This is a genomic window from Xenorhabdus kozodoii, assembly GCF_002632875.1.
Taxonomy (GTDB): Bacteria; Pseudomonadota; Gammaproteobacteria; order Enterobacterales; family Enterobacteriaceae; genus Xenorhabdus; species Xenorhabdus kozodoii.
In genome coordinates this window covers 1-55,965 of the sequence record NZ_NJCX01000009.1, presented here as the reverse complement: position 1 = coordinate 55,965, position 55,965 = coordinate 1, and the positions used below count along the sequence as shown (strand labels likewise).

Below are 55,965 nucleotides of genomic sequence, written 5' to 3'. Positions count from 1 at the left end.
ATTCCCCCACCAGACCAAATTTCCCGGCCGGAATATACCCACCAGTATCATGAGCACCGGAAAATTCGGCATACGATGCCAGCGCCGCTTTCACCTGGGGCTTTTGTTGTTGTTCTTTCATGAAATCAGGCGTAACCGCGTCTTTTATTTGCGTGCCCAATTCAGACATATTTTTCTTTAACGCCGCCCATTTATCTTTAATACCGGTAATGAGTTTTTCGATAATGTCCTTTCCGAATTTTTTAAACCGCCCCGGCAGTTTTTTGGCGTTCTCGACAATCTCATTCCATTTATTCGAAATATACGTTTTGATGGCATCCCATTTCGCTAAAATGTCCGCCTTGATTTCTGCCCACTTGTTCAGAATTTTTTGTTTAATGCTGGCCCATGCCGTCGTCACGTAGTTGGAAATGGTATCCCACAATTTTTTAAACCACGGCCCCAGCTTGTCCCAGTTTTTCCAAATCAGATAGGCGCCCAGAGCAATCAGGCCAATGATCAATAACAGGGGGTTTGTCAGCACCAGCACCCGCAACCACGACAACACTTTGCCGACAGCAGAAAATGCCTGCCCCAATTTCAGAACAGAACCCGCGCCCTTGATACCGAGCACACTCAGACCAAACTTAACCATAGCCAATGGCCCCAACAACGCCGCCAGAGCCAGCGTGATCATCCCAAATACCGTCAATATGACGCCTAACCCGATACCCACCATCGCTAAGGTTTTGGTCAGTTCAGGATTGGCTTTCATCCAGTCGCCGGTTTTACTGATAATCTTGGTAATGCGTTGCGCAATGCCACGCAATGGGCTGTCTACTTCGCCAAAGATTTGGATGCCGAGATCTTCCCATGCAGACGACAACGCTTTCAGGTCACCATCTAGGTTATCGGTCATGGTATCAGCGACTTTCTTCGCTTCACCCTGGGCGTTCTTCAATTCCTTAATGAGTTTTTGTAACTCGCCAGAGCCGGCCTGATCGGCTAATACCGACAAGGCTGAAAAGGCTTCTTCACCCGCAATTGCCTTGAAGATACCTGCACGTTGGGCATTCCCCATTTTGGCAGTCTTGGCGTTCAGTTCGGTTAATATATCCGGTAATGCCCGTAAATTACCTTTGACATCCTTGGTTTGAATACTCAGTTTTTTTAATGCCTTGGCGGCTGTGGCAGGGGGTTCAGCCAATCGACCCAGAATAGATCTCAGGGATGTCCCCGCCATACTGCCCTGAATACCGGCATCACCCAACTTACCAGTGGCAGCAGCGGCAGTTTCAATATCAACCCCCAAGCCAGCCGCAACAGGTGCCACATATTTCATGGTTTCGCCCAGCATTGTCAGGTTGGTATTCGAACGGGTAAAAGCCCCGACCAACACATCACTGACGCGACCCATTTCTTCGGATTTCAGTTTAAAGCCAGTCAGAATATTGGAGCCGATATCGGCCGTGGTCGCCAAATCCGTATCACCGGCCAGTGACATTGCCAGCGTGCCCGGCATAGCGGCGCGTATTTGATCCGGTTTAAAACCGGCCATTGCATAGAAACTTTGCCCCTGTGCCACCTGATTAGCGGTGAACGCCGTGGTGGCACCTAATTGCCGAGCCTGTTCGCGTAACTGTTTCAGTTCAGGGGACTTCTTATCCAGACGGGTCAGGGCCTGCACTTTTGACATGCCCACTTCAAAATCATAGCCCGGCATCATCACCCGTTTGGCACTGTAGAGTGTCCCCACTCCGGCAGCGGTAGCGGCTGCCCCCGTCGTCGCCACCTGATTACGCACGTCCTTCATTTTCTGGTAGCGGGATTTGGCCGCTGCCATGCGCTGCTCCTGCTGGCGCAGCCGTTCCAGTTGCTGTTGTTGTTGCGCCAGTGTGCCGGTCGTGCGGCTGATATCGGCATTGATGCGCCGCTGAGCCTGCCCCAGTTGATTTGTTGAAATGCCGCTGGCGTGCAGTGCATCCCGCTGGCGTTGCAAAGCCTGGCTTAAGGTTTGGGTTTTGTCCTTGAACTGGGCGGCGGCATTTTTTGCCCGCTCAAACTGGGTAATCTGGGTTTTGGTGGGGTGCTCGCTGGCTTTCAGTTCGCGCGCCAGTGCCGCCACTTTTTCGGTGGCGCTGCGGTAGGATTGTTCGGCACTGCCCAACGCCTGCTTGGTTTTGCGGAAGCCGTCAATACGGCCAGCCTGCTGGTTTAAGTCGCGCAGTTGCTGGCGTGACTGGCGAAGTGTTTCCGCCAGCCGTTTATTGGATTCCTGCGCCCCCTTAAAGGGGCGGGTTAATTTATCAACCGCCCCCAGAATGACTTGCAGGCGTAAATTTCGGTCACTCATCGGCGCCACTCCGTTTTATGGCCCGGTAACGCCAGGCCAGTAATTCGGTCAGGCTCATGTCGGCGGTCACGGCGGGCGACCAGTGAAAGACGGTGGCGATATCCGCCACCAGTTCATCAACAGTTATGCTGTCTGGAAATCGGACTTCACCGACTTCGGTAACAAAAAATTGACCACCTCGACACTCAGGTTAATCAGGTCACCGGGGGACATCAGCAATAAATCGTTTTTGGTCAGGGCGGGCGCGGTGATACGGGGCAACACCAGCATCATCGAGTCAACGTCCATTTCCATTAACGCCTGTAAACGAACGCCGCGCAGGGCACCGCTGTTCGGCTTGCGGACGATGATATCAGTGATGGACGTGGCACCACGGGCAATCGGATCTTCCAGTGTCACCGTGGCGTGTTCGGGCTGGATAGCAGGAGTTTGTTCAGTCATGATAATGTGTTCCTTGGGTTAAAAATCAGTGAGGTTACAAGCCGATGGCTCGACGATGGGCTTCAAGACGGTCAACGCCGCCGACGATTTCCACCATATTGACGGTGTCGATTTCGACCAGCACTTCACCGTCCCACGTCAGTTTGAAATAGGTATTTTTGGCGCTGACTTTGGTCTGGGTGTTGTCGCCCTGTTTGTAGTTGCCGGGGTCGAATTCTGAGAAGCGGCCACGCATCGCCACTTCAACCGCAATCACTTCGCCGGTATCGTCACGCTGGAATGAACCATTAAAACGCAGAGCCACGCCATCCACTTTCTCAATCCCCCACTGTTTGTACAGTTGGGCTTCAATACCACCGAGGGTAAATTCCGCATCTAAGGCGCCGTCATCCAGCCCCAAATCCACATTGGCGGCGCCGTTCATGCCGCCGCCCCGGTACGCTTCGAGTTTGCGGCTCAGTTTGGGCAGGGTCACTTCTTCCACGACGCCGATGTAATTGTTGCCATCATTGAATAAATTCAGGTATTTCAGTTTGCGAGGTAATGCCATGTTGTGCCCCTTAGCTGTTAATGCGGCTGGCGAAGTCCATCAGGTACTGGTCGGCAATGCGCTGGCGCAGTAACAGATTTTCCAGTGGCGGCACCGGCGTGTAGTCATAATCGATATAGAGCTTGCCGGCTTTCAGGGTGTCTTTGTCGTTGACGGTGGCGTCATACCAGCACTGCCCGTCAATCAAGTAACCGTTTGATTTCATTTCACGCAGCTTGGCGTTGATGCCTTCGATAATGTCACGCACCAGTGACGGGGTCAGTGGCTTGTCGATGGCCCACATATGGGCTTCTGCCATGGTGTCAGCCAGCACCTGGGCGGTACGGGTGTAGCTTTCGAACTGGAATAACGGATCATCCGAGCAGGTGCGGGAACCCCAGAAACGAAAACCGTCTTTGCGAATGAGGGTGGTGACATCATTCTGGTTGAGCAGGTTGGCATCGGTGGCAACATCCTGCAAATCCCAGAAGACATCCGCCGAAATGCCGGTGACGCCATTGACCCCGACATTGGACAGGGTTTTGTGCCAGCCGGTCTGTTCGTCGATTTTGGCGCGCAAGCCGACGGCACGGGCGGTGGCGTAAGCCGTGGCGGAGCGGCTGGTGTCACTGTCCCAACTTAAGAAATCCGGCCATATCAGCATCACTTCGCGCTGGTCAAAATTTTTACGGTAGTCAATCGCCTGCGAAATCGTTTTGCAATCATAGGCATTGATATACGCCATCGCCCTCAGCTGCTGGGCAATGCCGGCCAGTTTCGTGGCAACGGGCAGCGTATCATGACCGGGGACGGCCAGAATACGCGGCTTAACACCGAGCTGGCTGGGTGCCGCCAGTAACGCCAGCATGCCGTTTTTTTTGCCCTCGTCGGTGACGCCGCCGATGATATTGGTGGTCGTCTCTGCCTCCGATTTTCCCTGCGCGACACGCACCACGACAGTAACGGGTTTGGCCTGATCGGCAATCGCCCGCAGGGTATGGGACAGGGTGCCGGTTTCCCCGGCCTGGCCACTGGCCGTGAGGACATCGGTTAACAATACCGGGGTATTGAGGGGAAAGGTGTTGGGATCGGCATCATCCGCCGTACAGACCACGCCCACAATGGCGGTACTGACGGTGGTAATGGTACGTGTACCCGCGTTAATTTCCTGCACACGCACGCCGTGATGGTAGTCTTGTGCCATAGCAAAAAGCTCCAGTGATGGTGATTTCGTTATGGTGGTCGACGTCACAATAAAATGCAGGTGGTTGGGATTGTGTGGGGGCTGGTACAAATCAGATGAATCATGGTGAGGGGATCACCCCCTCTATCATGCACAGTGACGGATAAAACACCTAATTTTAAAATAGGTCATCATTAGCCGCACGTTGCCCTACAGGCAGGTATTTATAAATCGTTGAAAGTGAGACATTAAAAATGTCAGCGATATCGCGGCGCGTTCTGCCCTCTGAGAGCAATTGGCAGGCCAGTGGGTATTTATCCGCGGGCAGCGAGACCGGACGGCCACCAATGCGCCCCTGCGCACGCGCCGCTGCCAGCCCCGCATTGGTGCGTTCAATAATCAGCTCGCGTTCCATTTCGGCCAGCGCACTCATGACATAGAAGAAAAACCGTCCCATCGGGGTACTGGTATCAATGCTGTCGGTCAGGCTCTGGAAATGAACCCCATCATTGTTAAGCCGCTCGTTTAATGCGATTAAATTTTTCACACTGCGCCCCAATCGGTCTAATTTCCAGACTACCAGTGTGTCGCCTGATTTCAGGTGCGCCAACGCCTGTGTTAATCCCGGTCGATTGGCTGTTTTCCCGCTGATTTTATCCTCAAAAATCTGTTCACAATTCACCCCAATCAATGCATTTCTCTGTAAATCACTGTTTTGGTCATTTGTTGACACGCGGATATAGCCGATTTTTGCCATGTTAAACTCCATTTATTCCATAATTGGCAATTATATCAGATGGATAGGTCAATATATTGATTTGTATTAAACCTCGGTTTAGCGGGAACCGCGGATAGGGCGAATAATGCGGTACCCAATAGCCGGAGAATTAACAATAAACCCCTGACAGGGGATATTACCCTGAATGCAGGGGATGTGGGAGCCTACTCGCGGGGGGCTTATCAAGATAAAATCCCCCGCGAGAAATACCATGGCCCGTTCTCATGTGGACAGGACGTAGGTTGGGCAAAAGGGATTAGCGTTTATGTCGGAGGTGGAGATACCGGGCAAATCTGGGTAGATGAACGGGCGGTTTTACACACCCGTTTTTTTAACTCCAATGGTGTCGTTGAACAACAACGAATAGTGGGGGTACCTATTGGTGCCACGATTGAGTGGCAATCCAACGCGCGGATTCCAGACGGATTTATGCTAAATGATGGTCGCGCGTTTGATAGATACCAATATCAGGAATTATTGAAAATTTTCCCCAGCGGGCAATTGCCCGACGACAGGGGATTATTTAAACGGGCATTGGATTCGAGTGACAGGGGTAGTCGCAATTATGATCCGGGACGTCAATTGGGCACAATTCAGAGCGATGCTATCCGAAATATTACGGGCAATTTTGGTTCACCCACAATAGAACGGGGTGGCTATGGTAGCGGTGCATTTACCTCTACATTTAGCGACGGCGGCCGTTCTGCGGGTACGGGCGGTGGTTCAATCGCATTCAAATTTGATGCCTCGCGCGTTGTCCCTACTGCTAACGAAAACAGACCGGTTAACAAATCCGTTATTTATATTACGAGGGTATTCTAATGGCTAAATATACAACCCACATTCAACTGGCTGAATTTGATGAAAATGGACTGGCTATCGAGGCTGGTTGGGCTGAGGTTTACCTCTGTCATGCGCAATCTCAGGAGTTTTTGGGTAAATCATATGACCGTGTTCCGCGCGGATTTTCTGTTGTGGCCGATGCGTATTTGGACGCACCTGAGTTACCAAAATCTGATGATGTTGCGATATGTCGTGCACCTGATGGGAAATCATGGATGCATGTCCCTGATTACCGTGGAAAAACGGTGTATCACACGGAAACCCGTGAGAAAATAGTGGTTGATTATATCGGCGAACTCAAACCTGTACACACATTATTGGCACCGCAAACGCCATTCGATAACTGGGATGAAACACGGTGGGTCACGGATAACGCGGCGCTGAAATCTCACCATATCCAGCAGGCAGAACAGCAAAAATTATCATTGCAGCAGCAGGCGGATATTGCTATCGCCCCATTACAGGACGCCGTTGACCTCAATATCGCCACCGATGCCGAGAAATCCGCATTAACCGAATGGCGTAAATACCGGGTGCTGCTCAATCGGGTGGATTGCGCGACCGCGCCCGATATCCAATGGCCGGAACAACCGGAGTGATAAAAGGGGCGCGCGCCCCTGATTGTTACTCTGGCGCTTTCGGCCAGTCAATTTCTGGTGCTGCCGAACAGTCTATGCGGTTCAGTAGCACACAGTATTTTTTCCATGCTGTCAGCAATGCCAGCTCTGCGTTCGTCGCCATTTTCAAATCGACGGCATACTGTAGTGGCGCTATGGAGTTTGCGGCCTGCGACATGCGTGATTGTTTCTGAGACTCAGCCTGTTGCTGTAGCTGTTCTGGGGTTGGTGTCGGCGGCGGTATATCAGCCCATTCAGGTAAACCATCCACGCCGACTACACGTTTTTTTCGCGCCGGTGGATTAGTAAACGTTTGAAAAACCTGTTCAGATATCGGGATAACATCTGATATATCCCAACCAGCCCGTTCGTAGTGTCCTAAATCTAATTCGTAAAAAAATGCGTTGTTTTTCGCACTCCACACGATGCTCATTAGTATTTCCCCACAGCTAGATACATAAACACCAATTTAACGACGCCAGTGGAATTGGACATAGTGCCCGCCCGCAACGTGAACCCACGTGAACCCGCCATTTCGCAGGTGTAAAAAATGGGGCCATTACCGACACCGAATGCAAATACCCCCGTCACACAATCGCACGAACGTGAAAATGGCACGGGAAATTCTACCCACTCCGAGGAGGCAACCCCTCCATTAGCGGACATCGGAACGGATGCTGAAAATTTACCAAATACCATCATGTGCCCAGTTGGTAGCCTGAATGAATTCGACGAGCTACCAAAAAACGACATATCTGGGATTTGGTTGCGACCGTTCCCGATAGTCCTGTAAACGGAATCCGCCAAACCGAGGTTTTTCACAAACTCGTTTTTGTTTGGAATGTCAGCGCCGTTCTTGGATTTTTCCAGCCGGGTATTGGCGTTGTTATTGGCATTGGCCGCATTCTGGTTTGCGGTATTCGCCAGCGCCGTAGCGGCATTCACCCTGGCATCTGTCTCACCCTTAGCGTACGCCCCGACATCACCCGCACTCAGTGAAATATCCGCCGACAGCGCCTTGCCATTTACCTTGCGCCCTGCCGGTACACGGCCATTGGCATTATTATCCGCCGCCTTCGCCAAATCATAGGCCGCTTTCACCGCTTTCGGGGTTGCCGCCTGCGTTTCGCTGTGGCTGTCCACTGCGTTACTCAGGATCACAAACCCTTTTTCTTTCAGTGTCGCGTCAGGGTGGCGGCGGCTGTTTTCATGTTCACGGAGGGCGGTTGCAACCACGGAATCCGCATATTCTCGCGTTGCCAGCACGACAGCGGGATCAACCCGCAATGTCACGGCGTCAGTGCTACTGACAATCAGCACCATGCGAATGGTCTGGGTACGACCAGAGCCTTCCTGCAATTGGGGTTTGTAGGTTTCCGCGCAGTTACCCACGGCAATCAGGATGCCGTCTTTATCAAACAAGCCGATTTCCCGTATCCACCAACCGCCCGCGCTTTCCGGTATCACCTGTTCCGCAATGATCTGGTTGGTATTTTTGGGGTCAATGCTCAGGACATTAATCGCAGCACGGCGGCGTTCGTTGACCAGTTTAGTTTGTGCCGTGTCCGGCGTGGGTAGCTTCCCGCCCCCATCGCCTACGGCCATATGGGTAATTTCAATCCGGGTGCCCAGTGCGGCGGCGTTGGCCAGTTTGTCCGCCCCCAGACGGGTTAACAGCGCAAAAAATCGGGTATTCATGATCCAATCCTCACATCATCAATAATATGCACGCCCACACCCATCACATCGGCACCGGTGACGGTAATGTGTTCCGGGGTGTAGGGGTAAACGGTGAGCACGTCGCCACTGTAACTGGCGACGGCACAATAATTTTTACCGCCGGTTTCCAACTGGATGGACATGCCGACCAGGTGCCGCGATGCGGGTTTGGCATCAAATATCAGCCGTTCCAGTTCCTGATAGGTTTCGGCGGTGATCCCGGTGTCCATGACGCCGATATCCAGCCGGAAAGTGCCGGGCGCGTCGTTGTTTTGCCACCATTCGATAACCCGAATGAGGTAGCCGAATGGCTCGACGACACGCCGGATCGCGCCGATGGTGCCCTTGTGTTTATGGACAAACATCGCCGCCTTAATGGATTCGCGTTTGACACTCGCCGGCCAGTCCATATCCCAGCGGTCAACCGACCACGCCCAGGCCAGATAGGGCAACAGCCGGACGGGGCAGCGATCCGGGTGCCACAAATCACGAATGGGCACGGGCGCATCGGCCAGACTCGACAGGGCGGTAGCGGCGGCGATTTCCAGCGGGGCGGAACCGACCGGCAACAGTCTGTTATTCATCGGAACCCCCAATCGTGACCTGCGCACGGGTACAGAAACTGGCCTGTGTTTTATCCAGGATGATATCGCGGGCGGGGGTTTTTAGCTCAACCCGCTGAACGCCGGGCACATGCAGCGCGGCAAAAATGGCACTGCGCACAATATCGCGGCCAATCCGGTGCTGTTCGGCGGTATAACGCGTCAGGCGTGCTCGTGCATCCTGCAATATCGGTTCATACTCCGGTGTTGGGTAGCAGTACAGCACGGCGTCAATCTCATAATCAATAATCCGGGCGGTCTGCACCGTCAGGCGGTCGGCGACAGGGCGCACGTCCTCATCATTCAGGGCGCGGTTAACCAGGGCGATCAGTTCATCACTGGCGGTGCCGTTCCCCTCACGCGATAAAATACTGACGGTCACGTGAGCCGGCGCAGGGCTAATCACGGAGGCATCCGCCACCCGGCCATCGGCACTGCGGGCATGGTATTCATAGGCACCGACCGGGCCAGCCACGCTTAAGCCTTCAAATGCCTGTGGAATGCGCACACGGTAGTCGTTATCCGGCTCCATCAATGCCGGCGTCGGGGGAACGGTCGCATTATCCGCCGGACGCAGCACCATGCGGGCCACGTTATTATTTGCCCCCAACTGATCCAAATCGGTGCCTGTGGCATAGGCCACCATCGCCGCCCGCGCCGCTTCATTGATACGCTGGCGTAACAGCAATTCCCGGTAGGCATTTTCCTGGAGCAATTTGGTGATGGGTTCTGACTCCAGCGCCAGCGTGCGGGTGATGGCATCGCGTTGCGCCGGCGGGGTCAGGGCAATCAACGCCGCTTTGCGTTCAGCAAACAGCGTTTCAAAATCCAGTGGTTCAACCACATCGGGCGGGGGGAGCTGACTTAAATCGATGGTTGGCATGGTTTCACCTCACAGGCACAGAAAATGCAATCGGATCCCGACTGGGGGAATAATGGCCGCTGATATCGACCGTCATTTGCCCCGCCGCCGTCTGGCTGAGTGTTATCGCCGTTAAGGTGATGCGTGGCTCCCATTGCTGGATAGCGGTATAACAGGCCGCCATCAGTTGCAGGCGCAGTGCCGGGTTTTGCGGCGCATCGATCAATGCCGACAACAGGGAGCCGTACTGACGGCGGGCAATCCGGCTGCCTATTGGCGTCATTAAAATATCGCTGACGGACTGGCGAATATGGTCAATATCGGTCAGTTGCTCACCGGTTTGGCGATTCATGCCCAGATACATCATGAGGTGGGACCTCCTGACGTACCGTCACCACTGCGCACACCATTATGCCGGTGTGAATCGACCACAACGCCGTTAGAGCTGAATTGGCCGTCTGTGTGGGTAATATTGCCGCGCATCGTTCCGCCCTGCCGGATCGCCAGACTGCCCGTGGTCAAATGGTTTGTGCACATCACGGTCGGGGTATCCAGGGTAATTTGGTTGCTGGCTGTACAGGTGATTTCCGGCGCGGTGACCTGCACCGAGACTGACGCGGTCACGGTCGCGGTTTGAATACCTGTCACGGTCAAGGCACCCGATTGCGGTTCATACTCCATCACGGCACCATCGGGAAACTGAATATGTGTCGCTTCGGGGGACGTTGATGGCGCCGGAAATGTATCGGAAAAAATGGCCGGCAAGACAAAGGCGGTAGTCAGTTCGCCACCAATGGACAGGATTAACACCTGTTCACCGACACTGGGCGCCCACCAGGTGCGCGAGTTCCCCGCCCTGGCCGTCAGCCAGTTCAGCCAGTCGGTTTCAAGATGGCCGGTTTCCACGCGACAGCGGCCACGGGTCGTGTCTACCTGGGTAACGACGCCAATGCGGATCAGGTTGCGCAGCCGGCGCAACAGCTCGGTTAATTGTGTGTTCATGCGTACAACATGTCACTACGCGTACAGGTCTGCACGTTGCCGGGGTTGTGTCAGGGCTGGCACACATTAGCGGGTGAGATGAGCCAGGATCTGCGCTTCGATATGTGCAATATCTTGTGGGGTCAGTCCCAACAGGCGGCGTGCCGGGTATTTGACGTCGATATTTTTGCCGCGCATCCGCTCTTTCAAGCCAAACTGGTGCACACGGCCGACAGTGGCCGCTTTCGGCGCGAAAAAAATCACCGCCTCTTTATCCGTGGCTGACAGGCGCAGGTAACGGGCAGTCGCCAGTTTTTTAAACATGCGGGTTTTCTTGCTGTTTTTACGGGTATTGATGCGATCGCTTTTGACTTCCAGTACGCGTTGGATATCGTTTTTATAGAAGGTACGCTGCCCCTTGCGTTCAGCATCATACCCCGTGATGACCATACCATTTTTGCCCTTACGGAACTGCCAGCTTTTTAATTTTCGGGTTTCGCCGCGCCAGACGAACTGCATGCTGCGCTGTACCGTCAATACCTGCGCCTGGCGTTGGGTATAGCGGCTACCGTCCGGGTTACGCTGGGCGCGGATGCGTTGCATTTGGCTTTGGCGCAAATCCCGTGCGATATCCCGCGCCAGTTGTTTACGACTGGCCGGGGACAGTGTGGTTAACAGGGCCGTCAGTGCGGTTTCTAGGGGTTGTAATGCGTTATCGTCCATGTCACCACCGGTCAAACGGGTTAGTCGGTTCCGGGATAGCGGTCACGGTACTGGCACCGTCCTGTGTGGTGACCTGTACCCGTTCTGTCAGTTTGAGATCAAGACTGATATCCGCCGTGGTGTCATTGAGGATATTGACGTCAAAGGTAAAGCCGCTGCGGCGGTTGTCGGGGTTGGCGAAAATATCCGGCTGGTGTTCGCGTAACCAGTGTACGACGACGACCATTAACACATTCTGGTCGCCGGGGAAACTTTCGACAATCAGGTTCAGCGTGTATTCATACTCGTAAGACAACGACGGGGCCAGTGTTGCCAGCACCGCGCCATCTTCCACGAACAGGTGCAGGTATTCGGGGTTGTCGCGCAGGTAGGGAATTTTGGCGGTGAGCCGTTCCCGCAATAAGCGTGGTTTATTCATGGGTTACCTGTCGGGTTTGTTCGATTTGGCGAATGGCCTGTTTATCCAGATTGCACTGTTCAATCACGGTCAATAGTTGCTCATTCAGAATGAGGCTGTCACTCCATGTCATTGGGTTCGGAATGGCTGGAGGTAAACAGTCAGCGAGCAGATGCGCCGGGATCGATATCGGTGGCACCGGAACGTATTCGGTTCGCGTGCTGCTGCAACCGGATAACAGCCCCATCAGGCACAGTGCGATGGGCGCACTCATGACTGACCACAACCGTTTTGATGGCGGCCTGCGTTTGCTCAGAATCCACGGCTGACCGGTTCCGGTTTTCGCTATTAATTCGTGAGATGTCATTGAATAACCTGATGGCGTGATAGGCGTTGTTGGTGATGAGTTGCTGGCGCTGATTCTGCTGTGTCAGTAACGCATTTTCATCAGCGAGCCGCCCATTTTCCGCATAGACTGACCAAACGGCATAGATGGCTGACACTATCAACAGAATGCCGGCCATTGCACTGAATGATCCCCATTTCCAGCTCATAGCAAGTCAAATGCCCGCGTGAATACATCGTCGGAATACGGCTGCTGGCCGTTTTCCATCTGGATAATCGCTTTCACCAGTCGGCGCATCGTGGCAGCATTGTCGACATCCATCACTGCACTGCTGGCTATGCCAACGGATTGACACACATAAGCAATGTAGCTCTCGGTATCATTTTCATTTGGTGGCGCCCAGCGGGAAATAATTTGTCGAGTCGTGTTCAGACCGTATTTGCGCTCGTAATTACGCAGGATTTTCAGCATCGCCCGGATGCCATATTCCGGCGCAATAAACTGGCAGAATGACTTATCGGTCTGCCTGCTACTCAGACCCTGCCATTGATCCCCGTGGCGGATATTGCCGGGATTGTTATTGTGAATGCCTCTGGACATTATTTATCCCCCAAGCGTTTGTTAATAGCTCGAATGGCAAACTCACGCAGTTTCTCCACCCCAATAAAGCCCACGGCACCGCCGAGCGCGGGTGACACACTGGCCGGAATGCCGAACAGCTCTAAGCCGCTGGATATGCCCCATGACAGTGCCCCACACAATAGCGGTTCAACCCATCGGTTCTTCCGTTCCACGCCGTCGTAAATCAGTCGACCATAGCAAATGGCGATAGCCAAAGCCGAGCCGGATATCTGCGGCCACGAATTTTTTAGGCCGTTCAAGAGGTCGGCCCATACATCAGGTTGTTTGTCCATGTCTTAGTCCCATAATTGGATCATCGGTGTTACCGGGGCGGCGGCGATATCGGGCAGCTCAATCGCCATGCCGTGGGGTAAAATAGCCCCCCAATCAGCGAGACCGGGATTGGCCGCCAACACGTGCTCAACCATGCCGGATGTCCGTCCATAGTGGCGCCAGCACAGGGCGTCCACTGTGTCCCCCTGAACCGTACGAATGTTCATATCAGCTCAACAATGTTGTGCGTGGTGTCTTTAATGCGCTGGATAGCCCACACCGCGTCACGGTGTAAATCGTCAATAGTGGGATCCAGTGCATCGGCTTTTTTCGACCCATCCGGCGTGGTGTCAATGTCGCGGTAACGCTCGTTAAGCCCGGCTTTTGCCGTGCAATACACCGCGCGGCGGTAGAGGTATAACAGCTCAGATTCACCGTCAATCAGGTTGGCCGGAACACCGCCCAGGGTGTGATAGCCGAGGCCGATTTTTTGTGATTGCCAGCCCGCCAATTCCCGGTTAGTTTCAATCACCGCATTTTTCAACGCTTCAATCAGGCGGTCGGGGGTCACCGTGCCATCACTGCGCATGGTGGCGCGAAAATGGGCAGTATGAATGGATGGCCAGAAATCCCCGCTGGTGATTGTCTGGCCTTTTTCTTTAATCGGCTCGGGTGAAATAAAATCCATAAAACCCCCCTGAATAGGTAGGGCGGTGGGCGAGAGGTCGAAAACCGGTTTCTTATCTCGCGCCGCCCTGGCGCGTTGGCACGTTCGTTAATGGTCCGCGCTGTCTTTCGCGGACAAGATTTTTTCTAATTGCTTGATATCCGCTTTCACCCCTGATCGATCGTTCAGCTCAAGGGCGCGCATCAATTCACACAATGCCGGTTGCGGAAAACCATTATCACGCAAGCTGTAACCCAGCCATTTATGGAGCTCCCCACGGACTTTATCGGGCATATCTTCATGCTCAGTCAGTGACAGGGTGCGCTGCAATATCGCCAGGGGGATCGGGTTTTTCACGGTGTAAGCGTCTTTGGCTCGGTCTGCCATTTCTTCAGCGATAGCGCAGCCCGTTGTGCGTGATTGCCCCTCTGGCATGGTTAACTGGTGCGTTAACGCATATTCGGCAATATCCAGCCCTTGCTCATAAACACTGGCGTCAAAGCTCCACAACATGAGGTACATCAAAACGTCATCTTGTCCCCCTGATTGATTGTGAAGAGTTTCAGTAATCCACGTTTCATACAGCGGCATCACTTTGCGTTTGTAAGTGGCCTTGCGTTCAAATGACTGAATTTTGCCTAAGTCTCGCATGTGCTGACGTAACATCAACCGCACTTGCGTTGCGACGGAGGGATCAGCCAGCCTGCCGCCATATTCAGTGGCTTGCCTGGCCTCCACTTGCATTCGTTTCTTTTCCCACGGGTTCACGGCTTATTCTCCGCTTTTCTCTTCCGTATCGGCGGGTGCGTCAGGTTTGGCTTTGATGAGCGCAATGTTTTCAATTAGCGCGACACAATCGTAATCTTCGACAATGTAGTCTTCGTTAACAGATTCGTAGTTTTCCACACGGTCACGCTTCGGATTATCCAGCACTTGACGGCGCCGGGAATCTTCTTGCCAGTAAATAGACAGGTTATCTAAGCGTGTGATCAGCATGGCGTCTTTAGGGAAATACGGCACCCGCACCGCCGGCAAACCACCAATACGTTTTTGGCTGATAATCACATCCGCCGCCAACGCTTCGGTGTTAGCCTGATCACGGTTGACGATAGGGAAATATTTATCGGATAATAGCTTACGCCCACAAATGACAACCAGTTCGGTATCATCGGCGTACACTTCGGAAATGGCATCATCAACCGCCTGCATCACCAGTGCATCCAGGTTTGCATAATCACCGCCTTTACCCACTTTAAGGGGTTCGGGGGTTATGATATTGGTGTCTTTATCGGTGGATGAACCGATCACATGGCGGGGCGCTTCCAGTCGAATTTTATGCAACCAACCGACGTTCACGTCTTGCAATAATTTATGGGCGGCACGGTCAGATGTCGCGGCGCGGTGTGTGCCGTTCCAGCCAATCATGATACGGTCAAGTGCCTGACGTTTGATAATTTCATCACGAATACGGCGCTGGAAATCGTCAAAAATGGCCCACATATCCAATTTTTCGTAACGAATGGCCGTATCAAAGTTCGTTTGCTTACAGTGATACTGTTGCTTAGATAAATCGGTGGGGTCGGTCGGTTCGCGGTCTTTATTTTTGGTGTCCGTCGTACCGGCAATGGTTGAGCCGATCCCTAAACCAATTTTTTCCCCCACTTGCGCTTTAACGGGAACAATATTGATCATCGTTAAAAATGCGGCACTCAGTTGAATTTTGCTTTCCAATTTTTGGGCAGCGGACGGCTCGATTTCCACTTTCGAGGTGGTGAACGTGGCAGGTTCAACACCGTACAGCTCACCCAAACGGGTCAGATAACCGTTAAATTTAAAGCGCGTGTCTTTTCTCATTGTCGTTTCCGTTTAGCAGTCTGTGAGGTTTTCGGTATTTTCGCCTTTACCGCCAAAAGAGTGTGGGCGCTGTGGCTGGTTGTCTTGCTGGCTTAAATCCTGTTTTAACGCGCCCAACTCAGTACGCAGGGCTTCGTGTTGTTGCTTAATGGCCGCAAACTCAGCAACGTGTTGTGACAGCTTTTCAACTTCACTGGCTGTTTTTACTTGCTCAGTAGCACACAGTTCGATTGACTGGCGAACATCAGACAGGTTGACGTCATGGGTCTTGCGTTCTTTGGTAAATAGCGCTTTGATGCTATCCAGCAAGCTGGGCTTATCGGTTTTATCGCTGTCGTCGCTAAACTCAATCAAGGTTTCCTCAGCAGCAGTAAATACGTTGCCTTTGTCTTGCTTGCGCTCAGACAATTCAGCATCATTGGCACCCTTGCTGAATTGCAACATGCTCGTCCCCAGACTGGCCGGGTTATCGGTGACAGCCAGCCCAACCAGATAAGCGCCGCCCATATCGGAAAAGTTCGGGTTGATTTCCACAGAGGTATAGACTTTCTGGCGTTTTTTATTCATTTCGATCAGTTCAGGGGTTGGTGATAGCACACCGTATAACGCCAATTTACCCGCTAACGCTCCCTCGCTGATTTCCTCGGTATACACCGATTCCACATCACCAAAGCGCGGCATGAATGAATAGTTCCAGTGCTCCATGTTGATGCGTGCACCATAAACGCTTTTGTCGTAATTTTTGGCGATTTCAGTTAACCATTGGCGCTGTACTGTGCGCCCATCGGTTGTGGCTCCCTCAACACAAAGGCGCACCGGCTTACTTTTTTTCGTCATTGCTCAGGCTCCGGCAATTGAATGTTTATTCATGCGTAAAAAACAAGTGAGCCTATGTTTTCAGGGATGGGGGATAACAAACAATGCCTAGCCATTGTATGGGAAATGACACAATGGGTACGCAGCGCGAGAGGGGTCGCCAGTCAGTAATCTGGCGGCATGAATACATTACCCGATCTTGATCCACGTAAAAAAGCCATGCACCTGTACTTTAACGGGTACAGGATCGCGCGCATTGCTGAAATCCTCAAAGAAAAAGCCGTCACTATTCACAGCTGGAAACGCCGTGACAAATGGGATGACATCACGCCCTTTGACCGTGTTGAAATGAGTGTTGAAGTGCGCCTTTGCGCGCTGATTAGCAAAGAAAACAAAGAGGGGAAAGATTTTAAAGAAATTGATTTGCTTTATCGTCAACTGGAACGGCATGCCAAAATTCACCGCTATCAAGATGGCGGTAATGAGGTAGATTTAAACCCGAAACTCGCCAATCGAAATAAAGGTGAACGCCGGGCGCCTACAAAGAACCTGTTTAGCGAAGAACAAATTGAAAAGTTAGAAAAAATCTTCCATGAAAACATGTTTGAGTACCAAAAGGTTTGGTACGGCGCAGGGCACAAACACCGTATTCGCAACATCTTAAAATCGCGCCAAATCGGCGCAACGTACTTTTTTGCCCGCGAAGCCTTTATGGATGCGTTAACGAGCGGACGCAATCAGGTATTTTTATCCGCCAGCAAGGCACAAGCGCATGTTTTCAAAGGCTACATCATTGATATGGCGCGCGAGGTAGATGTTGATCTCAAAGGCGATCCCATTGTTTTACCCAATGGGGCAACGCTTTATTTTCTGGGCACCAATGCCCGCACAGCCCAAAGTTATCACGGTAACCTCTATCTGGATGAGTATTTCTGGATACCCCGCTTTCAGGAGCTGCGCAAAGTGGCATCGGGCATGGCGATGCAAAAAAATTGGCGCCAAACGTATTTCTCAACGCCATCGGCACTCACACACAGTGCCTATCCGTTCTGGTCAGGCAAGCTATTTAATCGCGGACGCCGCAAGGCGGATCATGTTGAAGTCGATACCACCCACCAAGCCTTAGTTAACGGCATGATGTGCGGTGATGGTCAGTGGCGGCAAATTGTCACGATTGAAGATGCCAGACGCGGCGGCTGTGACTTATTCGATATCGACCAGTTGCATTTAGAATACAGCCCGGCTGAATTCGAAAACTTGCTCATGTGTGAGTTTGTCGATGATATCGCGTCAATCTTCAACTTACAGCTCATGCAAAAATGCTTAGTGGATAGCTGGGAAGTGTGGGACGACGTGCAACCCTTGATGATACGTCCATATGCCTATCATCCGGTTTGGATTGGGTACGATCCGGCCAAAGGGACGCAAAACGGGGATAGCGCAGGTTGTGTTGTTATCGCGCCGCCCCTGTTCCCGGGTGGCAAATTTCGGATACTGGAGCACCATCAATGGCGCGGTATGGATTTTCGCGCACAGTCTGACGCGATTCAGGCACTGACCGAACGTTATAACGTGCAATATATCGGTATTGATTCCACCGGTCTGGGTCACGGTGTTTTACAAAATGTGCGGGATTTTTTCCCCGCGGCAAAAGAGTTTGTTTATAACCCCGCGTTAAAAAATGCCCTGGTACTCAAAGCTTACGACGTGATCAGTCATGACCGACTGGAATATGACGCCGGCAGTAATGACATTACCCAGTCTTTTATGGCTATTCGACGGGCAACCACCGCCAGTGGCAACCGGCCAACCTATGAAGCCGACCGTAGCGAAGAAGCCAGCCATGCCGACCTGGCATGGGCGACCATGCACGCCCTGTACAACGAACCTATTACGGGTGAAAACAGCAATCACCACAATATTATTGAGGTCTTTTAATGAGCCGTAAAAATAAGAAACGCCAGAGCCAGAAACTGACACGGACGCCTGATACCGCCTCAATGGAGGCGTTTACGTTTGGTGACCCCATCCCCGTACTGGATAAACGTGAAATCTTTGATTACCTGGAATGTGTGCGGGTCGATAATTACTATGAGCCGCCCATCAGTTTTAACGGGCTGGCGCGCACATTCCGCGCCGCACCCCATCATAGCAGTGCCATTTTTGTGAAACGTAACATCCTGACCAGCACGTTCATTCCGCACCAGTATTTAAGCCGCCAAGCATTTGATAGCTGGGCGTTAGACTTTTTACTGTTCGGTAACGGCTATCTTGAATTGCGCGATAACCGGTTAGGTCAACCACTGACACTGAAGCACTCGCCGGCTAAGTTCACGCGCCGGGGTGTTGATCTCGATACCTATTGGTTTGTGCAATATGGCTATGAGACTAAGCCGTTTGAGTTCAAAACCGGGCAGGTATTTCATTTAATAGAGCCGGATATTAATCAGGAACTGTACGGCCTGCCGGAATATCTGGCGGCTATTCCGTCCGTTCTGCTGAATGAAGCCTCGACACTGTTCCGCCGTAAGTATTATCTCAATGGTTCGCACGCGGGGTACATTCTCTATATCAGTGATGCTGCACAGAAAACGGATGATGTGGATAAAATTCGTGAAGCCCTGAAAAGCAGTAAAGGCCCCGGTAATTTCCGCAACCTCTTTTTGTATGCACCGGGTGGCAAGAAAGACGGCATTCAGACTATCCCACTGTCCGAAGCCGCGGCGAAAGATGAATTTTTGAATATCAAGAATGTGAGCCGTGATGACATGTTGGCGGCGCACCGTGTGCCCCCTCAGTTAATGGGGATTATCCCGCAGAATACCGGCGGGTTCGGTGACGTGGAGAAAGCGGCTAAGGTGTTTGTGCGCAACGAATTGCTGCCGCTGCAAAGCAAGATGCAACAGTTGAATGACTGGCTTGGGGAAGAGGTGATCCGGTTTAACCGCTATTCGCTGGAGACGGACAACAACGACTGACCCACATCACGTAGATGATACGACCGTCTGCGAGGCGGTCTTTTTTTTGCCTGCATGAAATATGGTTTCATATGAAATAATTACGTTTGAAAATTTGAATTTGGCACGCCATTATATGATGCCGCGCGCAGTCATGACCCCGCCACGCCTGCCCACTAAATGCAGTGCTTTTTATGCACCTGCAAGGGATCGTCGGAGAAGCGCGAATACTGGTGCTTTGCGGGGGATGAGATCCTTTTTTGATCTTGCAGATTGATGCGCGGGGTAGGTGATTTTATGCAACTATGATTGAAGAGCAAAAACAACCCGCAGTAAAGCGGGTTTTGTGGCAGGTCACGCAATTTTAGCTATTTCTTAAACGTTCATCCAACGTGTCTAGAATGAACGCGTTAACCGAAATATGGTGCTCACTGGCCGCCTGATTTAAACGTTCGCCAAATGACTCAGGATAACGCAGGGTAAACGTTTTGGTTTTCTCACGGTGCTGATAGGGTTCAATATCAGCCGCGCGACAGTCTTCCAGATATTCATTCAATGACAGCTTGCCTTCAGCGTGCAATCCCGCGATACTGTCCGCCACAAAATCACAATAGCCTGACAAGCCTAAAAACTTTCCCCGAAACATGCCAATTTCAGGCACATAGCTGATAACCGCCGACAGTCCGGCTATTTCCATCACATTGGTGTGTTGTTTACTCATAATGGTGTCACTCCGATACTTTCCAACCATTCCCGCAAGCCAGCAACGGCGCCTTTGTCTGTCTCTGGCGACGGATGGGGACGATGAAAATTGGCAATACTCCCGTTTAACAAAAACTTACAGCGCGAACCCCGGCCTTCCTTTATTTCACCACCTAGTGCCTTGATTAAGGCTTCAATATCTGACCACTTAATTCCTGAAGATACAGGCGTTCTGAAAATCTGTTCCAATGTGCGTTGCTGCCGCGTTCGGAGCGCTGAAACTTGTTTGTTCATATGCCAATACACCGTGACTTCAAATATTGAAGTCATATTAGCATTGATAAAAATGAAGTCAAGCAATGAAGTCATTAAAAAACCCGCAAAGCGGGTCTCATGATAGTAATGTGACATGTCACGCAATTACAATTTTAACGCATGCCAGCCTAAGGTATCCCAACATTCACTAACGCGGATGCGGCATCCGACACAAAAACAGCTCTTCAAACTCTTTTTCTGACCAACTCCTGCGAAGCTGTTCCACATTCCACCGACGTTCAGGCACCTCAAACAACGTTATCGTATCGAAAAAAGCCGGAGCACCCTTAACGCGACGATGAGTAAAAAACCGCTTATACGTTTCCTCGCCGTTATCACCTGTACCCCGTGAAGAATAAAACGTTCTCTTACATTGCTTATTTATTGATAAAATGAACGCCAATTGCACCAGCCGGACAGGATTATCCGACCACGCCCATTCAGACACATATACATCCCCGCACAACGCAGCAACATGGCTGTTTTCATGCACAAAGCGGAGTTCAGCACCATTACTGAGTCTCAGTAACTGAATATCTGTCGCCTGATCATTTAAATAGGCGCGCTGCTCAGGGAAATACTGCGCAACATATTGAACAAAAAGGGGTAATAATTCCTTATTGGACAGAAAAAACTTATTCCGCCCTGTCCGACAGGCATCACTTAACGCTTCCAGTACGAAATAATAATCAGCACCCACCTGTCTGGCTTTATGCAAAAAGCGACTGCGGTGATGCTGATTGGCTTTCCAGCGTTCTTGCCAGACGAATAAACCCGACGCAAATTTATGATTGATATTGTTAACGATTTCGGGCGTTAAATTTAGGGTGACGCTATGCATTTATTTATCCTCTAAAAATAGGCATTCCTGCCGCTAAATCACGTTTAACTATCTGTCGCAATACCCGATCCCGACGTGACAGGTTCATTTTAGGCGCACGCTGGCCGGGTTGATTGCGGGTATTCTGTCGCCATTTTTTATAGCGAGCACAGTGCATATCCAAATCACATCTCAATAACTCACTGGCTGTTGTCAGTTTTTTCATTGTTGCCTCATCTGCATCTGCATCAAAATTCGCTTCCCAATCCATGCCATCACAGGCACAGCCATTGAGTTGCCGATTGCCCGATAACGATGGCCGTCAGGACAACGTCCTGCTGTTTTGCCATTCCAAGGGATTCGGGTGTGATTATCCGGGAATCCCTGCAACCGCTCGCACTCCACAGGGGTTAAACGGCGCACGGCATAGCCATAATTCACGCCATGAACATCGGTTGTGGTCAGTGTGTAGGAAATTTCAGGGTGATAGCCGATACCATTACCGCCATTCTGGGGCGCCCGGTTTATCATGTTGCCTGCCAGTGCTATTGCCACCAAATCCGTCGCGCTTTTTGCATCTCTGGATTTTAACGTCGACGAAATATCATCTGTTTGATACGCACCAAATGAAATTTGCCGATATGTTGCGACCCGTTCGCGGCCATGATGACACCGGTTTAATATCGGGTATGGGTTTAACCTTGTGCCCCGGTGACTACCGATAACAGCGCCACTTCCAGTGCGGGCGGTAACTTCTTTCCCCGTCGTTCTGCCCGGTTCAGAATGCCGGCACATGCTGCCTGACTCAAAAAGTACTTTGGCGGGACAGAATCCATTTCGAGCACTTGCGACAACAAACACACGACGGCGTCGTTGGGCGACTCCGAAATATTGAGCGTCGAGCACTCGCCAGGCAACAGTCCGTTGGGGGCCAGACACATAACCCGCGTTTGTCCAGCGTTTCCCTGACGGCTGCAATGGCTCATCTTCTCCGGCAAGGCCTGCAAGAAAGCAGCCAAAGGCATTGTCGGGGCTGGATAATACACCTGGCACATTTTCCCAGACGATGATAGATGGCTGTTCGCCGTTTGCTGCTCTGACTGAATCAATGACATTTGCCAACTCCACGAATGTTAATGTTAGTTTTCCCCGTTCATCACCCAGCCCGTTACGCAGGCCTGCAATGCTGAACGCCTGACAGGGTGTGCCGCCGACCAGAATATCCGGCGCATCGGCCTGATTTTTGGCAATCATGGCAGGTAGCTGGGTCATATCCCCCAGATTACGGACATGCGGCCAGTGGTAGCGCAGTACTGCACTGGGGAATTTTTCAATTTCACTGAACCACGCCGGAACCATACCCAGCGGCTCCCATGCCACGCTGACTGCCTCAATCCCAGAACACACCGAGCCGAAACACATAGTCACGATAGGTTTTTCCTCATTTCCCGAACTCCAAGATTCTTAATCCGCTGCCGCAATGCCTCGCGGCGCGCCTGTTTGCGAGACTCAAACTCGCGTTGCTTCCGTTCCTGCTCCGCGTCCGTATCCATCAATCTGACTTCGCCTTCACTGAACCGCAGCCTCTGGCCGTCAAAACTGATACTCATGCCGTTAACAAACATCATGCCGAGCGTTTTATTGCTGATGGGGCAACCCATTGACGCAGTAAAGTTCATCACTTCCGGCAATAACGCCGCTTCTTTTGGCGTTAATGTGATGCGTGAGATAACCCGTTGCCCCGAAAGGCCGATTTCTTCGCGCTGTACGCTATTCTCAGCCGCGTTTATTTCTGTTGCCCGTCCCCATTGGAGAACATCCGATAACGCTTTGCCGCTTAAATTAGCGGGGAAATCAGGACGGTTCCCCAATGCCTGCCAATCCCCTGATCCACAGTTATTGACAGGACTCCGAGGCGCGCCGATGGCGCTTTTTAAAAGATCAAAACCCGCGTCCGGACTTTGGCCGCTGTGTTTTTTGACGATGCGATACTCCCGCTCGCGTGTTTTCACCACGCCCGCGGCCGGATTGAGTTGCGCGTAAATACCGACCACGCTGGAAACGGCCTCGTCATACGGATTGAGTTTGTCGCTGACCTCACGCGCAACACGAATAGTCTGCTGATCACGCGGCGTACAGGGGCCACCCTGTGACAGAATGTAGTTTTCAAAGTCACCCTGATCCGCCGCCGCCCTGACCTTTTCGGCGATCTCACCCATTTGGTCAGCAATGCTGATACTGCGCAGGCGACGGCACTCGCGATACGCCCCTTTTGAGGGCAGGTTATAGAAATGAAATTGCGGGATACGCCATGTGGACGCCCACGCGGTCACTGCCGCGGCGGCATCTTTTAACGGCTTGCCCGTTTCCTGATCAATCAGGCCGTCCAACGCGTAACCGTCAATATTCTTGGCGATGTATTTCGCGATATAGCCCACGGCACCGCCTTTATTCATGTGCCGGCACTCAAAGCGGTACTTTTTGGCACCCCGTTCATCGCCGTCTTCCTGCAAGGCTTTTTTTCGCATAATCTCAACAGCCGCTGCACGGCTGGCCTTATCGGTAAACAGCAATAAATGCCAGTGCGGAGTACCATCATGATGAGGCTCGACCACGCGGACGCCATAGACATTCAATCCGGCATCTTTAAACGCCGTGCGGATTTTCGCCCAGACCCGCACCAGATAACGCTGGCCGTCTTTTGGCGTATAGGCTTCATTCGCCCAGCTACTATTGAGCACGGCAATCTTGTCTTTCCCCATCAAGCGGGTGGGGTGATATTTTGACGGCGTGGTGATAGTGACAAACATCCCGATATCGCCACGGGCTGTCGCCACCCGTTCAATGCCGGCAATCTGGGACATTAATTCCATCCGGCGAATTTCCGGGTTAGAAATGCTCGACATCACCTTGTCAACCAGATCAAAGCGCTCGCCCGTTGCCACGTCCTCAATATCCATGGTTTGCAGATATTGCATATTGGAAAGACGCTGTGATTTCACCTCCTGTATGGCCTGCCGACTGGCATATGGGGAACGGTTTTTATTGACCGCCATCGCGGCAATCAGCAGTGCTTCACGCCAGCGGGTACGGTGTGCCTTAAGCTGGCGATACCAAAAATCGTCATTCACCAGACGGGATACCGCGGCAATCACATCTTTTTGTTGCAACGCACCTTTCAGGTAACGGGCGTAATGCGCAGGCGTGACATGCAGTCCGCAAGCAATCTTCGCCAGTTCGCCGTAAATCAGGGACAGGTTGCGTATCTGATAGATAGCTTCTTTATCGCCATCCGCCTGAGCGATGCACTGATCACAATACAGCTCAAACAACGTAAAGAATCCGGCGGCGATTTGAGCCGCCAGTTTTTTTAGCGGCTTGTCATGCAGATCCGGCAGGCGGTTAAACTGGCTGATTTCGGTGGAAATACGAGCCGTGGCCGTCAGCGTGGCGTGGGTATCCATCTCAAAACGACGGGTCACGGCCATAATGCGCGGCCAGAATTTTTGATGGAAATCGAAATACAGAAAATCTTGGGCTTTCAGAATACCTTGTTCTTTCAGCGTCTTTTCGTAACGTTTTTGATAGGGATAGCGCAGAATGCGTGGCAGGGATTCGATATCTGCCAAAATCGCTTGCCCCTGAATCATTCTTTCACGGGAAAGCGGTCTTTCAAAACCGGCAACAGCCTGATGCCGCGGGGCATTCCACCAATAGGCATACTGCCCATTGGCGGGTTCAGCTTCGGGCAGGATATTAAAATTCACCAGGCGACTGCTCATGCAACAATGCCGCCATACGTATCAGGATTCAAAAGATTCAACGCGGTCTGGCAGCGCTGCGTGATCACCGCCACGGTATCCAGATAGTCCTTCACAGAGCGCAAACCGCACTTAATATGCGACACATGCAGGTTCACCAGTTCAGCAACCAGCGACACGTCACTGTCATGCCAGCCGACCAGCGAGTAAATGCCGTCATAGGCGTTGACCTGCAACAGCGCCAGCTTGCCGGGGTGTTTCTCATGAACCACAACCGCAAAACGGGTATCCGTGATGTAAACCCCGTTTTTGGGATCAAGGATGATAGCGTCACTCACTCGCAAACCCCGGCATACACTGAGCTACACGCCTGTTGTGAATTTTCATCGGCCAATAAATCAAACTGACGCCCCCCCTGGTGGTCATCGCCCAATCACGATAGGTCTCGATACCGTGTGACGACAGCGTCACGCACTCAATCCGGCGCTGCTGTTTCACAGGGTCTTGATGGGACGGGAAAAACGTCGAGTTTCCGTGACGCGAACAGGCGGCAACCATGCGCTCCCAGCGGGCAACACGGGCGATTTCACCTGGGAAACGGGTAAATATTTCGGCCAGCTCAGATTTGCGGGCGTGAATACACGGCATACAGCCCACGCGCGAACACCCCTGCTGATAAAGCGGATTCGGTTTAATACCGTGTTTTTTCGCCAGGGCAAAAACCTGCTCATGTGTCCATGACAGGATCGGACGATAGGCAGACAGCCCCGCCGTATTATCAATATCCGATTCCCATTCTGGCAACGCAGCGCGGGATGGTGATTCCTGCGCCCTGACACCCTGCCATAAAATCACCTCATCGAACTGGGATAACAGCGGGGCAACAACCTGCTCAGCAATGGGCTTATGCTTAAGTTCGAACGTACAAAAACGCGCTTTCGTAGATGGAAAACGGCCTTTTAGCATACACAGATCCAAAAATGGGCTACCGGTAGGAAACAGCGTCTTGAGCGCAGCAATAATGCGTTTTTCCGCCTGAGCAGGTGACATACCGCACTCTTCGACCAAACTGACAGGCCAGCGTGATTTGATGAACTCACGTTTATTTTTTATCTGACTGGCGAAATCAGCCGAAACCCGCTGAATTTTACCCAGTCTATTTTCCAGATAATCCAGATATTTCATTGTTTGGGGGTGCTCATGGCCGGTATCGGCAAACACAGCAACATGCGGTACACCGTTCTCAATCGCCAGTAACCACTGAGCCAGGCTATCTTTTCCACCGGAAACCGTGATCACATTAATGGTGTTTTCAGCGTAACAGCGACTATCCATCATGGCGCCCCTCCAACACCGCAATGATTTCTCTCGCCGGTTGACGGTTGCCATTAGCGGCAATGGTGCGCGGGGCATCGATTTCGTGGATGGTGAAACCGAGGTCGGCATACAGCTCTTTGGCGGCAATCGAGTTAGAAACAGTAACAGGCACGCCGAGATCGTTATTCAGCGTATGTAAATTCACGGCCAACAGCTCATGATCGGCGGGAGTAAAAGCAGACTGATAATACTGGGTAAACGCCCCCATATTCGTTAAATAGGGCGGATCACAATAAACCACATCACCATAATCAACGAGCGTTAACGTGTCCTGCCACGCTAAACAGGACATATTAACCTCACAATACTGCGCCTTTTCATAAAATGCCCGGATTTCATGTTCAGGAAAATACGGTTTTTTGTAGCGCCCAAAAGGAACGTTAAATTGTCCGGCCGCATTATAGCGACATAGGCCGTTATAACCGTGGCGGTTCAGGTAAAGAAACAGCTTAGCTTTCGCACAGGTATTAAAATCAGAACGGTGCCGATAATATGTATCCTGACGATTGCCCTCGCTGAAAAATTTGCTCGATTCATCAATAAAACGCTCAACGTCCCACAAAATCGCGCGATATAAATGAATCAAATCGTTATTGATATCGGCAATAAAATAGGCCGGATAATCTGTATTCATCATGACCGCGCAGGAACCGACGAACGGCTCAACCAGCCGACGACCCGCAGACAGGTGGGGCAGCAATTTATCCATAATACGGGATTTAGAACCCGCCCATTTGAGGATGGTTTTATTTGCCATTGTCAGCCCCCTCATAAAAAAAATAATCAGGGGTTAACACGGAATATTCATAAAATGAAACACGGGGACTATCTGGTCCACCCTGAAAATGATGGGCGTCATCAATGAGTAAAGTGGTTCGGCGGTCGATATCATCCAGCCAGTCATACCCGCCTTCCTGAGTGAGTACGACGTAATCACCACTGTTGAGGTCGATCGGTAAATATTGATTATCAAAAATATGTTCAATGTCGATGTCGAGACTTTTAATAATAAAAAAGTTATTGAATCTTTCTAACGTTATAAAATCAACATCGTCGCCACGACCTTCGACAACACCGATACAATGGTTTTTATTATTGATGATGATATCAAATGCGTTTTTATCAATGTTAACAAAGCGAAGATTATCCATCACACACTCCGATAATGTTGTTGTTTCAGTTCAAAGACATCCTGGCAGGGCACACAGCGGGTCACACCGGCAATCACCCGGCGGCGCTGCTCAGGGATTGGCTGATCGCAGTCTTCACACACAAACGCGGCAACCCCGACCGGACGGTTAACATGGGCGGCTATCCGGCGTTCCAGTATTTCGGCGGCACACTCACAGGCGCCATCGATTTGCCTAGACATATTCCAGCTCCTGCGCCTGATGCTCGATATTCTCAGCCTCACTCATCAATAATTCGGCTGACGCGGCATGATCCAATTTATTCGCCAAAATATGTGAGGCGATATTTTCCAGACGAGAAGCAGAGCGTTCGGCCATGGCCTTGCGCTCATCTTCTCTGTTTATTTTTATCAGTTGTTCTATATCCATTGTTCTGTTTCCTGTTTTTAGGTAATAAAAATCCCTGCGCGTTGGCACATAAAAACAATTAAATTAAATCGATAAATTAATGTGATATTAATTCCGGCAATATTAATTTATCCGGTAATATTGATGCCAGCGCCTTAAGTTGATTGATTGCAAGAATTAACGAGCGGATTTCGTCAGGTGTAAATTCATTAAACCGGATATCGAAACGTGATTTATCAATACCCGCCAAATGAAAAATTAAATGCAACATTCGCTCATTATTTCTGACGCGGTTATTTGTACGGTCACGCATCGTTTCAATAAAATCGGCCAGTTGGCTATTTGAGTTTTTATCAACGAAAAATTTTGCGCGCAGGGCGGCGGATTTATTCAAACCATCAATTTTCTCATCCAGCGTTAATGCTACAGCGCGGCACGGTTCAGTATTCGCCATTGCATCACCTCACAATATGGATAATAACGGGGTTAACAGGGTTGTCGCTAACCCAATTGAAACTAATGTCATCATCAATGGGTTTTCTTTTTTATTTGTACCAGTTACTTTGGTATTAATATTAAAATCACCACCCGTAACCTTATATTGATGTTGCACCCGCGTTAATTGGTTCATTTAATCGCCTCTCGTATAACTGCTGACAAAATTTCAGCGCCTCAGATTTGGAATCAAATTTACCGTATGAATATTCACCGTCCTCGATTTGATAACGTGTGAACAAACAAACGGCGCTGGGACGTAACGGGCGAATTAATAACGCACCAAATTTAATCCGCCCTTTGTTTAATTCCACTGGTGTTGGTAGCAATATTGGCATTTTGTTTGTTGTTACCTTTATGGTAATTATTTATTGATATTATTTTTACCGGTCAGGGACATTATTGCCCGCGCATGAATTTCGGCGGATTCGCGGTCGAGATGAATAAAGCCGCCATCTAAGTACCTGTAATCATATTCATCTTCATACCATTCAAGCTCGTCAGTAAATTCTTTATCGCCGAGCTTAGGAACATAATACTTACAGCATGGCGCCAGCGGCTCCCTCACAGGTTCCGGCACAGTGATATTGGTACTAATAGACTGCAACTCCCCAAATCCAACCCGCACAGATTTAGTAATGTGATAACTGTCACCCGTAGCTATTGACATAAACCGCGCCAACGCTTCCTGAATAAATTCTGGCGTGATGTCAAGTTCGGATTTGATATCAATAAAAACATCCTGCAAACGATTTATTATGGATAATTGCAGTCCTACACGTTCCAGGGGAGTTAAGTTTTTCATTGTTTACTCTCATTAGTTAACTTACAAACCAATCCACAACAACCACGCATCACGGACTTCTTTTGGACGATTCAAATAAGCGTCGCGCATCGCTCTATTGAATTCAGGTATATAAACCCAGTTTTCACCACGTTTTTTCACAGCCACACCATCCCGTGATTTCACGTCAGGATCCCGCCACGGAATAATTGGCAACTTACCCTTTTCAATCATCCCCCCAACAGCAGCATGTGTTTTACCTATTAAGTCAGCAAATTTCTGATAAGGGACTGCATCTACTGGGTAATAAACCTGCATATACCCATCGTCATTTTTTTCTATCACTGTTCACCTTCCTTTCCATAACCTTAATAGCTTCAATTAGAAACCTCGTATTTTTCAGGTTCATTTGCTAATCTGATTAGTCAGATGCTTAGAGTTGCTTCTACTGGCGACGCTAGGCTTTTTCACTCCCTAAAAGGTCTCACTTCTAAAACCTTTAGGGATTTTAGTCTCAGTTTTGGAACCTGTCAACAATGAATATGTCACAAAAAATTCGAGCTATACGTAAAGCCGAAGGATTAACACAAATTAAATTTTGCGAACTAACAAACATCCCCTTAAGCACTTTGAAGAATTACGAGGGAGATCATTCTTCTCCCGGATTAAGTACAGTTCTTCAAATCACCAACCACCCTAAATTTGAAAAATACACCTTGTGGCTAATGACCGATAAGACTGCTCCTGAGTCTGGTCAAATTAGCCCAACTCTCTCCCCTGATGGTGCCGAACACAAAATGTTGTACCGCTCAGACCGGAAAACTGGCTAACACTGCATGAGGATTTTCTTGACTGGATAGAAACACAATCACTTTGTTACATCGGAGGGCTTCACTATGCCAATTAAGAAGCTCGATGATGGTCGTTATTTAGTGGACATTAGACCAACTGGCCGCAACGGAAAACGGATCAGGAGGAAATTTGACAAAAAAACAGAAGCGATCGCTTTTGAGCGTTATACACAAGCCAACGCTGAAAGTTTTGGAAAAGCAAAAGACAGGCGAACGCTGAGCGAATTACTTGAATTATGGTGGCTCTACCACGGCGTTACACTCAAAAACGCAAAGAGAGAACGCCGGCAACTTAAAAACACGATCGCCGATTTAGGTAATCCCGCAATAAATCGCCTTAATAAACTTCGTTTACTGGAGTATCGGAGTGAGAGGCTAAAAAACAACGTCAGTGCAGCAACGATTAATCGTGATTTGTATCGGTTATCTGGCATGTTATCCGCATTACATAAACTGGAATTCTTTAATGGTGATAATCCGATCAAAGGATTGCCGACGCTGAAAGAAAAACGGGCTGAAATGACCTTTTTAGCTCATGAAGAAATCAAGCATTTACTCAGCGCGTTATCAGGAGATTATAAGTTGGTAGCATTGCTATGTTTAAGCACAGGCGCTAGATGGTCGGAAGCTGCAACGTTAAAGAGTGAACAGGTCATAAATGGCCGCGTTACATTCCTTGAAACCAAAAACGGAAAATCACGCACCATTTCTATTTCTGATAAATTGGAAAAACTCCTAAAAACCAAAACGTCCGGCCTGCTGTTTAATGTTGTATACAACACTTTTAGAGCAAAAATAAAGGCTATAAAACCTGATTTGCCTCGCGGCCAAGCAACTCACGTTTTGCGACATACGTTCGCCAGTCACTTTATGATGAATGGCGGGAACATTATTGCATTACAGCAGATTCTTGGTCATGCCAGTATTCAGCAAACTATGGTTTATGCGCATCTGTCGCCTGATTATATGCAATTTGCCATTACCCTTAATCCACTGAAAGGCGGGATAGGTGTATAAACATTTTAAGCAAATTATAATGACCTCAAAGTGTCCACACTGGCATGGCTTTCAGTCTGTTATAGTTGCTTATTGTTACTTTTTATTTGATTGATTTAAAATGATTTTTACTTCAAGCAAACAAGGTAAGGCTCTAGGGATGGAGCCTTAAAAGACAGGCATGGTGTACTTTCCTGAATTTCGATTACAAAAAATAAAAACTTCAATGGTCACCCCATTGATGGCTGGGTATCATAACGAAAATGGCGGTTAGCGGATAGAAATTTATGTCTTTCCATCCGTCAGTACCCTGGGATGGCGACTACGATATGGTCAAAGATAGCAAGAGCTTGCCAAACAGTGGATCCGGTGAACAAATTATCACCAAATTAATATTTAGTGCCTCAAAATTTCGATATTCCACTAAAAAGTGTCACAATACACCAATACGATTTTTAGAACCTATCTTAGGTATCTATGATTCAGATAGATTGAAACCGATTCAAAATAACAAATAACATACTGAAAACACATGATACAAGCACCTCCTTTTTGTCGTTCACTTTTACACCCCCGCCACTGGCTGACTTGGCTAGGCATTGGCATACTTTATTTATTGGTTTTGCTACCCTATCCAGCAATTTATTGGATGGGAACCCGACTGGGGCGATTATCGCTGCGCTTCTTAAAAAAACGGGCCAAAGTTGCAGAGCGCAATCTGGCACTTTGTTTCCCTGATATGCCGGCCGAGAAACGGCACGAATGGTTAGTCAAAAATTTCGAGTCGGTTGGAATGGGTGTGTTTGAGACTGGGATGGCCTGGTTTTGGCCTGACTGGCGGATCGAGCGTTGGTTCAAAGTCACGGGAAAGGAACATATCCAAAAGGTGCAGTCCGCAGGCCAAGGAATTATCGTCATTGGTATCCATTTCTTAACACTGGAATTAGGCGCGCGTATGTTGGGTATGCTGAATCCAGGTATTGGTGTTTATCGCCCAAATGACAATCCTGTCATGGATTGGCTACAAACCTGGGGACGACTCCGTTCCAACAAGTATATGCTGGACAGGAAAGATGTTAAGGGTATGATCCGATGCCTAAAAAATGGCGAAATTGTTTGGTATGCCCCTGATCACGATTACGGCCCACGTAACAGCGTATTTGCCCCATTATTTGCTGTTGAACATGCCGCAACCACCACCGGAACCTCAATTCTTGTCCGTTTGGCTAAACCTGCATTGGTCCCTTTTACTCCCCGAAGGTTGCCGAATGGCGAGGGGTATGAGTTAATTATTCAGCCCGCTGTGGACAATTTTCCTCTGCAAGATGAAGTAGAAGCAGCCATATTCATGAATAAGGTGATCGAAAAGGAAATTATGCAGGCACCTGATCAATATATGTGGTTGCATCGCCGGTTCAAAACTCGCCCTAAAGGGATGCCATCTTTGTATGGTAACAACGATAATATCCACTGATACACATAAACTGGTTGTTATTACCTAAATAGCAGCCAATAACTGACTAATCGTTAAATAAGATCCCCAATGTAGGTCATTTCCTTACTCCTCGCCCTGCGAGGAGTAAGGAAACCCCATACTTTGTGTGTATCGCTATTATGAAAATCCAAGCTATTTAAATATTTCATATCATGGAAATCACATCTTGAATAATTACAAGTTATTACCCGCATTATTATCAATATTGCAAACACTGAATCTCACTGAGTCTTCAAAGCAATTGGGTGTCACTCAATCCGCAATGAGTAAAATATTACATCAGCTACGTGAAGATTTTCATGACAAAATTATCGTGAGGGAAGCAAATCAATTTATTCTCACCCGAAAAGGCGAGAAACTGAAAAAGAAATTGCCAGCATTGATGCAACAATTAGAAAACCTCTATACCAATCGCCTTTCAAGATGCGTCTTATATCTCCCCGCGTAGCGGGGAGATATAAACACTCTCGTTGGTTTACAAACGGCAACTTGAAGTTAGATTGGTATAACTATTAACGACTATATCGAAAGTCGACATATTCTGGTTAGCGGTGGTGGAGATAAAGACAGTATCATCGATCACACACTGGCAATAATGAACCTAAATCGTCATGTTTACGCTACAGTCCCCTTCTTTCAAGCCGCCATTGAGTTATTGTTAAAAACAGACACCATGCTAACCATACCTCTGCATATTGCCGCTGATTTCGCCCAACACCATGATTTAAAAATAAAATATTTGCCTATTGATATTAAAGCACAACAATATTATTTGCTATGGCATGAGAAATATTACCAAGATCCAGCGCATAGATGGTTTAGGGATATCTGTTTTCCTCTTATCAAAGCTCACCTTGACAGGACGATAAAACTGGGTATGAAATTAATTCATACCCACAAGTAGATTTTTCATCTTTTATTCAAAAAATGCCCATATTAATATGATGTTCATCTTTTTATGACGACAACATCAGTTAATATAACATCGGTAATCAATATGCTTTCTATAGAAACACTCATTACATTTATCAGTATTTCAACTTTCTTATGCTTCTTGCCAGGGCCTGATAATATTTTCGTCTTAAGCCAGTCTGCAATAAATGGGCGCAAATCGGGAGTATTAATCACTGTTGGTCTATGTATTGGATTGGTAATACATACATCTTTAGTCTCATTAGGCATTGCAGCAATAATAAGAGCGAACACAATAGCCTTTGAAATTATTAGATTATTTGGCGTACTTTATTTGATCTATTTAGCCTGGGGTGCTTTCAAGGCAAAACCTATTCATCTTAAAGGCAATGCCGACAAATTTAATGACTCAAAAAAACTGATTAAAAAGGGGTTGATTATGAACTTATCAAATCCCAAAGTGATTATTTTCTTTTTAGCTTTTCTGCCTCAGTTTACGACTAACGATACAATTTACATTCCAGTATCTCTTCAATTGTTATGTCTGGGTTTCATGTTTGTTGTAATTGCTTTTATGGTTTTTACACTAATATCCTATTTATCCGGTTTTTTAAATACACGGATATCCAATAAACCATCAATACAAACTGCGCTAAACCGAATCACCGGTTTGGTATTTATCGCATTAGCCATTCACTTACTTATGAGTCAGTTTTAAACAGAAATACATCACATGCCCTTAAGCCGATTGCGAATCCTTTCGCTATTTTCCCGCATCCTTGCACAGTGTCAGAGACAAGTTTAAACTTCCGCTAACAACTGGCTAGTTCAATCAATAAAAAGCACAAGCATCGGCAATATCAGCATAGGAATAACCATTCCCTTGCTCTTTCTCTAATTTTTGCCTTGTTTCCCTATAGCAACGACGTTTAGTTTGTTCTCTAAGATGTTGCATAGTTTGATCTTGTTGTTCTCTCTGTTCCTTCTCCCGTTTCTCGGCTAAGGTATTATCTTTAGCCAATTTCTCCGCGTTCCAATTTTCGTGCTCTAGGCTGCCCCTCTTTTTCTGGTACTCTTCTGAGGGTTTGTTATCCACGGGTATATCGCTTTTGTAGCTTAAATCCAAAGCCTGAGCTTGGGAAAACCACACTGACAAAATGAAAAACAGGCAATAGGCTCCTTTGATTTTCATATCCTTCCTTAATGACATCTAGTTTATCCCTCGGATATGTTTAGTTTGATTCCTGAAACGTTGTAAATCCTGGTCAAAATGTTGCTGTTGCATAGATTGTATTTGTTGTATATAGGAATAAGTATTAAATGGCTGCTTATTATACCAATCATGGTGAGCCCCCAGGCTCTCAAATCTACCATCATATTCTTTCAGCTCCTTCTCCCGCTTTTCGGCTAGCGCATTATCTTTAGCCATTTCTTCCATGTTCCATCTATGCTCCAGGTTGTTTCTCTTTTGCAGGTACTCTTTTGAGGGTTTGTTATCCGCAGGTATCTCGTTTTTGTAACTGAAATCAAAAGCCAGGGCGTTAGAAAACCACACTGACAAAATCAAAAACAGGCAATAGGTTCCTTTGATTTTCATATCTTTCCTTATTGGGACTATAACAACGAATTATTATTTAATAACCATTATCACCTGAGGTCAATACTCTAATCTCTGAACATTTTGCAGCCAAATAAAATAACTCTTTACAAATCAATACCGTTTCAACATTCTGTATTTGGTTTTTTATGATAAAAATGACGTGAGATCCTGATGCATTCCTATCCTATTTACCATGTTGATGCCTTTACGGAAAAATCGTTTTCTGGCAACCCTGCGGCGGTTGTCTTGCTGGATAAATGGCCAACAGATGAAACCCTGGTTTCTATCGCGGCTGAAATTGGCCTCCCAGAAACTGCTTTTTTGGTGGAAAACCATCTGCGCTGGTTTACCCCCAAAGTCGAAGTTGATTTATGTGGACATGCAACCTTGGCAAGCGCATTTGTCCTGATAACCTATCGCAACATTCAAGAGACGTTGCTCACATTCAAAAGTCGCTCCGGTGAGCTGAGGGTTTCTCATCAAGACGGCGTTTTTATCTTGGATTTTCCTCTCGCTGATTGCCATGAAGAAAATACCCTCATCCCTGTTATACAAGATGCCTTGGGACAAAATGTTTCCGCCGTGTTAGCTTCACAGGATCGTTATATTTGTGTATTAGATTCCGCAGAACAAATCATCAATACCCAGCCTGATTTTGATAAAATTGCAGCCTTGCCCCTGCCAGGGCTTACCATTACCGCGCTCGGTGACCTACCCGTTGATTTTGTTTCACGCTATTTTGCGCCAGCCAAAGGCGTCAATGAAGATCCTGTCACAGGCTCCAGCCATTGTGTTCTTGCCCCTTACTGGGGAAAGCGTCTCAATAAAACTGAGCTTTATGCTCGTCAATTATCTGAACGTGGTGGTGAGTTGTTATGTCGAGTTGAAGGGGATCGTGTATACCTGACAGGTAAAGCAAGACTCTTTTCGCATGGTGAGATCCTGCTCGAAAATATATAACGCCTCATTTTTTGATAAAAAAATCAGCACAGTCAGGCAGGAATACCGTTCTATTGGTATTTTAAACAGGGTCAGCAGAATATCTTCTGCTGACCCACAATGGCAACCACCTACCATTAACCTTGGTGACGTACCAGCAAATCTGGGGTAATTTCCGAGATTGATCTCGCTCCGGTTAACGTCATTGCTACCCGCATCTCTTTCTCAATCAGATCCAGCAAATTGAAAACTCCCGCTTCCCCTGCCGCTGCCAACGCATAAACAAAAGCACGCCCCAGCAAAACACTATCGGCGCCCAGCGCAATCATTCTCACCACATCCAATCCCGTCCGAATACCAGAATCGGTAAGAATGGTAATATCATTTTTGACGGCATCCGCTATCGCAGGTAAAGCGCGTGCCGTTGACAAAACACCATCAAGCTGACGCCCGCCGTGATTTGAAACGACAATGCCATCAGCCCCAAAACGGACAGCATCTTTAGCATCTGCGGGATCAAGGATGCCTTTAATAATCATTGGCTCTTTCCAGAAATCACGGATCCATTCCAAATCTTTCCATGAAATGGCGGGATCAAAATTACTGCCTAACCAACCAATATAGTCTTCCAATTTAGTGGGTTTGCCACGATACACGGAAATATTGCCCAAATCATGGGGTTTGCCCCACAAGCCGACATCCCACGCCCATTGAGGGTGAGTCACCGCCTGCAAGATACGACGCATGGCTGCATTCGGGCCACTCATACCGGAGTGTGCATCACGATAACGCGCCCCAGGAACCGGCATATCAACGGTAAATACCAGATTTTTGACCCCCGCCGCCTGTGCCCTTTCCAATACATTACGCATAAAGCCACGATCTTTTAGCACATAGAGCTGAAACCAGATTGGGCGATCTATGGCAGGAGCGACTTCTTCAATCGGGCAGACTGATACCGTCGACAAAGTGAATGGGATCCCTTTTTTGGCCGCAGCACGAGCAGCTTGCACTTCACCACGGCGTGCATACATGCCTGTTAGCCCAACAGGGGCAAGTGCCACCGGCATTGACATTTTTTCCCCGAACAAGCTGGTTTCCAGACTTAATTCGGACATATCCTTCAGTACACGCTGGCGTAACTCAATATTGGATAAATCTGCGGTATTACGTTTAAGGGTATGTTCTGCGTAGGCTCCGCCATCAATATAGTGAAACAGAAAAGGCGGTAACTTAGCTTGTGCTGCAACCCGATAATCCGTTGAAGCGGAAATAATCATAATATGTACCTTAATATTGAAAAGTTATTCGCACATTTTTTAAGATGCCAGAATCAAGGCCATGACAGCCGCAATTCCCCCATAGACCAGCATGGGTAAAATTGTCTTCTTCATAATCTGGCCTTCTGCGTTGGTGATCCCCAAAATAGAGCAAACAGCAATAATGTTATTCAAACAAACCATGTTACCCATCGCCCCGCCAACAGATTGCAGAGCCAACATCAAATTAACATTCATGCCATTGTTCAACGCGATTGAATGCTGTATCCCGCCGAATGTCAGATTGGAAACCGTATTAGAGCCTGAAAAAAATGACCCTAATGCCCCTAAAAATGAAGAGAACAACAGCCAGCTTTCCCCTGTCATGGCAGCCAACGCCTTACCAATAATAATCACAGGCGCATTTTCGTCCCCTAACATCATCATATTTACCATCACTAAGGCACCAAATAGTGCAATGAATGGCTTGAAAATGCGGGAGCCTGTTTCACAGAACATCCGTTGCACTTGATAGCGGTTTAACTGAAACAATGGAATGCACATCAATACGACTAACAGGAATGGAATAATTGCCGGTACGTACAATGTCTTGTAACTGGCAGAAGCTGAGGTTCCCAATACTTGCTGCAAATTGATCACTAACGACTTACTGACGCTCAGATCACCCAGCCAGCCTAAATGCAGTTGCCAATTGATCTCAGCATTATTCAGCCATGCCTTGATACCTAATTGATGGATACGGGTAATAATCAAAATTCCGATCAATAACAAGGTCGGTATCATGGCCTTGATGACTTTGTTAAAAGGCACAATCTGTGGCAAATCATGTCTTCTTTCGTAACGTTTTATGCCAATCCCCATACGGGCAAGCACTACCGATATCGCTAATCCAATAGCGCCCCCCACCAACGCCGGAAATTCATAATTAATTTGGGCCAGCAACAGGTAAGGCACCGTACAACTTAATATACTCAAGATGATAAACAGGCTGTTTTGGCGGATTTCCTGCCACGACACAATAAAACGCAAGGCCAGTAAAGGAATAACAAAACCAGCAACAAAGTGGATCAACGCACTCAAGCGCCCAATTTCCAACAAATTATCTTCCTGTAATCCAAGATTAGCAAAACCGAACCAGGTTGGTGTTCCTACCGCCCCGAAAGAAACAGGAACAGAATTCATCACCAGAGCCAACAAAGCAACCCGCAGGGGATTGAATCCCAATCCAACCAATATAGGGGCAGCTATCGCTGCTGGCGTACCAAAACCACTGGCACCTTCAATCATAAATGCAAACGCCCAACCAATAATCATTAATTGGGCGACGGGGTTGGGGCTGATATTTTCTAACCAATTGCGTATGACATCTTCAGCGCCACTGATCTGCATCAATTTATTCAGTAATATTGCGCCTAAAATAATCGTGATGGGAGTAAAGACGGAAATCAGGGCCGTAATAATATTGGCATGTAATAATACAGGCTGACTGTCAAACCAAAGTAATTGTATGAAATAAACAATGATGGCTGTCAACGGTAAAGCAATAAAGGATGGGATGCCATTACGTTTGGTCATCATCCAAATCAGCAGGACAATCGGCGCGATGCTGAAAAATAAGGGCATAAGTTCCTCAGATGATTATTTTTATAAGATCAGAAATGTAGCTGAAAAGTTAATTCTTCATAACCGCGCCATTATAATCACAACTTTTCTTAAGCACCTATGCTGGGATTTTTTAACCATCGGAAATAATATAAACCGACAATCACTCGCCAATCTAACCAAAAATAATTAAATCAATATAAATCAATTGGATATAAAATATGATTTGATTGAAATAATATGTAGCTCACATTAATTAAGCATGAATTTTCAATAGACTATATCTAAAAATGACATAATCCCTGCCGGTTATTTGTACTCCGGCAGAGAAAAATATTAGAAATAATGATTGATATTTTTGTAAGAAACCACGATATGCTCAATCAGCATTCGGATTTTTAGGGGTAAATTTCGGGTGTAAGGATAAACCGCATAAACACCTAATACTTTTCCACTGCATCCCTTAAGTATTTCCAGTAGTTTTCCTGCCTGCAAATCTTCATACACCATGACACGCGGCACCATCGCAATACCAAATCCGCCTAATACTGCTTTATGGATAGCCAATGCATTATTTGAGGAAAAATTGCCGTTTACCTGTAACTCATAAATATCACCGCTACCTGGCCGTTTCATTAGCCAGTTGGCAGTACCGCTTTCCTGATGGGTGTAGGTCAGACAATTATGCTGGAGAAGATCTTCCGCTGATTGTGGTTGCGGATATTTATCCAGATAACCGGAAGAACAGACAATGACCCAGCGTGAATTCAATATGGGTCTGGCAATCAAGCTGGAATCTGGCATCGTGCCTGTCCGAATGGCTAAATCAATACCTTCATTGACCAAATCAACAAAATGATTTTCTAACCGTATTTCTACTTTTAATTTAGGATGGAGACTACAGAATTCCGCCACTTTTTCGCTCAAAAGTAACTCACCTGATACCGTCGGCACAGACATCCGGATCACACCTGTGAGTTCATCACTTTTTTCACTGACAACATGCAAGGCGTCCTGAGTCCGTATGCTAATTTCTTTAGCGTGCTGATAAAGTTTCCGCCCATTCTCAGTCAGGGTAAGACTGCGCGTAGTTCGATATAATAGACGTGCCCCTAGAGATTTTTCCAATCGCCCAATACGCTTACTGATGACTGAACTTGTGATACCTGCACTCTCTGCCGCTTTGCTGAAAGACCCACAATCAACAATCAGGGCAAACAAGATTAGATCATTCGCATATTCATGGGTAGATAACATAATTTTATGTATTTCAATTCGTGTACTTTAAGGTGTGCATTCAGGGGTGAACAGTTTAAACACTGCAAGCAATAAAGCAATAATATCTTCACTTATCGATAAAAATACGACTTATACTGTCCAGATTTTAAATGATAGTCAAACCTCATAGCCGATGAAGCATATTTAAAATAACTCACTGGTCTTTATACGCATTAAACTTCAAGTTGCAATTTACAACACTATATGAAACTTGATTTCTCCCCGCTTCGCGGGGAGAAATCACACGCATCTTGAAGTTAGATTGGTATATAGTTAATATCCCCCTAAATACCGTTTTATAATAGTGAGACTCTGATATTTATAAAGATCCCTTACCCCAAGAACAAAGTTATCTATGCCCTTGGGGATCCGTCCTTGCTATTACACTGTATTTTTCAATCTATTAGGTATAAAAGCGCTTATTATCAATTAGTCGTAGCAAGTCCAATATTCAGGATCACCTGCATCATGAAGATATGTTCCTTCAGGTGGCTGAGTGAGAGTAATAGCCCAGCCACTGTTCGATTCGTGCATAGTTTCTGCTCTATAATTATACATATCATAAAGAGGCCCTATCGGTATCGGAGTCGAATTGAAGGAGGCTTGGATAAAAAAGGGAGGTGGTGCGCCATCTGATGTTGGGGTCAGCTCCTCTAAACGTGCCGGACAATACTGTTTGGAGTAAAATAATCCATAAAAATAAGGTGGATCAATATACCCATCTTTTTGTTCTATCATGCCAATACGGCCAGTCCACAACAATTTATTATCCTGTGTAATGAACTTAAAAGAGGTAAATTTTTCCTCAAAGAAGCAAGGCCCAAAACCATCTTTATCCTCCCAAATAAAAACACCTTTTTGTCCTGGAGCTACTGTTATGAAATCGGGTTCGCCTTCTCGTGGTTTATATGTACAACGCCCATAGGATGGAGGCGAGTATACTGTTATTGTGTAATTTGTTTGATTATTAATGGTTATTGGATGTTCTGCTGAAGAAAACACTGAGGTTGATATTGTGGATAATAGCATTAAAACAAATAAATTGAATACGCCATGTGGAATTAATTTAATATTTTTCATAATAATAGTCCCTCATATTCAAACACTTAAACAAAACAGACTTAAAGCCAACTCAACTATGCCCATCGCCTTTCAAGATGCGCCTGATATTTCCCCGCGCAGCGGGGAAACATCAACACTCACATTGTCTTGCAGGCTGCAACTTGACGTTGGATTGGTATATATAATTCATTGAGTTATAATTAACTTCGCCCACTACTTGTTATTGGCCTCGTTTGTATAATTTAATGAAAACATGAAATAAGAACGTCATATTTAAGAAATTTAATTTATGTTTTCACATCATAATGTAAGATAAGAGTAAAATTATAATCCCCTGTAAATGAACCAAATCAACAATAAGCATTTATAAAAAATTAGTTTTTACTTTATTAGATATCTATAAATTTTAGTCTAAATCAGACATTTTTCCATCAATAGCAAAAGAAATAATATCACATTAGCTTATTTACTTTAATTATCAAAAAACAATAGAAAGAAAAATAACATCCATTGATTTTTATAAAAAATGTCATTACACATTACATAATGACACCAAAACCATTAATGTGATTTAAGGTTATCTGACTAACACTGACAACGAAAATTAAGTTCCGCACTATAACTTGGCCTGTGACCCATTGAAGAGTTTTCTGTTTTTTCCTAACGGATAATTTCTTACCCAAACTCAGGCACTAAATCAATCGCCATTTCGCATCTAATTCATAATGCTAAAATAGTATAATGTTTTAAATGGGTATTTTGTTTTTGAGAGAGTGTCCACTCTCTCAAATAGAAAATAAATCACACGCATCTTGAAGTTAGATTGGTATATACTTATTCCAGCAGCATATTTTCCAGGATGGTATAAACAGGCAACAAACAAGTGAATCCATCCCTATCAAGGAAATGCCCACCATTAGCAATATTAATGACCTCTGTTTGTAAAGAATGAGCCAAAGCCTGGGAAGATTGCGGAGAAACAATTCTATCATCAGAAGAAATAAGCGAAATACGGTGTTGAGTTATTTCACGTAAGAAAACGTAGTCTAACGGATTGGCAGTAAAGGGCGCCAATTCGGGTAAATTAATTTGAGGAGAGTCAAATCCAGAGACTAAAATATATCCACCAATATGAAGTTGCCGGGAGCGTATCGCTTCTAAATGCCGTAATAGCGTGATACAACCGAGACTATGGCCAATGAAAATTGAATCGTTGTCCGCCTCAGGTACAATATCCATCAATATATTAGCCCAAGTTTCAGGTTTAGGGGGTAATGTTTCAGGCATTGCTGGTATGATAACTTCTGCGCCTTGTTCAGTCAGTTTCTCTTTTAACCAAGGAAACCAATGTGATGAAGGTGAAGCAGTATATCCATGAACAATCACTATTTTTTTGCCAAAAAACGGACCTTGAACGCTTATTTTTCCTGACATCACTCACTTTCTCCTATTTGATCACTTATCCATCCATTGATATAAAATATCTCATTATTAATAGATTGTAACAGAGGTAAGCCAATAATCGTGTACCACATCATAAAGTGGCTATCACTTAAATCATACACCCCGAATAAAATTCTTTATCCTTGCACTGAAAGCAGCGGGTTGCTCTATAGGAAACATATGCGTTACCCTTGTGACAATTTCCGATTGGCAATTAGGAATATTTCTTGCCGCTGACGCACTAACAAGTTGAAATAACGGGCGAGAGTATTCACCGTAAGCAATATGCACAGGCAATTTTATTGTCGCTAGAGCATTGACGTTTATATCTGGTCTCTCTTTCTGATCCAATTGCTTAATTACCGTATCTGCCTGAGCTAATTGTACCATACGCACAGCTTCAGGTTGTGATGCAAAATAACCTTTCCGATTTCCTGAACCCTCAATCAGAATTTCTACCATCTCAGGCAATTTTCTTATCCCTGTTGCTGCAAATAAAGGACCAAACATAGCCTGGGCATCCGCCATAAATAGTGCTAAATCATCCTCAGTTAAATGAGATGGATATCCAGGCTCATAAAGAAAAAGGCTACGAAATAATTCAGGCGCTTTTAATACTGCCAATAATGCGACATCAGCACCATAAGACCATGCAACCAGATGTAACGAAGAACAATTCATTTTTCGGATAACTGCAATAACATCATTAGCGTGGGTTTCAATACCAAAATTACCGACTTTTGAAGAACCGCCAAAATGGCGTAAACTCAAAGCCATTGGCGACACCGTATCTTCCAGCTCAATTAGATGTTGACTCCACATATAACTGTCAGCCAACGCCCCATGCAGAAACAATAAGGGGGTTTTGTTATTCTCATGATTATGAAGATACACCAATTGGGCATCATTAACTGTGATTTTCTTTTCTTGATATTTGGGCATTGCTTTTCCATTATTGCGTTATCGATTAAATTACGGCTTGGCGAGTCGATTAGATTTATCCTGCGAGTTTTCTGGCCTGTTTTTCGATCCAGGAAACTATCTCATTATTTTTGAACAAATAAAAATGCCCTCCTGTGAAAATCTGTTGTTCTATGGGTACAGGTAGCACTTGCGACCATTCTGCCAACCGAGAAACAGAAACTCGATTATCCCTGTCTCCTCCTATCACACAGGTAGGGATATTTAACTTCGCCTTAGGTAATCGAGACAAGGAATCCAATAGAATTAAATCGTTTTTCATCGTCTTGATCACATAATTACGCAATGCAGGATTAGCAAGAACATTTGCCGGTGTCCCTTCACATTGTTCAAGGATATTCAGGACATAAGAGTCAGAGTATTCCTCAAATGGCTTATTTATGCAGCCTTCAGGATCATTAAAACCACGGGCAGAGATAACGAGGGCTAACTGCTTTTCTGGTAATTCATTCTCAAGCCTACAAGCAACCTGATAAGCCAGCTCTGCCCCCAAACTGTGTCCAAACAGTAATAAAGGTTTATCCTCCCCTAACCTTAATTGCTTTATTGCAGCAAGGATATCGGACAAAACAATTTCACCATCCACCTGAAAAGGCTCTGTAACACGCATTCCCCTGCCCGCAAGCTCCAAGCAATAAACTTCAATAAATGCCGATAACTTGTGAGCCAACTCAATGTAGGAAAAACTAGATCCTCCGGCATGATGAAAAAATACCAGTTGCACGCCAGCCTCTGGCCTTTTTATTGCAGAAAATAGGACTGAATCAGACAAAATTAGATTCCTTTAGCAGATAGGGGTATCCCATGAATACTTCAAGTCATTGCTTGATTGTTTGCAGTGTAACTTGAAATTAATTGGATATAAATAGCCCTGAAAAATATTCGTTAGGCACAGAATAATAACTATTTATTTCTTTTTCTATAACAGAATAAATTGATTAGGCTACAATTATTAATTATTTAATAGTATTAGCCCTGATAGGGTAGTTACGTGTTTCCAAGATAAAATTTAATATTATTCTGAAATTATTTAATGTTTAATTTTCGACCAATAACAAAGACAGAAACTAACCCGACCAAATCAATGGTGATTAAAGTCCCCGCAAATAACATTTCTCCTCTAAATGCAAAAACAGTCGCGATAATTAAGATAAATATCGTAATGAAAAAGCCCATCCATTGGCCTCTTCTCTCTCTGCTGATCAATCCTTCCAACGCTTTATTCTGCCTTTCATGTTGAAAAACCTGCTCTTTCTCTCTGAGAGCAAACACCCTTTCAGCGTAACCTGGTAAAATTGACTCATAACTTTTTAATATTTCAGGGGATGGAAACGCATCAAGACAATGAGATATCTCTTTATTTTCAAGTAAATGTTCATCTAACGAACCAGCATCTAAGGCATCGCGGTAATCATTTGCGGGCATAATATCCAAAATGCTCCCTATCGCTCTGAAGTAATGACCAATGTTAGAGTTCACGTTTTCTTCCCCAGCAATATACACAAAAAACACTTTAATAAAATCAGTGAGATAATTAAGTTTAATCTATAATAGAGACGAATTAATCATACTCCTGATATCTTCGCTATTCACAATACTCCTGCTTTTGGCTGGGGAACGGTCGGCATTCTTCTGCCTTGTAGGTTCCATCCTCCTGGCGAATCAAAAATATTTTACGCCCCGAACGCAATGCCTTGCTGATCGCCGTTTGATGGACGCCCACCAAACGTGCTGCTTTGGTTTGGCCATTTAATCTTACATATTCTGATAGTGGGATTTTTTCCATACCTTTCCTCCTTCTCTCCCTGAATAATACCCAAAGTACTAAATTTATCAATACTTTTAGTATTTAACATTTTAATAGCGATGGTATTAAAATGAGGGCATGAAAAAGAAACTCACAACAGAACAACTTGCAGAAGCCGCGCGTTTAAAAGAGATATTTGAGTCCAAAAAAGATCAGCTTGGTATCACTCAAGAAACGCTTGCAGAAGAAATAGGCAAGACACAAGGTGCAATTTCACACTATCTCAACGGGAAAAACCCCCTTAACCTGGAGATGGCGATCTTTTTTGCCAAAAAATTGAAAGTTAAAATTGCAGATTTCAGCCCGTCGCTGGATAAACAAGCGAGAGAACTCATCTCCGTTCTCGACGATGATAATGAGGGATTTGCCCGCTATTTACTCTCTCACAAGCAATACCCACTATTGGACTGGGTAAATGCCGGCGATTGGTGCGAAGATCCTGCATCACAATACCAAATAAGCCCCACTGAAAAGTCATACGAAACCAGTGCTGAATGTTCACAACGTGCTTTTTGGCTGGAAGTAAAAGGTGATTCAATGGTATCGCCGAATGGACCACTAAGCATACCGCAAGGTATGATCATTCTAGTTGATCCAGAAATTAAGCCAACGCCTAACAAATTAGTCGTAGCAAAACTCGATGGAGAGAAAGAACTGACTTTCAAGCAACTGATTACAGAAGGATATGATGCGTTTTTAAAGCCATTGAACCCTCAATACAATATGATCCCGCTTAACAAGCATGTACATATTGTTGGCGTGGTTGTGGATGCGAAAATAAGGAAATTGCCCTAAAAACAGTCATTGACCGTCTATTTTTTGACAAATACACCACATAATAGTGACGGTTAATACCCTTTATAACAGGAAAACACCTTATAATTAGTCTGATCTGTTCACTATACTGGTTATAAAAAGAACATAAAAATCTTACTATTATGACCTATACCAATCCAACTTCAAGTTGCAGTTTGCAAACCAACGGGAGTGTTTATATCTCCCCGCTGCGCGGGGAGATATAAAACGCATCTTGAAAGGCGACGGGTATATATCACAACTTTTATTGCCATCTAAAAAATACACCATTTATGGATAAAACCCATGGTGTAATAATCGATGGCTTTACCAGTGGAGGAACAAATACCGTATCTTCTTTACGACTGATGTTGACTAAATCAAATAAAAAGAATTGGGAACCAGATTACAGCCTTGGGTTAATTGATTTAGTTAAGTCAGCAGGCATCAGTACTTATTGGTTATCTAACCAGGGTTATTTAGGTTATTATGATACACCAGTATCAGCAATTGCTGATAAAAGTGATTACACGTTTTTCTTAAAAAGTGGGGATTACCACCGCATAATTCAAGTCAAAGATAAAAAATATGATTACTTATCATGCTATATCGCTTCAATACAGAAAACAGATGAAATATTAAGTAAAATTAACAAAGTTTTATCCGAAAATTACAAAATTTCAGGTCGAAGTTATTCCATGATTTATTTCGCAGATCATGGACTAGCTCATAGAGAGATTGACGAAAAAATCGTCTTTAATAATAGCCGAGAAAGCAAAAGGCATTACGACATTCCTTTATTGAAGGTATCCAGCGATGATACTCATAGAACACAATATAAGGTTTTCAAATCCGGTTTAATGCTAGTAGACGGCATTGCCAATTGGATGGGTATTGAAAATAATTATATTCAGAAAGGATATGATCTATTCTCTATGGAAAACGACTCAGATGATTTTGGTTTACATCAGCGTATTAATAAAAACCATATACCCGATGATCCTGCTATCGATTTAACCGGAAAATAATATTTTTTTAAATATTATAAAACTCGACCAATCTATGTAGGTGACCCTAATCAGGTCACCTACAACAGAAATAAATGAAAGAAATATTAACATAGAGATCCATCTAAAAACAAATAACCATCAGTGTTAACTGATGGTTATTAGGATATTTACGGTCTAATCTCATATCGAAATCATAAATAATTTAGCTAACTTTAACTAAAATTATCACATAACTCTTGTAATTTATTAATAACACGCCCAACATGGAAACCGTCACAAACAGCATGATGTACCTGAATTGCCAAAGGTAACTGAACTCGACTTCCATTTTTGGAGAATTTTCCCATTGTAAATATGGGTGGGAAATAATCCGTAAAATTCGCAACATTTAAATTAAATCCATCAAAATTCACCCACGGCAATGATGATATATGAAAATGATTTTCAGGTAGTTCTGGTTTAGAAAAAAAGCAAATATCATCTTTGTAGATTTCATAATCAGCAATATAGCTTTCCATAAACTCTGTCAGATTAGAATTAAACTCAGTCCAAATCGATGAGAATGTTTCTGCTTCCTTATGAAAGATTGTATACGCAGGATTGACACTATCCCACACAATTAATTCTTCGTTTTTTATAGCCATCCTGAACTCAGGGTAAGAATTTACAACTTTTGATATTAAATAAATCATAGTTGGATAGAATTTATATCGTTTCTCTACCAATAACGATAACAGATGGGTAATATCAATTTTTGTTGTTAGACTAAACCCGCATTGCGCGGCATTACGGTAATACAAGAAATGCGTTTTTCTATCCCAGTGCTCTATATCAATCTTTGAATAACTCATATTGCCCCCTTCTAATATAAAATTTAACCATTGACTAAATTAGAAGGGTTACTCTGTCTGTTTGTATTAGGTTCATGACAACTCCTGTACTAAGCCGGATTAAATACTGAGTTTCTGATGGGAAAAATCATATATTAGTTAAGAATAAATATCCACCTACGTAGCATTATTTTTATAAATCAGGCAAAAAGGGACTCCATACCATAAAAATCGCCGAGGCGGGTTAGTTATGCATTTATTTGTATTAGTCGCGACTTGGTCTGACAGTTCAACTTGAAAAGTTGAGAGTTACCGGTTTTGATATAGATGTCCAAATCTTAAACAAAACACGAGGTAACTCTCATGCTATATACTAACAATCCTATTATTAAGCACAAAGTCGGTTTACTTAATTTAGCCGAAGAACTTGGCAACGTTTCTAAAGCATGTAAAGTGATGGGTGTCAGACGGATTTACCAGCAGACGTTCGTAGATACTTACTCGAAAATGGCCCATTGCAAGCTGTATACCAGTAAAACACCGATTACCGCCGCTGACTTGCTAAATGACCGTGTATTACCGTTCTATCAGTCACAACAGCTTCCAATGCTAAGAATACTCACAGACCGAGGAACTGAGTTCTGTGGGCGTGTTGAGCATCATGATTATCAACTTTATTTAGCGATTAATGATATCGACCATACAAAAACCAAAGCGATGTCACCGCAAACCAATGGGATCTGTGAACGGTTCCACAAAACGATTTTACAAGAGTTTTATCAAATCACGTTTCCTAAAAAACTGTATAGTGATCTGGAAAGCTTACAAGCGGATCTGGACAACTGGTTATGGCATTACAATAATGAAAGAACACATCAAGGTAAAATGTGTTGTGGTCGAACCCCAATGGAAACATTACTTGATGGAAAACGGCTCTGGGCAGAAAAAAATCTGAACCAGATTTAACCTGACAGACACCTGTATAAATAACCGGTAACTGTCAGATCAGATTGCGACTAATACAGCTAATATTCCAAACATTGCTGATGCAAGCCCCCTAATCTCATCGAAAATATCTTTTATTATCCAGATGAATACTCGTTTAACCCATTGTAAGAACATACACTTCATCCCTGTTCGTTGTAGTGGTCAGACTATATGTAATACATTTCAGATATTGGAGCCGCAAATTTATCAGCGGCTCTTTATCCTGTGCTATTTTTTTTGTATATATAGTGAAAAGTTACCGACAACACCGACAAACCGACAATGAGATAAATTATGATTTAAAATCAATAATATATAATGTTAAATCGTTGTCAGTTAATTATCGCTCAATTTTTTGATATCTCAAAAATTACAAAATTACTTTTAAATTTCAATTGGATAGTCACTTTCTTTCATTGTCGATTTTCGACAACGCCGCTAATTCAAAATTCCTGATTTCTTGATTTCCGCTTTTGAGATATTGAACAGAGCATTCATTGAGCCAGTATCTTCTGCACAGACTTTGTAACCAGCGATCACCATTGCAACAATGAAAGCCACATTGCGGATATAAAAAGGCTCGTCGGTATGACTAAATTTATTGGCATTCTCGCGCTCAACAATATGTTTGAACTTATACGATGTGGAATACCCCGTTTTGCTTATCTGCTTGGTTTTAGCGTGTATCAGGTTATGACGTACTAACCAGCGTAAGCAGCTTTCTACTTCACGGTAAAACATTTCACTATCGATCAGTTGTTGCGGTCGGTGTTCGTATTCTTTGCCTCTTCGCGTGGCTAACCCGTCGATGCTGAAATTGGGGAACTGGATAATCAGCCAATTGAGGGCCTGGATAATTTGCCCCTCTATAGGTTTATTTTCCCAATGCTCAGGCTTGTGCGAGTCAATCCCTTGCTGCCAATAGTCTGAGCCGCCGTCTTCAATACAGCGCCTAGTCTCCAAAACTGTCAACCGGGGGCCCACCGTTATCGCCCGGCCGGTGAAGAGCATCCCGCTTCGCCGAATCTCTTGCGGCAACAGTTTGCCCCGGTATGCCCAAATACCCACGGGTGCGGAGACATCACGTATATTCGGACAACAGAGGGAGGGTGCTATCTGGCCGTGGTAATAGATTTATTTTCCCGCCGGGTTGTTGGGATGGCCATCGCTTCTTCGCCGGATGCGGAACTGGTCTGCCGGGCATTGAATCATGCCCTGGAAACCCGTCATCTTGAAGGCCGGCTGGTTTTTCATTCTGACCAGGGAAGTCAATACAGCAGCAAACGGTTTCGCCGCCTGCTCTGGCAAAATAAGCTTATCCAAAGCATGAGCCGCAGAGGCAACTGCTATGATAATTCACCGATGGAACGGGTATTCCGGAGTTTGAAGAGTGAATGGATCCCGCCAGAAGGCTATCGGGACATTCATGATGCCATGAGGGATATCACCGATTATTTGGGCGGGTATTACAATGACATCCGTCCTCATAGCTTTAATGGGGGGATTTTTCCTGCTGAATACGAAAGGCGGTGGGAAAAGGCCAGAAATGTGTCCGGCATTTCTTGACCACTACACTATGGTTATTTTCGCGTTTCCGGTCGAAACGGAAGCAGGCCGAATTAAGGCGGGAAATTCCGCCTTTTTGCATAGCTACGGAAGTCACCAGATTCACCGAACAAGGAATTCCACATTTATATTTATATTCGGTTCACTTCCGTAGACTCTAATTTGATTGCAGTTGGCATCTTCATTGCAAACGGCACTTCTAACAATATCCGGGCACCCTTTAATCACAGTGTACCAACCCGAATCGTATCCATGTTCAAAATACAAAGTGCAACTCATAGAGTCATTAGAAACCGCCCATTCCACCCACTTAGCCCCAAATGCACAGCCACTAAATAAATTATCGTTGTCTTGTAAGTAAACACTTTGCTGGTTACCAGGCTCAATCCTTATCTGATCTGCGCCGCTGTCATACATGCATTCAGTCCTTATTTTGGTCATCGTGAGGCTATTTTCAGAAATAGAGGAACTCTTTAGTTCCACATTGTATTCAGCAGAAAAAACAGGCTGATTTTTTATATTAGTATTCTTTTCTACAGCAAAGAGTGAAGGTGTTAATAAAAAAGATAATAATGTTATAATTACGCCAGATATAATTTTCATGTCACTCAGCCTTTTAATGAAATTATTCGATTGTTACTTCATCATTAATGGAGTACTGAAATGATAACCGCTATACCATATAGGCTATTCACCTATCCGCTTTAAGTATAAAAGTAAGTCCCTACGACGAACGTCACTCAAAAATCGACAAGCTACTGAAGTGATTTAATGTACTTCCACTGCCAGACAGCCCGAATATATTAACGAATGTTGTCAGATCTAATCTGGACTAATACATTTTATCAGTCATCTGATAAATTTCATTAATTCCCCGCCTGTCATTTTATGCCATCCTGCCATCAAAACATTCATCCCACCCACCCATTGCAGTTAGTCAAGATGTATTCTCCAGTATTGATGAACCAATTTTATTGATGTTCACAGGCGGAGAAGTCTCCCGCCTTCATGTTACTTAACAATGTGTATTGTTGATTAAATGAGGGAATAGCTATGCAAGATAAAAAACCTGAAACACAGGTCTTAGGAAATGATGGTCTTGTTGTCGTTCCGACTCCGGAATATGTCAAAGATTCAATCAAGGAAGCGATAGAAGAACACGCCCAAAGCCGTAATCATCCAGATGCAACGCTGCAAGATAAGGGATTTGTAGTCCTGAGTAATGATGTTGGCAGTGATAGCGAAACTATGGCGGCAACGCCAAAGGCAGTTAAGGCAGCATATGATCTCGCCAATACAGCTAACCAGAATACCAATAACAACGCAAACTTAGCTCTACCTGTTGGCGTCCCTGTTCCTTGGCCAACAGAAACGCCACCAGAAGGCTGGCTGATATGTAACGGTGACTCATTTGATACAATGAGATATCCGAAACTTGCCCTTGCCTATCCATCAGGCAGATTACCTGATTTAAGAGCTGAGTTTATTCGTGGTGCAGATGCGGGACGTGGACTTGATCCAACTATTAATGTGTTATCTGCAAAGCCTAGTCAAATCCAATCACACACACATGATTATCGTGACCGATATTATAGCGAAAACAGTGGCTCTATTGGTGGTGCTACAAACTGGGAGTGGCAACCTGATGGGTATAATAATTCCCTAGGCTCAGGTAGTACAGATCATGACAATAATACATTTTTGTATTATAACGACACGACCAGCAGTACTGGTGGAGCTGAAACACACCCTCGCTATATCGCATTTTTATACATAGTAAAAGCCGCTTAAAGCCACGATATATGCAACTTATACCAACCCGCAATTTCTGCGGGTTTATTTTATTCTTTAATCTCCCCCTACCTCAAATTCCACACCGAATCTTCTACCACCCACCCACATTTCCCCCAATCCCCCAACAACTTCTCAATTCCCCCCCATTGGTTATTTATTGACGTCTAAATATGGTTATTTTCAGTGTCATATCCGCTATATAGGGCTGAATTGGGCTGGGTATGTTATGTGAGGGTGAGTTGTGAAAAATCTACGGCTTGGAAAAACATACTGATAACTGCCGCTGATAGGCTGAATCTGCTTCAATAAATCGATAACTTGCTCTGATAATGGCACTACATGAGTACGGCGCATTTTCATTTTTTCGGCTGGAATTGTCCAAACAGCCTTATCTAAATTAATTTCTGACCATTCAGCTTTGCGGATTTCTCCGGACGAATGCCCGTTAATATCAGCATTCGTAAAGCCGTTCTGGCTATCTGGCTTCCCATATATTTATCAATGGAACGGAGAAATTCAGGTAATTCATCTACTGAAAGGTGAGCGTAGTGTTCGCGTTGATGGGGGATAAAAGCACTCGCTAAATCTGGAGCTGGGTTATATTCTGCCCTGCCAGTAATGATTGCATACGTCCAAACTTCACCACAGCGTTGACGGACTTTCTTTAATTTATCGGTGACGCCTCTCTTTTCCATAATAGAAAGGAGGTCTAATAATTCGAGGGGTTTTATTTCAGCAATCGGGCGATGACCAATATAAGGGAAAACGTCTTTTTCGAATGCATCCATCATATCTTCACGATAACCAACAGACCACCTGTCTTTTCTTCCCTCCTACCATTCACGCGCAATACTTTCAAAGGTATTACTGATTTCTCCCTGAGCCGCCAGTTTCTTTTGTTTTTTATCTTGGTTGGGATCAATACCTTCGGCTATCAGTTTCTTGGCTTCATCACGCTTTCTTCTGGCCTCTGCCAGAGTAATAAGCGGAAAAGTACCAATGGCGAGTAACTTTTCTTTTGCTGCAATGCGGTATTTCAGCCGCCAGTATTTAGAGCCGGTTGTCTTTACCAGCAGATATAAACCGCCGCCATCCGATAGCTTAGAATCTTTATCTTGGGGTTTTACTGTTTCAACTTGGGCTGTTAGATACATTGCAATAGGTGCCCGTAGACGTTAATAGCGCTTTATTTGGGATTTTTCGTTGATTTTACTGGGGAAAGTAGACTTTAAGAGATGCTGCCAGAAGTGTAGATGGCGGAGGAGGAGAGATTCGAACAAGTCAATCAACATATTGATTTAAAACAATAATATTAAATATAAAAATAAAACTACACACACCACTATACACAGAAAAATTTAGTAAATAAAAATGAACACTTGAGCAAAATATATCAGTTTTGTTTGACTCTTCCTTTTTCCGCTAACTCAGGAGTCGAACACATGCATATTGTTCAAAGATGCAGACACAAAGGCCAGAAACCTACCCTATAACTCTCAGGGTAATCAACTATAAAGGAAATCGTTATAGTTCTCGTAGATGGTCAAGATTCTGATCACCTCAAAGCGTGATATCACATCTTGGGTGTTGAGGAAATCCCAACACCTTTTAGCAAAGCGGGAATTCCCACTTAGGTGATAACTCATTGATATCTAATCAGACGACATATTTGGCGTCTGGTCATAGTGTAACTGACCCAATTATTTTGGGTTATCTGTCTCATTGCGCCGAAATAAGCACTTAAATAACTCATTGATATTATCACCCACCAACACAGTATCAATTTGAAATATATTTTTTATCACATTTCAATAAATTAGCTCCCTTTCCACTTCACAGATTAGGAATATTCTGATCATATATTAAGAGAAGTTAATTAGTATGGTGTGCCACACAGTGGCTCGGATGGGAAGAAGAAAAAAGAGGTATGATAATTTTTATTATGCAATAGGGATAGATTTTTATTAACTACTTTGTTAAGGATATATCGTGACTGACAATGGTATCTTGGACATTAGTTCGTTTGGGCAATTCGAGCATCTTGTTGAACGAACGTTGAATGAACCTTCATTCGAGGTCGATGTCACAAAATTAAATTTTACCGTATTTCAAAGTGTTAAATTTAAGATTCAAGGCAATGAAACAAAATACTGTGGAGGAATAACTTCATCTTTAGCTCAGGGAATTAGTGATTTTCAAACTGAGTTAAATAAAGTTTTCTCTATCATACGTTATAATACGGATAATTTACAAAAATTATCCGCGCAAGACAAAAAAGCGCTCGAACTAACGTTTGTGATAAATGCTGGTTCTACAGAAATTATTACCAATTTAACTAACTTATTTAAATCTATTGGTGAAGCTTGTGAGAAAATTATGAACGGCATGACACCTCGACAAAAAACAATATGTGTCCTGTTCATTAGCAGCGTTATAGGCGGAGGATGGGTTGCATCAAAAGTAGCTGACAATATCCATAAAGAGAATATGGAGCAGATATCAGCCCAAAGAACAGCGGAGTCCCAAAAAACAGAAAACGAAAGATTAATAATCCTGAAGAATGGGATGCTGAATGCAATGAATAAAACACAAGATAATGATTTGAAAGAAAAAATGATTGATATAGAGAGCCATGGCACCAAAGCTTATACAGAAATTCTTAAATCAGCAAGTGATGCGGATAATATAAGCGTGAGTGGATTAACAAACATTTCTTTATCTAACAAAGATATACAGTCTATTATTAAGAATCCATCAGAGAAATTGGAAAACTCAGAGTTAACTCTTGAGGTTGAAATCGAAAGTATTAAAAAAAATACCGATAGCCTAACGGTTACCTGTAAAACCCCAGAATCTGATCATTCATTCTCGATTTCAGTTAATACAGGATTTATTGAAAAAGACGAAACAGATTTGCTATTTGATGCAATGAAAGAGTCCAAAACAGTCAAGATCCTTGGTAATTATAAAATGAGAGCCGGCGTTATAGAAAAAGGAAATGCTTCATCCATCATTAATTAATGCTAATTTGTATAACATGTAAACCTCTCAGCCCTCCGCACGAGGGCTTTTGCTTATCACAACCCCACCACCCTCTGCCTCACATTCCACACCGAATCAACCAACATTTGGATAGATTTCACTCAAAACCACCCAACGCCCCTCCAAACTCACTTTTTGCACGTTTATTGAACTAAAATTTTGTTGAATTTCAACGTATCCAGTAGTCTGAAACCCGTTTTTAACGCACGAATCAACCCATTACGTAATTTCATAAAACCTCGGTTTACAGGGAACTGCGGAGTTGGCGAAAAATGCGGTTCCTGCTAGCCGGAAAATCAATGGAAAACCGTTAACGGGTGATATCACGCTGAATGCAGGGGATGTAAAAGCTTATCCGATCC

Annotated in this window: 67 protein-coding genes and 4 pseudogenes (1 of these 71 only partly in view); 17 read left to right on the top strand and 54 right to left on the bottom strand. The window is 45.6% G+C overall.

All coding sequences use genetic code 11. The features are described from left to right. From Xkoz_RS07730 to Xkoz_RS07705, 6 genes are all read right to left on the bottom strand, one after another. Window positions 1-2,332, bottom strand: partial view of a phage tail tape measure protein gene (locus Xkoz_RS07730; protein ID WP_099141615.1) — the 5' portion only. The gene continues 353 nt to the left of window position 1, outside the view; 2,332 of the gene's 2,685 nt are visible here — the first part of the coding sequence; its start codon is at window positions 2,330-2,332; its stop codon lies beyond the left edge, outside the window. Further along, window positions 2,325-2,441 carry a GpE family phage tail protein gene (locus Xkoz_RS07725; RefSeq protein WP_208615226.1) on the bottom strand — a complete coding sequence of 39 codons (117 nt, stop codon included), beginning with the start codon at window positions 2,439-2,441 and terminating at the stop codon, window positions 2,325-2,327. Before Xkoz_RS07725 ends, Xkoz_RS07730 begins: the two co-directional genes overlap by 8 nt. Window positions 2,442-2,455: 14 nt before the next feature. After that, window positions 2,456-2,773 (bottom strand): phage tail assembly protein, encoded by a 318-nt coding sequence (locus Xkoz_RS07720; protein WP_099141613.1) that lies wholly within the window; start codon window positions 2,771-2,773, stop codon window positions 2,456-2,458. 34 nt (window positions 2,774-2,807) lie between these two features. Next, window positions 2,808-3,323 (bottom strand): phage major tail tube protein, encoded by a 516-nt coding sequence (locus Xkoz_RS07715; RefSeq protein WP_099141612.1) that lies wholly within the window; start codon window positions 3,321-3,323, stop codon window positions 2,808-2,810. Window positions 3,324-3,333: 10 nt separating this feature from the next. Continuing rightward, window positions 3,334-4,506, bottom strand: coding sequence for a phage tail sheath protein (locus Xkoz_RS07710; RefSeq protein ID WP_099141611.1), 1,173 nt, complete (start codon window positions 4,504-4,506; stop codon window positions 3,334-3,336). A gap of 157 nt (window positions 4,507-4,663) precedes the next feature. Next, a complete protein-coding gene (locus tag Xkoz_RS07705) occupies window positions 4,664-5,242 on the bottom strand; it encodes a recombinase family protein (RefSeq protein WP_099141610.1) in 579 nt (192 codons plus the stop codon). 177 nt (window positions 5,243-5,419) lie between these two features. Here Xkoz_RS07705 and Xkoz_RS07700 point away from each other — a divergent pair, with 177 nt between their 5' ends. Continuing rightward, entirely contained in the window at window positions 5,420-6,085 is a 666-nt protein-coding gene (locus Xkoz_RS07700; protein ID WP_099141609.1) for a tail fiber protein, read from the top strand. Next, a complete protein-coding gene (locus tag Xkoz_RS07695) occupies window positions 6,085-6,705 on the top strand; it encodes a tail fiber assembly protein (RefSeq protein ID WP_099141608.1) in 621 nt (206 codons plus the stop codon). The genes Xkoz_RS07700 and Xkoz_RS07695 overlap by 1 nt, the downstream gene beginning before the upstream one ends. A 25-nt stretch (window positions 6,706-6,730) precedes the next feature. Here the strand turns inward: Xkoz_RS07695 and Xkoz_RS07690 are convergent, their stop codons facing one another. The 17 genes from Xkoz_RS07690 to Xkoz_RS07610 form a co-directional block, all read right to left on the bottom strand. Further along, complete coding sequence (locus tag Xkoz_RS07690; RefSeq protein ID WP_099141607.1) at window positions 6,731-7,156, bottom strand: tail fiber assembly protein; 426 nt, start codon at window positions 7,154-7,156, stop codon at window positions 6,731-6,733. Then, window positions 7,156-8,421, bottom strand: a complete 1,266-nt coding sequence (locus Xkoz_RS07685) for a phage tail protein (protein ID WP_099141606.1) — start codon at window positions 8,419-8,421, stop codon at window positions 7,156-7,158. Before Xkoz_RS07685 ends, Xkoz_RS07690 begins: the two co-directional genes overlap by 1 nt. Then, complete coding sequence (locus Xkoz_RS07680; protein WP_099141605.1) at window positions 8,418-9,026, bottom strand: phage tail protein I; 609 nt, start codon at window positions 9,024-9,026, stop codon at window positions 8,418-8,420. The genes Xkoz_RS07685 and Xkoz_RS07680 overlap by 4 nt, the downstream gene beginning before the upstream one ends. Continuing rightward, window positions 9,019-9,927 (bottom strand): baseplate assembly protein, encoded by a 909-nt coding sequence (locus Xkoz_RS07675; RefSeq protein ID WP_099141604.1) that lies wholly within the window; start codon window positions 9,925-9,927, stop codon window positions 9,019-9,021. The genes Xkoz_RS07680 and Xkoz_RS07675 overlap by 8 nt, the downstream gene beginning before the upstream one ends. Before the next feature lie 4 nt (window positions 9,928-9,931). Further along, the gene (locus Xkoz_RS07670) at window positions 9,932-10,273 is read right to left on the bottom strand and encodes a GPW/gp25 family protein (RefSeq protein WP_099141603.1); all 342 of its coding nucleotides are present in this window, start codon (window positions 10,271-10,273) and stop codon (window positions 9,932-9,934) included. Then, window positions 10,270-10,908 (bottom strand): phage baseplate assembly protein V, encoded by a 639-nt coding sequence (locus tag Xkoz_RS07665; protein WP_099141602.1) that lies wholly within the window; start codon window positions 10,906-10,908, stop codon window positions 10,270-10,272. Before Xkoz_RS07665 ends, Xkoz_RS07670 begins: the two co-directional genes overlap by 4 nt. A 66-nt stretch (window positions 10,909-10,974) precedes the next feature. Next, entirely contained in the window at window positions 10,975-11,610 is a 636-nt protein-coding gene (locus tag Xkoz_RS07660; protein ID WP_099141601.1) for a phage virion morphogenesis protein, read from the bottom strand. Between the two features lies 1 nt (window position 11,611). Further along, complete coding sequence (locus Xkoz_RS07655; RefSeq protein ID WP_099141600.1) at window positions 11,612-12,028, bottom strand: phage tail protein; 417 nt, start codon at window positions 12,026-12,028, stop codon at window positions 11,612-11,614. Further along, window positions 12,021-12,254 (bottom strand): Rz1-like lysis system protein LysC, encoded by a 234-nt coding sequence (gene lysC / locus Xkoz_RS25890; protein WP_422646088.1) that lies wholly within the window; start codon window positions 12,252-12,254, stop codon window positions 12,021-12,023. Before lysC ends, Xkoz_RS07655 begins: the two co-directional genes overlap by 8 nt. Then, window positions 12,169-12,561 (bottom strand): hypothetical protein, encoded by a 393-nt coding sequence (locus Xkoz_RS07645; protein ID WP_244183429.1) that lies wholly within the window; start codon window positions 12,559-12,561, stop codon window positions 12,169-12,171. Before Xkoz_RS07645 ends, lysC begins: the two co-directional genes overlap by 86 nt. Next, on the bottom strand, window positions 12,558-12,953 hold the full coding sequence (locus Xkoz_RS07640; RefSeq protein ID WP_099141597.1) for a structural protein: 396 nt from the start codon (window positions 12,951-12,953) through the stop codon (window positions 12,558-12,560). The genes Xkoz_RS07645 and Xkoz_RS07640 overlap by 4 nt, the downstream gene beginning before the upstream one ends. Continuing rightward, window positions 12,953-13,267, bottom strand: a complete 315-nt coding sequence (locus Xkoz_RS07635; protein ID WP_099141596.1) for a phage holin, lambda family — start codon at window positions 13,265-13,267, stop codon at window positions 12,953-12,955. The genes Xkoz_RS07640 and Xkoz_RS07635 overlap by 1 nt, the downstream gene beginning before the upstream one ends. Before the next feature lie 3 nt (window positions 13,268-13,270). After that, a complete protein-coding gene (locus tag Xkoz_RS07630) occupies window positions 13,271-13,474 on the bottom strand; it encodes a tail protein X (RefSeq protein WP_099141595.1) in 204 nt (67 codons plus the stop codon). Beyond that, a complete protein-coding gene (locus tag Xkoz_RS07625) occupies window positions 13,471-13,935 on the bottom strand; it encodes a head completion/stabilization protein (RefSeq protein WP_099141594.1) in 465 nt (154 codons plus the stop codon). Before Xkoz_RS07625 ends, Xkoz_RS07630 begins: the two co-directional genes overlap by 4 nt. 87 nt (window positions 13,936-14,022) lie before the next feature. Next, the gene (gene gpM, locus Xkoz_RS07620; protein WP_244183428.1) at window positions 14,023-14,682 is read right to left on the bottom strand and encodes a phage terminase small subunit; all 660 of its coding nucleotides are present in this window, start codon (window positions 14,680-14,682) and stop codon (window positions 14,023-14,025) included. A 3-nt stretch (window positions 14,683-14,685) separates the two neighbouring features. After that, window positions 14,686-15,768, bottom strand: a complete 1,083-nt coding sequence (locus Xkoz_RS07615; RefSeq protein WP_099141592.1) for a phage major capsid protein, P2 family — start codon at window positions 15,766-15,768, stop codon at window positions 14,686-14,688. A gap of 12 nt (window positions 15,769-15,780) precedes the next feature. Next, window positions 15,781-16,605 (bottom strand): GPO family capsid scaffolding protein, encoded by an 825-nt coding sequence (locus tag Xkoz_RS07610; RefSeq protein ID WP_099141591.1) that lies wholly within the window; start codon window positions 16,603-16,605, stop codon window positions 15,781-15,783. 159 nt (window positions 16,606-16,764) lie between these two features. Here Xkoz_RS07610 and Xkoz_RS07605 point away from each other — a divergent pair, with 159 nt between their 5' ends. Both Xkoz_RS07605 and Xkoz_RS07600 read left to right on the top strand, forming a co-directional pair. Next, the gene (locus tag Xkoz_RS07605; RefSeq protein ID WP_099141590.1) at window positions 16,765-18,522 is read left to right on the top strand and encodes a terminase ATPase subunit family protein; all 1,758 of its coding nucleotides are present in this window, start codon (window positions 16,765-16,767) and stop codon (window positions 18,520-18,522) included. Next, the gene (locus tag Xkoz_RS07600) at window positions 18,522-19,562 is read left to right on the top strand and encodes a phage portal protein (protein ID WP_099141589.1); all 1,041 of its coding nucleotides are present in this window, start codon (window positions 18,522-18,524) and stop codon (window positions 19,560-19,562) included. Before Xkoz_RS07605 ends, Xkoz_RS07600 begins: the two co-directional genes overlap by 1 nt. Before the next feature lie 343 nt (window positions 19,563-19,905). Here Xkoz_RS07600 and Xkoz_RS07590 read toward each other — a convergent pair whose 3' ends face one another. The 16 genes and pseudogenes from Xkoz_RS07590 to Xkoz_RS07520 form a co-directional block, all read right to left on the bottom strand. Then, window positions 19,906-20,262 (bottom strand): type II toxin-antitoxin system HicB family antitoxin, encoded by a 357-nt coding sequence (locus Xkoz_RS07590; RefSeq protein ID WP_099141587.1) that lies wholly within the window; start codon window positions 20,260-20,262, stop codon window positions 19,906-19,908. Next, the gene (locus Xkoz_RS07585; RefSeq protein ID WP_208615225.1) at window positions 20,259-20,537 is read right to left on the bottom strand and encodes a type II toxin-antitoxin system HicA family toxin; all 279 of its coding nucleotides are present in this window, start codon (window positions 20,535-20,537) and stop codon (window positions 20,259-20,261) included. Before Xkoz_RS07585 ends, Xkoz_RS07590 begins: the two co-directional genes overlap by 4 nt. A gap of 169 nt (window positions 20,538-20,706) precedes the next feature. Next, window positions 20,707-21,399, bottom strand: coding sequence for a terminase large subunit domain-containing protein (locus Xkoz_RS07580; protein WP_099141586.1), 693 nt, complete (start codon window positions 21,397-21,399; stop codon window positions 20,707-20,709). Window positions 21,400-21,403: 4 nt separating this feature from the next. Then, a complete protein-coding gene (locus Xkoz_RS07575) occupies window positions 21,404-21,604 on the bottom strand; it encodes a DUF7301 family protein (RefSeq protein WP_099141585.1) in 201 nt (66 codons plus the stop codon). Between the two features lie 26 nt (window positions 21,605-21,630). Then, window positions 21,631-22,800 (bottom strand): annotated as a pseudogene (locus tag Xkoz_RS07570) (DNA cytosine methyltransferase); the annotation flags it as partial. 2 nt (window positions 22,801-22,802) lie between these two features. Continuing rightward, a complete protein-coding gene (locus tag Xkoz_RS07565; RefSeq protein WP_099141583.1) occupies window positions 22,803-25,160 on the bottom strand; it encodes a replication endonuclease in 2,358 nt (785 codons plus the stop codon). Continuing rightward, window positions 25,157-25,477, bottom strand: a complete 321-nt coding sequence (locus Xkoz_RS07560; protein WP_099141582.1) for a DUF5405 family protein — start codon at window positions 25,475-25,477, stop codon at window positions 25,157-25,159. Before Xkoz_RS07560 ends, Xkoz_RS07565 begins: the two co-directional genes overlap by 4 nt. Next, window positions 25,474-26,477: pseudogene (locus Xkoz_RS07555) on the bottom strand (phosphoadenosine phosphosulfate reductase domain-containing protein). Before Xkoz_RS07555 ends, Xkoz_RS07560 begins: the two are co-directional and overlap by 4 nt. After that, entirely contained in the window at window positions 26,467-27,273 is an 807-nt protein-coding gene (locus tag Xkoz_RS07550; RefSeq protein WP_099141580.1) for a DNA adenine methylase, read from the bottom strand. The pseudogene Xkoz_RS07555 and the gene Xkoz_RS07550 overlap by 11 nt, the downstream one beginning before the upstream one ends. Continuing rightward, a complete protein-coding gene (locus Xkoz_RS07545; RefSeq protein WP_099141579.1) occupies window positions 27,263-27,667 on the bottom strand; it encodes a hypothetical protein in 405 nt (134 codons plus the stop codon). Before Xkoz_RS07545 ends, Xkoz_RS07550 begins: the two co-directional genes overlap by 11 nt. Continuing rightward, entirely contained in the window at window positions 27,667-27,888 is a 222-nt protein-coding gene (locus Xkoz_RS07540; RefSeq protein ID WP_099141578.1) for a TraR/DksA C4-type zinc finger protein, read from the bottom strand. Before Xkoz_RS07540 ends, Xkoz_RS07545 begins: the two co-directional genes overlap by 1 nt. Further along, window positions 27,881-28,075 carry a DUF2732 family protein gene (locus tag Xkoz_RS07535; protein ID WP_099141577.1) on the bottom strand — a complete coding sequence of 65 codons (195 nt, stop codon included), beginning with the start codon at window positions 28,073-28,075 and terminating at the stop codon, window positions 27,881-27,883. Before Xkoz_RS07535 ends, Xkoz_RS07540 begins: the two co-directional genes overlap by 8 nt. A gap of 76 nt (window positions 28,076-28,151) precedes the next feature. Further along, on the bottom strand, window positions 28,152-28,508 hold the full coding sequence (locus Xkoz_RS07530) for a DUF5347 family protein (protein WP_099141576.1): 357 nt from the start codon (window positions 28,506-28,508) through the stop codon (window positions 28,152-28,154). A 9-nt stretch (window positions 28,509-28,517) separates the two neighbouring features. After that, window positions 28,518-28,685, bottom strand: a complete 168-nt coding sequence (locus Xkoz_RS20810; protein ID WP_167386569.1) for a hypothetical protein — start codon at window positions 28,683-28,685, stop codon at window positions 28,518-28,520. Between the two features lie 228 nt (window positions 28,686-28,913). After that, window positions 28,914-29,354 carry a hypothetical protein gene (locus Xkoz_RS07525; protein ID WP_099141575.1) on the bottom strand — a complete coding sequence of 147 codons (441 nt, stop codon included), beginning with the start codon at window positions 29,352-29,354 and terminating at the stop codon, window positions 28,914-28,916. 21 nt (window positions 29,355-29,375) lie between these two features. Beyond that, window positions 29,376-29,678, bottom strand: a complete 303-nt coding sequence (locus Xkoz_RS07520; protein ID WP_099141574.1) for a Cox family DNA-binding protein — start codon at window positions 29,676-29,678, stop codon at window positions 29,376-29,378. A gap of 191 nt (window positions 29,679-29,869) precedes the next feature. On the opposite strand from Xkoz_RS07520, the gene Xkoz_RS07515 reads away from it, so the two are divergent. The 6 genes from Xkoz_RS07515 to Xkoz_RS07495 all read left to right on the top strand — a co-directional run bounded on the left by Xkoz_RS07515 (window position 29,870) and on the right by Xkoz_RS07495 (window position 34,305). Next, a complete protein-coding gene (locus Xkoz_RS07515; RefSeq protein ID WP_099141573.1) occupies window positions 29,870-30,163 on the top strand; it encodes a helix-turn-helix domain-containing protein in 294 nt (97 codons plus the stop codon). A gap of 66 nt (window positions 30,164-30,229) precedes the next feature. Then, entirely contained in the window at window positions 30,230-31,201 is a 972-nt protein-coding gene (locus Xkoz_RS07510) for a phage integrase (protein WP_099141572.1), read from the top strand. Between the two features lie 511 nt (window positions 31,202-31,712). Next, entirely contained in the window at window positions 31,713-32,654 is a 942-nt protein-coding gene (locus tag Xkoz_RS07505; protein ID WP_099141571.1) for a Kdo(2)-lipid IV(A) acyltransferase, read from the top strand. A 187-nt stretch (window positions 32,655-32,841) separates the two neighbouring features. Beyond that, a complete protein-coding gene (locus Xkoz_RS21875) occupies window positions 32,842-33,123 on the top strand; it encodes a helix-turn-helix domain-containing protein (RefSeq protein ID WP_208615224.1) in 282 nt (93 codons plus the stop codon). Between the two features lie 51 nt (window positions 33,124-33,174). Continuing rightward, window positions 33,175-33,579, top strand: a complete 405-nt coding sequence (locus tag Xkoz_RS25885; RefSeq protein ID WP_208615229.1) for a LysR substrate-binding domain-containing protein — start codon at window positions 33,175-33,177, stop codon at window positions 33,577-33,579. A gap of 54 nt (window positions 33,580-33,633) precedes the next feature. Then, window positions 33,634-34,305 carry a LysE family translocator gene (locus Xkoz_RS07495; protein WP_099141570.1) on the top strand — a complete coding sequence of 224 codons (672 nt, stop codon included), beginning with the start codon at window positions 33,634-33,636 and terminating at the stop codon, window positions 34,303-34,305. Window positions 34,306-34,419: 114 nt separating this feature from the next. Here the strand turns inward: Xkoz_RS07495 and Xkoz_RS07490 are convergent, their stop codons facing one another. Continuing rightward, a complete protein-coding gene (locus tag Xkoz_RS07490) occupies window positions 34,420-34,779 on the bottom strand; it encodes a hypothetical protein (protein ID WP_099141694.1) in 360 nt (119 codons plus the stop codon). An 18-nt stretch (window positions 34,780-34,797) separates the two neighbouring features. Then, a complete protein-coding gene (locus Xkoz_RS07485; RefSeq protein WP_099141569.1) occupies window positions 34,798-35,184 on the bottom strand; it encodes a hypothetical protein in 387 nt (128 codons plus the stop codon). Window positions 35,185-35,358: 174 nt separating this feature from the next. Here Xkoz_RS07485 and Xkoz_RS07480 point away from each other — a divergent pair, with 174 nt between their 5' ends. After that, window positions 35,359-36,147: a PhzF family phenazine biosynthesis protein gene (locus Xkoz_RS07480; protein WP_099141568.1), complete on the top strand. Its 789-nt coding sequence runs from the start codon at window positions 35,359-35,361 to the stop codon at window positions 36,145-36,147. 116 nt (window positions 36,148-36,263) lie between these two features. Here the strand turns inward: Xkoz_RS07480 and lldD are convergent, their stop codons facing one another. The 9 genes from lldD to Xkoz_RS07435 form a co-directional block, all read right to left on the bottom strand. Further along, window positions 36,264-37,406, bottom strand: a complete 1,143-nt coding sequence (lldD, locus tag Xkoz_RS07475; RefSeq protein WP_099141567.1) for an FMN-dependent L-lactate dehydrogenase LldD — start codon at window positions 37,404-37,406, stop codon at window positions 36,264-36,266. A 39-nt stretch (window positions 37,407-37,445) separates the two neighbouring features. Continuing rightward, complete coding sequence (locus Xkoz_RS07470; RefSeq protein ID WP_099141566.1) at window positions 37,446-39,029, bottom strand: L-lactate permease; 1,584 nt, start codon at window positions 39,027-39,029, stop codon at window positions 37,446-37,448. Window positions 39,030-39,344: 315 nt separating this feature from the next. Beyond that, window positions 39,345-40,265 (bottom strand): LysR family transcriptional regulator, encoded by a 921-nt coding sequence (locus tag Xkoz_RS07465; RefSeq protein WP_099141565.1) that lies wholly within the window; start codon window positions 40,263-40,265, stop codon window positions 39,345-39,347. A 450-nt stretch (window positions 40,266-40,715) separates the two neighbouring features. Beyond that, a complete protein-coding gene (locus Xkoz_RS07460; protein ID WP_099141564.1) occupies window positions 40,716-41,366 on the bottom strand; it encodes a hypothetical protein in 651 nt (216 codons plus the stop codon). Window positions 41,367-42,182: 816 nt separating this feature from the next. Then, on the bottom strand, window positions 42,183-42,782 hold the full coding sequence (locus Xkoz_RS07455; RefSeq protein WP_099141563.1) for an RBBP9/YdeN family alpha/beta hydrolase: 600 nt from the start codon (window positions 42,780-42,782) through the stop codon (window positions 42,183-42,185). Window positions 42,783-42,905: 123 nt separating this feature from the next. Beyond that, window positions 42,906-43,733, bottom strand: coding sequence for an alpha/beta fold hydrolase (locus Xkoz_RS07450; RefSeq protein WP_099141562.1), 828 nt, complete (start codon window positions 43,731-43,733; stop codon window positions 42,906-42,908). Between the two features lie 55 nt (window positions 43,734-43,788). After that, complete coding sequence (locus tag Xkoz_RS07445; protein WP_099141561.1) at window positions 43,789-44,544, bottom strand: thioesterase II family protein; 756 nt, start codon at window positions 44,542-44,544, stop codon at window positions 43,789-43,791. 254 nt (window positions 44,545-44,798) lie between these two features. Further along, on the bottom strand, window positions 44,799-45,251 hold the full coding sequence (locus Xkoz_RS07440; protein WP_099141560.1) for a DUF2335 domain-containing protein: 453 nt from the start codon (window positions 45,249-45,251) through the stop codon (window positions 44,799-44,801). A 106-nt stretch (window positions 45,252-45,357) separates the two neighbouring features. Next, window positions 45,358-45,558: a Cro/CI family transcriptional regulator gene (locus tag Xkoz_RS07435; protein ID WP_099141559.1), complete on the bottom strand. Its 201-nt coding sequence runs from the start codon at window positions 45,556-45,558 to the stop codon at window positions 45,358-45,360. A 99-nt stretch (window positions 45,559-45,657) separates the two neighbouring features. Between Xkoz_RS07435 and Xkoz_RS07430 the strand changes: the two genes are divergently transcribed. Together Xkoz_RS07430 and Xkoz_RS07425 are read left to right on the top strand one after the other, a co-directional pair. After that, on the top strand, window positions 45,658-46,374 hold the full coding sequence (locus tag Xkoz_RS07430; RefSeq protein ID WP_099141558.1) for a LexA family protein: 717 nt from the start codon (window positions 45,658-45,660) through the stop codon (window positions 46,372-46,374). Between the two features lie 251 nt (window positions 46,375-46,625). After that, entirely contained in the window at window positions 46,626-47,402 is a 777-nt protein-coding gene (locus Xkoz_RS07425) for a sulfatase-like hydrolase/transferase (protein WP_339373916.1), read from the top strand. Between the two features lie 194 nt (window positions 47,403-47,596). Here the strand turns inward: Xkoz_RS07425 and catA are convergent, their stop codons facing one another. Continuing rightward, window positions 47,597-48,235 carry a type A chloramphenicol O-acetyltransferase gene (gene catA, locus Xkoz_RS07420; RefSeq protein WP_099141556.1) on the bottom strand — a complete coding sequence of 213 codons (639 nt, stop codon included), beginning with the start codon at window positions 48,233-48,235 and terminating at the stop codon, window positions 47,597-47,599. Between the two features lie 438 nt (window positions 48,236-48,673). On the opposite strand from catA, the pseudogene Xkoz_RS07415 reads away from it, so the two are divergent. Further along, a pseudogene (locus Xkoz_RS07415) lies at window positions 48,674-49,180 on the top strand (integrase core domain-containing protein); the annotation flags it as partial. A gap of 459 nt (window positions 49,181-49,639) precedes the next feature. On the opposite strand, the gene Xkoz_RS07410 reads toward Xkoz_RS07415, so the two are convergent. Further along, on the bottom strand, window positions 49,640-50,164 hold the full coding sequence (locus Xkoz_RS07410) for a hypothetical protein (protein WP_141554401.1): 525 nt from the start codon (window positions 50,162-50,164) through the stop codon (window positions 49,640-49,642). Window positions 50,165-50,230: 66 nt separating this feature from the next. Here Xkoz_RS07410 and Xkoz_RS07405 point away from each other — a divergent pair, with 66 nt between their 5' ends. Further along, window positions 50,231-50,767 (top strand): IS3 family transposase, encoded by a 537-nt coding sequence (locus Xkoz_RS07405; protein ID WP_099141553.1) that lies wholly within the window; start codon window positions 50,231-50,233, stop codon window positions 50,765-50,767. Between the two features lie 102 nt (window positions 50,768-50,869). On the opposite strand, the gene Xkoz_RS07400 is transcribed toward Xkoz_RS07405, so the two are convergent. Further along, on the bottom strand, window positions 50,870-51,370 hold the full coding sequence (locus tag Xkoz_RS07400; protein WP_099141552.1) for a hypothetical protein: 501 nt from the start codon (window positions 51,368-51,370) through the stop codon (window positions 50,870-50,872). Between the two features lie 450 nt (window positions 51,371-51,820). Between Xkoz_RS07400 and Xkoz_RS07395 the strand changes: the two genes are divergently transcribed. After that, a complete protein-coding gene (locus Xkoz_RS07395; protein ID WP_208615223.1) occupies window positions 51,821-52,558 on the top strand; it encodes a phage tail protein in 738 nt (245 codons plus the stop codon). Window positions 52,559-52,795: 237 nt separating this feature from the next. Here the strand turns inward: Xkoz_RS07395 and Xkoz_RS07390 are convergent. Beyond that, a pseudogene (locus Xkoz_RS07390) lies at window positions 52,796-53,715 on the bottom strand (tyrosine-type recombinase/integrase); the annotation flags it as partial. An 835-nt stretch (window positions 53,716-54,550) separates the two neighbouring features. On the opposite strand from Xkoz_RS07390, the gene Xkoz_RS07385 reads away from it, so the two are divergent. Continuing rightward, a complete protein-coding gene (locus Xkoz_RS07385) occupies window positions 54,551-55,582 on the top strand; it encodes a hypothetical protein (protein ID WP_099141550.1) in 1,032 nt (343 codons plus the stop codon). Window positions 55,583-55,965 lie beyond the last annotated feature (383 nt).

Coding starts and splice junctions, on each gene's coding strand:
- Xkoz_RS07510 (WP_099141572.1), top strand. CDS start 30,230: ATGCCAATTAAGAAGCTCGATGATGGTCGTTATTTAGTGGACATTAGA.
- Xkoz_RS07430 (WP_099141558.1), top strand. CDS start 45,658: ATGAAAAAGAAACTCACAACAGAACAACTTGCAGAAGCCGCGCGTTTA.
- Xkoz_RS07575 (WP_099141585.1), bottom strand. CDS start 21,604: ATGAAAAAACTGACAACAGCCAGTGAGTTATTGAGATGTGATTTGGAT.
- Xkoz_RS07485 (WP_099141569.1), bottom strand. CDS start 35,184: ATGAAAATCAAAGGAACCTATTGCCTGTTTTTGATTTTGTCAGTGTGG.
- Xkoz_RS07565 (WP_099141583.1), bottom strand. CDS start 25,160: ATGAGCAGTCGCCTGGTGAATTTTAATATCCTGCCCGAAGCTGAACCC.
- Xkoz_RS07505 (WP_099141571.1), top strand. CDS start 31,713: ATGATACAAGCACCTCCTTTTTGTCGTTCACTTTTACACCCCCGCCAC.
- Xkoz_RS07670 (WP_099141603.1), bottom strand. CDS start 10,273: ATGATGTATCTGGGCATGAATCGCCAAACCGGTGAGCAACTGACCGAT.
- Xkoz_RS07695 (WP_099141608.1), top strand. CDS start 6,085: ATGGCTAAATATACAACCCACATTCAACTGGCTGAATTTGATGAAAAT.
- Xkoz_RS07640 (WP_099141597.1), bottom strand. CDS start 12,953: ATGTCCAGAGGCATTCACAATAACAATCCCGGCAATATCCGCCACGGG.
- Xkoz_RS07580 (WP_099141586.1), bottom strand. CDS start 21,399: ATGCATAGCGTCACCCTAAATTTAACGCCCGAAATCGTTAACAATATC.
- Xkoz_RS07530 (WP_099141576.1), bottom strand. CDS start 28,508: ATGGCGAATACTGAACCGTGCCGCGCTGTAGCATTAACGCTGGATGAG.
- Xkoz_RS07585 (WP_208615225.1), bottom strand. CDS start 20,537: ATGAACAAACAAGTTTCAGCGCTCCGAACGCGGCAGCAACGCACATTG.
- Xkoz_RS07710 (WP_099141611.1), bottom strand. CDS start 4,506: ATGGCACAAGACTACCATCACGGCGTGCGTGTGCAGGAAATTAACGCG.
- Xkoz_RS07665 (WP_099141602.1), bottom strand. CDS start 10,908: ATGAACACACAATTAACCGAGCTGTTGCGCCGGCTGCGCAACCTGATC.
- Xkoz_RS07590 (WP_099141587.1), bottom strand. CDS start 20,262: ATGAGTAAACAACACACCAATGTGATGGAAATAGCCGGACTGTCGGCG.
- Xkoz_RS07515 (WP_099141573.1), top strand. CDS start 29,870: ATGAATATGTCACAAAAAATTCGAGCTATACGTAAAGCCGAAGGATTA.
- Xkoz_RS07455 (WP_099141563.1), bottom strand. CDS start 42,782: ATGTCAGGAAAAATAAGCGTTCAAGGTCCGTTTTTTGGCAAAAAAATA.
- Xkoz_RS07470 (WP_099141566.1), bottom strand. CDS start 39,029: ATGCCCTTATTTTTCAGCATCGCGCCGATTGTCCTGCTGATTTGGATG.
- lysC (WP_422646088.1), bottom strand. CDS start 12,254: ATGGGGCTGTTATCCGGTTGCAGCAGCACGCGAACCGAATACGTTCCG.
- Xkoz_RS20810 (WP_167386569.1), bottom strand. CDS start 28,685: ATGAACCAATTAACGCGGGTGCAACATCAATATAAGGTTACGGGTGGT.
- Xkoz_RS07545 (WP_099141579.1), bottom strand. CDS start 27,667: ATGGATAATCTTCGCTTTGTTAACATTGATAAAAACGCATTTGATATC.
- Xkoz_RS07395 (WP_208615223.1), top strand. CDS start 51,821: ATGCAAGATAAAAAACCTGAAACACAGGTCTTAGGAAATGATGGTCTT.
- Xkoz_RS07550 (WP_099141580.1), bottom strand. CDS start 27,273: ATGGCAAATAAAACCATCCTCAAATGGGCGGGTTCTAAATCCCGTATT.
- Xkoz_RS07495 (WP_099141570.1), top strand. CDS start 33,634: ATGACGACAACATCAGTTAATATAACATCGGTAATCAATATGCTTTCT.
- Xkoz_RS07715 (WP_099141612.1), bottom strand. CDS start 3,323: ATGGCATTACCTCGCAAACTGAAATACCTGAATTTATTCAATGATGGC.
- Xkoz_RS07685 (WP_099141606.1), bottom strand. CDS start 8,421: ATGAATACCCGATTTTTTGCGCTGTTAACCCGTCTGGGGGCGGACAAA.
- Xkoz_RS07605 (WP_099141590.1), top strand. CDS start 16,765: ATGAATACATTACCCGATCTTGATCCACGTAAAAAAGCCATGCACCTG.
- Xkoz_RS07615 (WP_099141592.1), bottom strand. CDS start 15,768: ATGAGAAAAGACACGCGCTTTAAATTTAACGGTTATCTGACCCGTTTG.
- Xkoz_RS07435 (WP_099141559.1), bottom strand. CDS start 45,558: ATGGAAAAAATCCCACTATCAGAATATGTAAGATTAAATGGCCAAACC.
- Xkoz_RS07630 (WP_099141595.1), bottom strand. CDS start 13,474: ATGAACATTCGTACGGTTCAGGGGGACACAGTGGACGCCCTGTGCTGG.
- Xkoz_RS07625 (WP_099141594.1), bottom strand. CDS start 13,935: ATGGATTTTATTTCACCCGAGCCGATTAAAGAAAAAGGCCAGACAATC.
- Xkoz_RS07400 (WP_099141552.1), bottom strand. CDS start 51,370: ATGAAAATTATATCTGGCGTAATTATAACATTATTATCTTTTTTATTA.
- Xkoz_RS07690 (WP_099141607.1), bottom strand. CDS start 7,156: ATGAGCATCGTGTGGAGTGCGAAAAACAACGCATTTTTTTACGAATTA.
- Xkoz_RS07600 (WP_099141589.1), top strand. CDS start 18,522: ATGAGCCGTAAAAATAAGAAACGCCAGAGCCAGAAACTGACACGGACG.
- Xkoz_RS07535 (WP_099141577.1), bottom strand. CDS start 28,075: ATGGATATAGAACAACTGATAAAAATAAACAGAGAAGATGAGCGCAAG.
- Xkoz_RS07675 (WP_099141604.1), bottom strand. CDS start 9,927: ATGCCAACCATCGATTTAAGTCAGCTCCCCCCGCCCGATGTGGTTGAA.
- Xkoz_RS07645 (WP_244183429.1), bottom strand. CDS start 12,561: ATGAGCTGGAAATGGGGATCATTCAGTGCAATGGCCGGCATTCTGTTG.
- lldD (WP_099141567.1), bottom strand. CDS start 37,406: ATGATTATTTCCGCTTCAACGGATTATCGGGTTGCAGCACAAGCTAAG.
- Xkoz_RS07450 (WP_099141562.1), bottom strand. CDS start 43,733: ATGCCCAAATATCAAGAAAAGAAAATCACAGTTAATGATGCCCAATTG.
- Xkoz_RS07480 (WP_099141568.1), top strand. CDS start 35,359: ATGCATTCCTATCCTATTTACCATGTTGATGCCTTTACGGAAAAATCG.
- Xkoz_RS07490 (WP_099141694.1), bottom strand. CDS start 34,779: ATGAAAATCAAAGGAGCCTATTGCCTGTTTTTCATTTTGTCAGTGTGG.
- Xkoz_RS07525 (WP_099141575.1), bottom strand. CDS start 29,354: ATGAAAAACTTAACTCCCCTGGAACGTGTAGGACTGCAATTATCCATA.
- catA (WP_099141556.1), bottom strand. CDS start 48,235: ATGAGTTATTCAAAGATTGATATAGAGCACTGGGATAGAAAAACGCAT.
- Xkoz_RS07460 (WP_099141564.1), bottom strand. CDS start 41,366: ATGAAAAATATTAAATTAATTCCACATGGCGTATTCAATTTATTTGTT.
- Xkoz_RS07655 (WP_099141600.1), bottom strand. CDS start 12,028: ATGAATAAACCACGCTTATTGCGGGAACGGCTCACCGCCAAAATTCCC.
- Xkoz_RS07635 (WP_099141596.1), bottom strand. CDS start 13,267: ATGGACAAACAACCTGATGTATGGGCCGACCTCTTGAACGGCCTAAAA.
- Xkoz_RS07660 (WP_099141601.1), bottom strand. CDS start 11,610: ATGGACGATAACGCATTACAACCCCTAGAAACCGCACTGACGGCCCTG.
- Xkoz_RS07720 (WP_099141613.1), bottom strand. CDS start 2,773: ATGACTGAACAAACTCCTGCTATCCAGCCCGAACACGCCACGGTGACA.
- Xkoz_RS07540 (WP_099141578.1), bottom strand. CDS start 27,888: ATGTCTAGGCAAATCGATGGCGCCTGTGAGTGTGCCGCCGAAATACTG.
- Xkoz_RS07680 (WP_099141605.1), bottom strand. CDS start 9,026: ATGAATAACAGACTGTTGCCGGTCGGTTCCGCCCCGCTGGAAATCGCC.
- Xkoz_RS07610 (WP_099141591.1), bottom strand. CDS start 16,605: ATGACGAAAAAAAGTAAGCCGGTGCGCCTTTGTGTTGAGGGAGCCACA.
- Xkoz_RS07465 (WP_099141565.1), bottom strand. CDS start 40,265: ATGTTATCTACCCATGAATATGCGAATGATCTAATCTTGTTTGCCCTG.
- Xkoz_RS07705 (WP_099141610.1), bottom strand. CDS start 5,242: ATGGCAAAAATCGGCTATATCCGCGTGTCAACAAATGACCAAAACAGT.